Genomic DNA, 55,604 nt, shown 5'->3' with positions numbered 1-55,604 from the left:
CAGTCCAGCACCACCTGCCGCTCGCCCAGGGCCTTGAGGTCGACCACGGCGCGCAGGGAGCGGCCGATCAGGCGCTGGATTTCCTGGGTGCGGCCGCTTTGTTTGCCCGCCGCCGCCTCGCGCCGTCCCCGCGTGTGGGTCGCCCGGGGCAGCATGCCGTACTCCGCCGTGACCCAGCCCGCGCCCTTGCCGCGCATCCAGCCGGGGACGCTTTCCTCGACCGAGGCCGTCACCAGAACCCTGGTATGGCCGAAGGTCACAAGGCACGAGCCCTCCGCATACCGGTTCACTCCGGTCTCCAGGGTGACGGCGCGGAGCTGTTCGGGCGTGCGTTCGGACGGGCGCATGACGGTATTCCTTGGAAGCGGCAGCGGCGGTGCTTATCCTGAAACCGTGACCCTGTCCCCCGCATCTTCGGTAAGCCGCCATCACTCCGTGTCGGATCACGCGCCTGTGCCGGCCGCCCGGAAAGGCCGGTCGCGCGCATGAAGCCGACCCTGCTGACCCCGACATCGCTGGAGACCGGCAGTCTGATCGGGCTGGATCAGCGCGCGCGCGACATCTTCCGCCGCATTGTGGAATCCTATCTCGAGACGGGTGACCCCGTCGGCTCGCGCACCCTGTCGCAGACCGGCATCGCCCTGTCCCCCGCCTCCATCCGCAACACCATGCAGGATCTGACGCTGGCGGGCCTGCTGGGCGCGCCGCACACTTCCGCAGGCCGAATCCCGACCCATGCGGGCCTGCGCCTGTTCGTCGACGGCCTGCTCGAGATCGGCGACATCGGGGCTGAAGAGCGGCGCGAGATCGACGCGCGTCTGGCAGGACGCGGGCGCAGCTTCGAGGAGGCGCTGAACGAGGCCTCCAGCCTGCTGTCCGGCCTCGCCGGCGGGGCCAGCATCGTCGCCAGCCCGATCCGCGAGGCTGGGGTCAAACATGTGGAGTTCGTCGCCCTGGGCCACGATCAGGCGCTGGCGGTGCTGGTGGGCGACGACGGCTCTATCGAGAACCGGCTGATGCCGCTGAAGGCCGGCGTCACCCCCTCGACCCTGACCGAGGCGTCCAACTTCCTGAACGCCCGGCTCAAGGGTCGCCCCCTGAACGAGACTCGCAGCGAGATGAGGGTCGAGCTGGACGCCGCCCGGCGCGAACTGGACGCCGCAGCCGCCCGCCTGGTGGAGGATGGTCTGGCGGCCTGGTCGGGCGGGGCCGAGCGTGAGCGCTCCCTGATCGTGCGCGGCCGCGCCAATCTGCTGCACGACCGCGAGACGGCCGAGGATCTGGAGAAGGTCCGCGTCCTGTTTGACGATCTGGAGCAGAAGGAACAGCTGATCGGCCTGCTGGACGGGGTGTCCACGGCCCAGGGGGTCCGCATCTTCATCGGCGCGGAAACGCGACTGTTTTCGCTTTCGGGTTCCGCCGTGATCGCGGCACCCTATATGACGGGCCGACAAAGGGTCCTAGGCGCCATCGGCGTGATCGGCCCCGCGCGACTGAACTATGCCCGGATCATACCGTTGGTGGACTACACCGCCCGGGTGCTGGGCCGAATGCTGGACGGACAAGAAACGTGAACCATACCCCCGAGACCGATTTCGACCCTGAAACCGAGGCCAATGCGGAAGCGGGACTGGATTCCCATCCGACAGACCATGACGAGGACGATCTGGGGCCTATCGACGCCCTGATCGCCGAGCGCGACCAGTGGAAGGACCGCGCCCTGCGCGCCGTGGCCGAAGCCGAGAATACGAAGAAGCGGGCCGAGACCCAGTCCAACGACGCCCGCGCCTATGCCATCCAGCGCTTCGCCCGCGACCTGCTGGGCGTGGCCGACAATCTGGAGCGCGCGCTTCAGGCCGCGCCCCCGGTTCGTGAAGGGGGGGAAGTGGATGCGGGTGAGGCCGGGTTGGTCACGGGTCTGGAGCTGACCCAGAAGTCCCTGCTTCAGGCGTTCGAGACCAATAATCTGAAGCGTGTCGCGCCGGAACCCGGCGAGGCCTTCGATCCGCACCTTCATCAAGCCATGATGGAACAGCCGTCCGACAGCATTCAGGGCGGACAGGTGATCCAGACCTTGCAGCCCGGCTACGCCCTGTTTGGACGCACGATCCGACCGGCCATGGTGGTCGTCGCGGCCAGGGGTTCGGGCGCTGCGGCCGGCAATGCAGCCTATGTCGCCGCCGGCGCGACCGGCGGCAATTTCAACGGCAAGGCCTGATCCCTTAGGCTTTCAGCCGCCGTTCGAACAACGCCAGCAGCTTGGTCCAGCCGTCCGCGGCGTCAGCGGCGCGGTAGCCATCGCGATAGTCGGCGTGGAATCCGTGCGGCGCGGCGGGATAGACGTCGATGCCGCTGTCTGTGCGCCCGGCGCGTTGCAGAGCCGTGCGCATGGTCTCGACCGAGTCCAGCGGAATGCCCCGGTCGGCTTCGCCGTAGAGGCCCAGCACCGGCGCCTTGAGATCGGCGGCCAGATCGACCGGCCATGGCGCGCCGCCGGCCGCCTGTTCGGGCGTGGCGGTCGCCGCCGGGGCCAGGCGGCCATACCAGGCCACGCCCGCGTCGATGGCGGCGAATCGGGCGGCGGCCTGCCAGACGACCTTGCCGCCCCAGCAGAAGCCGGTGATCCCGACCTTGTCGGCGTTGGCCCATAGCTGCTGACTGGCCCAGTCCAGGGTCGCGGCGATGTCGCCCATGACCTGCTCATAGCCCGCGGCGGCCACGATCCGCTGGACCGCCTGCATGTCGGCCAGCGGTGCGGGATCGGCGACCCTCACGAAAAAGGCGGGGGCGACGGCGACATAGCCGGCCGTGGCCAGCCGTCGGCAGACGTCGCGGATGTATTCGTGCACGCCGAAGATCTCCGAGACCACGATCACCACCGGAAAGGAGCCGTCGCCCTTGGGGCGCGCCACATAGGCGGGCAGGGCGAAGCCGTCGGGGGCCGGATAGGTCACGTCTTCGGTCGTCAGTCCTGCGTCCGGCGTCGTCACCGGACTGGCCTGGGCGGCCAGGGCGGCGGGTGCGTAGCCGGCGAAGAACAGGCCACCCAGCCCACCCGTGGCCAGCGCCGTCCGACGGCTGAAGCGGAAGTCGTCGGCATCGGGGCCCTCGGGACGGATCAGGCTGGTCATTTGCGGCTCCGGAAACGGAGCGCCACAGTGTCCGCAGCCTTGCGTCAGGTCGAGTCACGTTTGCGACGGCGAGGACGCGGCCTTTCGTAGCGTCAGATTGATCCGTCCGCCGCCGGGGATGAGCGTGGACGACCCCGCGATGATCCGGTCGACGCCGTGTCGCGCCAGCCTGGCTGGTCCTGTCAGGGCGCAGACGTCTCCCGACGCCAGCCGGATCGATTGGGTCGGGCCGCCTTGCGCCGCGCCGATCCGGAACACCGCCGTGTCGCCCAGCGATATCGACAGCACGGGCGCAGCCAGGTCGCGCTCGTCCTTGTCCTGATGCAGGCCCATTTTCGCGCCCGACCTGTACAGATTGACCAGACAGGCGTCCGGCGGTTCTGGCCAGGCGGTCAGGGCGGTCCACAGGTCGGTCAGGATCGCGGGCATCACGGGCCATGGGACGCCGGTCCCGGGATGGGTCGGCTGATAGCGATACCCGGCCCGGTCCGAGACCCAGCCCAGATGGCCCATATTGCTCATCTCGACAGAAAACGGTCGTCCGGTCCGCGTCACGGGTCGATAGAAGGGCGCGGTTTCGACGGCCGTCAGGGCCGCGTCGCGCAGATCCGCCTGTTCCCGCGACGAAAGCACGCCCGGCCAGAAGCGGAAGCCCGGAAATCCCGTGTCGATCTCGCGCGGAGCCGCCGGAATCACCGGGTCAGATAGTAGTCGCCGATGCGACAGACGTTGACGTTCTCGCGCACCAGCGTCTGGCCGCCCGCGAGACCGACTTTCAGATCATAGAGGCAGCCGTTCGCGCCGTTGTCGATCAGCACGAGACGGCTTTCGCCCGTCGGGATCGGCGCGCCGCCCAGCAGGTCTGGCCTGAAGTCACCCGTCCTGACGTCGGCCGCCTGCAACGACTGAAGCACGAGGCCCGTCTGGTTGTGGATGCGAACACGACGATTCTGCTGGTCGCTCGACTGACTCGCCGCGTCGGCCACCCCGCCCACGGTGAGGAGGGCGGCGATCAGGGTCGTGGCGATCACTCTGACGGTCATGGCGGCCATTCTGTCCAACACGGTCCTCGGGTTGTATTTTGCGCCCGGTCGCGCCTCTTTTCCAGAGGTATCATGCCGTTGCGACGAGACTGCCGCCCCTGACGAAGACTGACGGCTAATCGCGCGCGGATCGTGATTGGGTCTTGCGGGCGGGGGGGCGTTTCCCATATCGGCGACAACCGCTGTAAAACCCCGTCGCTGATGGGGCTTTGTGGCCGGGACCGTACCAACAGACCAAGACCCTGATATCGGGGGCGGTCACGCGCGGCGCTTCGCTTGTAAAGGCCGCCGCATCGCCCTCTGAATGGAGTGAAAGACGACACATGGCCAAGATCATCGGCATCGACCTGGGCACCACCAACTCGTGCGTGGCCGTCATGGACGGCAAGAATCCCAAGGTCATCGAAAACGCCGAGGGCAACCGCACCACGCCCTCCGTCATCGCCATCCAGGACAGCGGCGAGACCCTGGTGGGTCAGCCGGCGCGTCGTCAGGCCGTGACCAATCCGACCAACACCCTTTTCGCCATCAAGCGCCTGATCGGCCGCTCGTTCGACGATCCCGTGGTCGCCAAGGACAAGAAGATGGTCCCCTATGAGATCGTCAAGGGTCCGACCGGCGACGCCTGGGTGCGCGCCAACGGCAAGGACTATTCGCCCCAGCAGATCTCGGCCTTCACCCTGGGCAAGATGAAGGAGGCCGCCGAGGCCTACCTCGGCGAGACCGTGACCCAGGCCGTGATCACCGTCCCGGCCTATTTCAACGACGCCCAGCGTCAGGCCACCAAGGACGCCGGCAAGATTGCCGGTCTGGAAGTCCTGCGCATCATCAACGAGCCGACCGCGGCGGCCCTGGCCTATGGGCTGGACAAGAACGAAGGCCAGAAGATCGCCGTCTATGACCTGGGCGGCGGCACTTTCGACGTCTCGATCCTCGAGATCGGCGACGGCGTCTTCGAGGTGAAGTCGACCAACGGCGACACCTTCCTGGGTGGCGAGGACTTCGACCTGCGTCTGGTCGACTATCTGGCCGACGAGTTCAAGAAGGAGCAGGGCGTCGACCTGCGCTCCGACAAACTGGCCCTGCAGCGCCTGAAGGAAGAAGCCGAAAAGGCCAAGAAGGAGCTCTCCTCGGTCACCCAGTACGAGGTCAATCTGCCGTTCATCACCATGAACGCCTCGGGCCCGCTGCACCTGAACATCAAGCTGTCGCGCGCCAAGCTGGAGGCTCTGGTCGAGGACCTGGTCCAGCGCACCATCGAGCCCTGCGCCAAGGCGCTCAAGGATGCCGGCCTCAAGGCCTCGGACATCGACGAAGTGGTGCTGGTCGGCGGTATGACCCGCATGCCGATGGTCCAGGAAGCGGTGAAGAAATTCTTCGGCAAGGAGCCGCACAAGGGTGTGAACCCCGATGAAGTCGTGGCTTTGGGCGCTGCCGTTCAGGCCGGCGTGCTGCAGGGCGACGTCAAGGACGTGCTGCTGCTCGACGTGACCCCGCTGACCCTGGGCATCGAGACCCTGGGTGGCGTGTTCACTCCGCTGATCGAACGCAACACCACCATCCCGACCAAGAAGAGCCAGGTGTTCTCGACCGCCGACGACAACCAGTCGGCCGTGACCATCCGGGTCTTCCAGGGCGAGCGGCCGATGGCGTCCGACAACAAGGTGTTGGGTCAGTTCGACCTGATGGGCATTCCGCCCTCGCCACGCGGCATGCCGCAGATCGAGGTCGCCTTCGATATCGACGCCAACGGCATCGTCCACGTTACCGCCAAGGACAAGGCGACCAACAAGGAACAGTCGATCCGCATCCAGGCCAATGGCGGCCTGTCGGACGCCGACATCGACAAGATGGTCAAGGAAGCCGAGGCCAACGCCGCCTCCGACAAGGCCAGGAAGGAGATGGTCGAGGCGGTCAACGCCGCTGAAAGCCTGATCCACTCGACCGAAAAGGCCATGGCCGAACACGGCGACAAGGTCGGGGCCGAAGAGAAGACCGCGATCGAAACCGCCATGGCCGAGCTGAAAACGGCCAAGGAGGGCACGGACCCCGAGGACATCCGGACCAGGACCAACACCCTGGTCCAGGCCTCGATGAAGCTGGGCGAGGCCATGTACGCCTCGCAACAGGGCGACGGCGCCTCGGATGAAGCCCCCGCCGACGACGGCGTGGTCGATGCCGAGTTCGAGGAAGTCTCGCCCGACGGCGACGACGACAAGAAGAGCGCTTAAGCGGACATAATCCTCTCCCCTTGGGGGAGGGGGACCGCGGAGCGGTGGAGGGGGCCCGCACCGGACACCGGCTCATGGGTCGGCCCTTCCACCATCCTCCGGTTGGTCCCCCTCCCCCGGCCGCTTCGCCGGGGGAGGAATGGACGGGCGGGGCCGTTTCGTGAAACTTGCATCATTTCGCCGGGTGCCCATGTCAGCCCGGTCAACCGTTGCGGTCACCCGCCCAAAGAGGCGCGAACCGTGCGGCAGAGTCAGAGGACGAACGCCTGATGGCGACGCGTGACTATTATGAGGTCCTCGGGGTCGAGCGGACATCCGACGCCGCTGGCCTGAAAGCCGCCTATCGCAAGCTGGCCATGCAGCACCACCCCGACCGCAACGGCGGGTGCGAAGACTCCATGGCGCGCTTCAAGGAGATTTCCGAAGCCTATTCCGTCCTGTCCGACGACCAGAAGCGGGCCGCCTATGACCGCTTCGGCCATGCCGGCGTCAACGGCGGTCAGGGCGGGTTCGGCGGTCAGGGCCAGGGCTTCACCGACGTCAACGACATCTTCTCCCAGGTCTTCGGCGACGCGTTCGGCGACGTCTTCGGTGGACGGCAGGGCGGCGGTGCCCGCCAGCACGGCCCGCGCCGCGGTTCGGACCTGCGCTACGATCTCGAAATCACCCTGGAGCAGGCCTACAAAGGCGCGGACGTCGACATAAGCATTCCGGCCACGGCCACCTGCGACGCCTGCGCGGGTTCGGGCGCCAAGCCCGGCACCAAGCCCACCAACTGCACCACCTGTCAGGGTGCGGGTCGCGTCCGCTCGGCCAACGGCTTCTTCCAGGTCGAGCGCACCTGCCCCCGCTGCGGCGGTCAGGGCCAGATGATCGCCGAGCCCTGCGGCACCTGCGCCGGTCACGGCCAAGTCCGCAAGAACCGCAAACTCCAGCTGAAGATTCCCGCCGGTGTCGACGACGGCTCGCGCATCCGCCTGTCGGGCGAAGGCGACGCGGGCCAGCGCGGTGGTCCGCGCGGCGATCTCTACGTCTTCATCTCGGTCACGCCGCATGAGCTGTTCGAGCGCGACAACCTCGACCTGCTGGTCACGGTCCCCGTGGCCATGACCACGGCGGCCTTGGGCGGCGAGATCGACGCCCCCTGCCTGACCTCCGAAGCCTGCGACGGCCGCTGCAAGGCGCCCGTCACCGTCCCCGCCGGGTCACAGACCGGCAAGACCGTCCGCATCAAGGGCAAGGGCATGCCGCATCTCAACGGCAAGCACCGGGGCGATCTGGTGGTCGAACTGTTCGTCGAGACCCCGACCGAGCTGACCGCCCGTCAGAAGGAACTGCTCGAAGAGCTGGCCGCCTCGCTGGGCGACGGACAGACACCGCGCAACTCGTCCTTCACCGGCAAGGCCAAGCGGTTCTGGGCAGACATTCTCGGCACCGAGCCCGGCTCGAAAGAAGCCGCGCAGTGACCGCCATCTTCCACGTCGGCATCTCCGGCGCCCGGGGCCGGATGGGGCGCGCCGTCTCGGCGGCGCTGGACGCTCGCGAGGACGTGGTGGTCGCGGCCCGTTTCGATCGGGGCGAGACGCCCGACCTGAGCCTGTGCGACGTGATCATCGACTTCTCGACCGCCGACGCCTCGGTGGACCTGGCCCAGGCCTGCGCGGAACGGGGGGGACCGGCGCTGGTGATCGGCTCGACCGGCCTGACGTCCGATCAGGACGCCGCCGTCCTCAGGGCCGCCGAGCGTGTCGCCATCGTCCGCAGCGGCAATTTCTCGCTGGGCGTCAACATCCTGATCGGCCTGGTCGAACACGCAGCCCAGCGGCTGGACGCGGCCGACTGGGACATCGAGGTGCTGGAAGCCCATCACCGCAAGAAGGTCGACGCCCCCTCCGGCACCGCCCTGATGCTGGGCGAGGCCGCCGCCAGCGGTCGTGGCGAGGATCTGGCCGACATCCGCCGCGCGCCATGGGACGGCATCACCGGCCCCCGCGAAACCGGCGGCATCGGCTTCGCCAGCCTTCGCGCCGGCGGTATCATCGGTGAACACACCGTGCTGTTCGCCTCGGAGGACGAGACCCTGACGCTGAGCCACTCGGCCATCGACCGCTCCCTGTTCGCCAAGGGCGCCGTCGCCGCCGCCGCCTGGGTCCGCAGCCGCAAGCCAGGCCTTTACGACATGCAGGACGTGCTCGGTTTTCGCCAGGCTTGATCCTGGGCAGGCTCACGCCTGCAGGGCGCTATCGCTCGCGACGCGATCGCTCACTGCTTGAGCGCCTGACTTCTCTTCGGTCTCCGGCAGGTCTGCGCGCAGCACCCGGGCCGCCCCGGATCCGACCTTCGGTCGGTCCGGGGACAGGCTCCGGGTCGGGAGGTCCCGGAGGGCCGACGACCGCGGCTCACCGGGGAACCTGAACCTCAAGGGCCTCAATGCGCGTGGCGGCGACGACCGTGGCCCCGGCCCGTGAACAGCGACTTGATCAGGAACAACACCGCGATCACCACGGCGAAGCCGAGGAACAGCGCCAGCACGGTCATCCAGAACGCCAGCGTCAGCAGCGGCGGCATCACGAAGGCACCGCCGTCCAGCATCGGACGCAACAAGCCCACCAGGATGAAGACTAAGGCCGCCCCCAGCGACGTGGACCACAGCCGGCTCCAGCCGGTCATCATCAAGGCCGCGATCACGGCGATGACCAGCCCGGTGATCTGGTTGACGGTATCGAAGCCGCCTTGCGCCAGGCCGAACAGGCCGGTCAGAAAAGCGCCGATCGAGTCGATGAGGGATTCCATGCGTCCAGCCTCCGTCCTGTGGCCCCGCTTGGCCGAGTGGCAGGGTTAACGCCGGTCGCGCCAGATGGCTCCGCTTATCGCCCCGTCGAGCCGAAACCGCCCGTGCCGCGCGCCGTGTCGTCCAGCGCCTCGACCACCGTCATCGCCGCCTGGTCGTGTCTTGCGATAACAAGCTGGGCGATGCGTTCGCCGCGCCGGATCACGAACGGCTCCTGCCCATGGTTGATCAGGATGACCCCGACCTCGCCGCGATAGTCGCTGTCGATGGTGCCGGGCGAGTTGAGGCAGGTGATGCCGTGCTTGAGCGCCAGCCCCGAGCGGGGCCGCACCTGAGCCTCATAGCCCTGCTGCAGTGCGATCTTCAGACCGGTCGGCACCAGCGCCCGCGCGCCTGTCGCCAGCGTCACGGGCGCATCCTCCGGCACGGCCGCGCGCAAATCCATGCCCGCCGATCCGGAGGTTTCATAGGCGGGCAGGGCCAAGCCCTCGGCATGCGGCAGGCGTTCGACGCGCAGGGTGGTCATGGGCGGGGTCTCTCAGGCCGTGAAGTGATCGGCGACGCGCAGGGCCAGCTTGCGCGCCACATCCGCTTTCGACTGACGCGGCCAGGTTTCGGCCGGGCCGTCGCGGGTGAACAGGGTCACCGCGTTGCCGTCGGCGCCGAAGACATCGTCCGAAACGTCGTTGCCGACGATCCAGTCGCAGCCCTTGCGCGACAGCTTTGCCTTGGCATTGGCCTTGAGGTCCGTCGTTTCGGCGGCGAAGCCGATCACCAGCCTGGGCCGCGTCTTTCCGGGCGCGGAGATGCCGGCGAGGATGTCCGGGTTCTCGATCAAGGCCAGCGACGGCGGCCCGCCCGGGGCCTTCTTGATCTTGCCCGAGGCGACGCCGTCCACCCGCCAGTCGGCCACGGCGGCGCTCATCACCGCGATGTCGGCGGGCAGCGCGGTCTGAACGGCCGCCTGCATGTCGCGCGCCGTCTCGACCCAGACCCGCTCGACGCCGACGGGTGCTGGCAGGGCCACCGGGCCGGACACGAGCGTCACCTCCGCGCCCAGCCGCGCGAGCGCTTCGGCGATGGCATAGCCCTGTTTGCCGCTGGAGCGGTTGGTCAGGCCGCGCACGGGGTCAATAGGCTCGAAGGTCGGACCGGCCGTGACGATGGCCTTCCGCCCCGCCAGCGGACGGCCGTCCGGTCCGGCCAGCAGGCCCTCGATCACCGACAGAATGGCCGCCGGTTCCGCCATCCGCCCCGGACCGAACTCGCCACAGGCCATCTCGCCCTCATCGGGTCCGACCACCGCCACGCCGTGAAAGCCGTCGAACCCTTTGAGCCGCTCCATACTGGCCTGCACCGCCGGATGCAGCCACATCCGCACGTTCATGGCCGGGGCCAGCAACACCCTCTTGTCGGTGGCCAGCAGGGTCGTGGAGGCCAGGTCGTCGGCCAGGCCATTGGCCGCCTTGGCGATCAGCCCCGCCGTCGCCGGGGCCACGACCACCAGATCGGCCCAGCGCGACAGCTCGATATGGCCCATGGCCGTTTCGTCCTCGGGCATGAACAGTTCCGACCGCACGGGGTGGCCGGTCAGGGCCGCCAGCGACAGGGGGGTGACGAAAGCGGCGCCCGCCGCCGTCAACACGCCCATGACCTCGGCGCCACCCTTCCTGAGCAGACGGGTCAGCTCCAGCGCCTTGTAGGCGGCGATACCGCCGCCGACGATCAGCAGGATCTTGCGTCCGGACAGGCTTGGCATAGTCATCGCCATGATCTAGCGACGCGACCGCGCGCCGTCGAGTGACGCCTCAAAAAATAGAACGTTGCATGAACAAGTGACCTGTGGTTATGTTTCCCTCGGCGGGTTTCAACCATGGGAGGGATAGATGATCGTCAGACTGTTCGCGGCCGCAGCCGTGGTGGGAGTGTTCGGACTGGCCGGATGCGGAGACGGCGGCTCCGCCGTCGAGACACGGGACCGGTCGGACGCGACGTCGGACACGGCCCTGACGGCGGCCGGCATCCCGGCGCAGGCGGGAACGACCTCGCCCGCCGCAGCACGGCCGGCGCTGACGCCCAATCGCAGCGAAACCGTAGACGCCAAGACCGCCCGGCTGTTCGCGCGCAACGGCGCGGCCTTCGGCGCGAAAACGGCACGCGACTACCTCGACAAGGTCGAGGCCTTCACGATCAACCCACCACGCGATGCGGACAGGATCGAACGCCCCAACGGCGACGTTCTGCTCTATCAGGCATCGACCAACACCTTCGCGGTCGTGTCGCGCGACGGCGTGCCCAAGACGATGTTCAAGCCGGACGACGGCGCGACCTACTGGGCCGAGCAGAAGGCCGCCGCGCCCACCTTCGGCCGGCGTCGGGACGCGTCGCGATCGGCGGAGTGACACGGTCGGACGGGGACTTCAGTCCTGGTCCGCCTCCTTGCGGTCGGCCATGTCGCGGATCAGGTCCAGCGCCAACTTCTGCTGCCGGGTCGACAACCGGGGCGCCAGACGGCTGATTTCGATGGTGTAGCGGGTCGCCGGAAAATCGTGCTCGAAGGCCGCGCCGCCCTCGGCCATGCCGGCGATCTGCGCACCGCTCAGGCCTTCGAAGAAATAGCCGATGTCGACCTTGAAGAAGCGCGCGATGTCCCAGAGTTTCGAGGCCGACACACGGTTGGCGCCCTTCTCGTACTTCTGGATCTGCTGGAAGGTCAGCCCCAGGGCTCGGCCGAGGTCGCTCTGGTTATAGCCGAGCGCCAATCTCTTCTCGCACACCCTGCGACCGACGTGTCGATCTACCGGATGGGGTCCATCTTCGCCCTTGCCTCTGGCCATTCGTCTCAACGCCCTCTGTGTTATCAGCACTCCCTGAATGCGCCTGCTTCGCCTTTCTGTCACGAAAAAACGCGCCGTTTTCCAGCAATTTACATCTTTGGGGTGCACCGCCGTTTCGACCTCTCACCGGGCGCGGGAAAACACGTCCTGTTTGGCGATTTCGGCCGTCAACGGACGACGATTTTCCGACGCGCCAGACCAGCTGCGAGCGCCAGAAGCACCGCGAGGCCGAACAGCAGGTCGCCCCATCGACTATAGAGGGTGGGCGCGGCGGCTCGGGGCAGTCGAGCGTCGATGACGCCGCTCTCGCCGGGCTCCAGCCTCTGATCGGCGACCACCCGCCCCCAGGGATCAATCATGGCCGACACGCCGGTCGGGGTGGACCGGACCAGCGGCAATCCGGTCTCGATCGCGCGATAGCTGGCCAAGTTCAGGTGTTGCAACGGCCCCGAGGTGCGCCCGAACCAGGCATCGTTGGAAATGTTGATGATCCATCCCGGCCGGGCCGCGCCGCCGGGCGTAAAGCCCGCGTACAGGCTCTCGTAGCAGATCAGCGGCTGGGCCCTCGGCGCGCCCGGAATGTCGATCGGCGCGGGGCGGGGTCCGGGGCTGAAGTCCAGCGGCATGTGCGTCAGGCTGCGCACACCCAGCGCGCCCAGCAATCCGCCGGCGGGCAGGAACTCCCCGAACGGCACCAGCCGGTATTTGTCATAGGTCGCCGAGACCCGCAGGCCGTCGCCGCCCTCGTCGGTCAGCACGAACAGGCTGTTGAAATACCGCTCGCCCTCGGGCGCGACGGGATCGGCCACGCCCCGGCTCAGGCCAATGATCAGGCTCTGCCCCGGCTGCACGGCGCGGGCGATGGCTGCCGCGTCCGGCGATCCGGGCGCGAACACCCGATTGGCCGAGGCCGGCAGCGCTCCCTCGGGCCAGATGATCAGGTCGGGGACCAAGGCGCCGGGCCGTGCCGTCAGGTTCACATAACGGTCGACGATCCCCTGATAGGCCTCGGGCGTCCATTTCGACTCCTGCGCCACGTCGGCCTGGACGATGCGGACGACCGTGTCGGTCAGTTCGAGGCGCGCCTGCGACAGCCGCGCCGCTCCGCCGACCACCAGGGCGGCGAGGGCGATCGCGCCCAATGCGGCCGAGCCGATCCGCGCCTTGCGGGACCCCTCCGACAGCAAGGGTGCGAAGGCGGCCGCCGCCGCCACCGTGACGAAGCTCAGGCCATAGATCCCGACCAAGGCGGCGAACTGCGACCCCGCCGACCCCGCCTTCCAGCTGGCCCCGGCCGGATTCCACGGGAACCCGGTGAGCACGTGTCCACGCAACCACTCCAGCAGGCAGAACAAGGCGGCGAAGACCAGCACGCGGAGGACGCCCCCTGGCATGAACCGCCGGTACAGCGCCGTCGCCGTGCCCCAGAACAGCCCTAGGCCGATGGGCAGGAGCGAGGCCGCGAAGGGTGCCATCCACGCCTGCGCCGGATTGACCAGGAACGCCTCGGCGACCCACCAGCAGCTGATGAAGAAATAGGCGAAACCGGCCAGCCAGCCCATCCAGAAAGCGCCGCGCGTCCCGCCCGAACGTTCGGCGAGGACCATCAGCAGGGCATAGCCCAGCAGACCGGGCAGGATGCCGAACGGCGGATGCGCCAGCGCCGTCGCGACGCCCGCCGCCAGCGCCAGGCCGATCCGGCCGAGGCGCAGGATCAACCGCGCGCGGCGGCCATCATCTCGGTCAGGCGTCGCCGTCAAGCTGGTCATCCGACGTGTATGGGTCCGCTACGCCCAGGCTGACAAGGAGGGATCGCTCCTCCGCTTCCATCGTCTCGGCCTCGATCTCGGCCTCGTGGTCACGCCCCAGAAGGTGCAGGACGCCGTGGACCGTCAGGTGCGTCAGGTGATCGGCCAGCGTCTTGCCCTGCGCCACCGCTTCGGCCGCGCACACGCCATGGGCCAGGACCAGGTCGCCCAGATGCGGCGCCTGCCCCGGAATCATCATGGCCGCCGCCGGAAACGACAGCACATTGGTCGGCCGGTCGCGCTGGCGGAAGCGGGCATTCAGGTCCCGGACCGCCGCGTCGTCGGTCAGCAGAACGACTACGTCGCCGACTACCGTCCCAAGCGCCGCCGTCGCAGCGCGATCGACCACCGCGACCACCTCCGGCAGGTCGCGTGTCCAGGCCTCGTCCTCGACCTCGACCTCGATCACGAGTCGGGGTCTTCGAGATCGGCGGCGGGGCGGCGGCTTGCGGAGTCAGCATCATAAGCGCGCACGATCCGTTCCACCATGGCGTGGCGCACCACGTCCTGGGCCTCGAAGCGCTGGACGCCCACGCCTTTCACGTCTTCCAGAATGCGCAGGGCGTGCTTCAGCCCGGAATCGCGCGGGTTCAGCAGATCGACCTGCGACGGATCGCCGGTCACCACCATGCGCGCGCCCTCGCCGAGCCGGGTCAGCACCATCTTCATCTGCAGGCGCGAGGTGTTCTGGGCCTCGTCGACGATAATGTAGGCGTGAGCCAGGGTCCGGCCGCGCATGAAGGCGATGGGAGCGGCCTCGATCTCGCCCTTGTCGCGCCGGCGGCGCACGTCGTCGGGGCCGAGGATGTCGTTCAGCGCCTCCCAGATCGGGGCCAGATAGGGATCGACCTTCTCGTTCAGGTCGCCGGGCAGGAAGCCCAGCTTCTCGCCCGCCTCGACCGCCGGGCGGGTGATGACCAGCCGGTCGACCTGTCCACGCCGCAGCAGGGAGGCGCCGTAGGCTGCGGCCAGGAAGGTCTTGCCCGTCCCCGCCGGGCCGACGCCGAAGGTCAGTTCGCAGCGCGACAGCAGGGCCAGATAATTGGCCTGCGCCGCCGTCTTGGGCGCGATGGCCCCGCGCCGCCCGACCGGCAGGGCGATGGTGTCCGGTGCGACACTCCCCTGCCCTGCCCGCGGCTGGGCCGTCGCCGCGCCCAGGGCGGTGCGCACATCGGCCTCGGTGATCTCGGCCCCGGTCTCGGCGCGGTTCGCCAGCGTCTCGATCACCCGCTTGGCCTGGGCCCGGTCGCGGGCCGAGCCGTTGATTGAAACCCCGCCGCCCGGCGTCTCGACCAGAACCTTGAAGCGGTCCTCGATCAGGGCCAGGTGCCGGCTGCCGGGGCCGATAATGGCGCGCAGGGCGTCGTCGCCCAGGGCCAGGAACTCACTCTCACGCGCCAATCAGTTGGTCCCGCTGTTTGAAGGGCGTAGCCCCGTCATGAAGAAGACGGCCCTTCAGAGAATTCTGCCGGCCGTGTTCGATCTCGACCGTAACGATCCGACCGATCAGATGATCCGCGTCCTCGACATGGACAGACTGTAGCCAGGGTGAGCGGCCGATGGCCTGGGCTCCGTTGCGGCCCGTCTTCTCGAACAGAACGTCCATCGTATGCCCGGCCATGGCGGCGTTGAAGGCCGTCTGCTGCGCCCAAAGCAGGGCCTGCAGCGCATGCAGCCGCTCGCGCGCCACCGCTGCCGGAACCTGCGACCCCAGGCTGGCCGCCGGCGTTCCGGGGCGCGGCGAATACATGAAGGAGAAGGCCGAGGCGTAACCGACCCGCCGCACCAGATCCATCGTCTGCTCGAAATCGGCGTCCGTTTCGCCCGGAAAGCCGACGATGAAATCCCCCGACAGGGCGATGTCCGGCCGCGCCGCGCGGACGCGGTCGATCAGGTCGAAATATTTCTGCCGCCCGTGCTTTCGGTTCATCGCCCGCAGAATCCGGTCCGAGCCTGACTGCACCGGCAGGTGCAGCCAGGGCATCAGGGCCTCCAGCTCGCCATGGGCGGCGATCAGGTCGTCGGACATGTCATTGGGATGGCTGGTCGTATAGCGGATCCGGCTCAGGCCGGGGATTTCGGCCAGGGCATGCGCCAACCGCGCCAGCGTCGAGGGTTTCCCGTCCGCTTCCTCGCCGTCGTAGGCGTTGACGTTCTGTCCCAGCAGCGTGATCTCGCGCACGCCCTTGTCGGCGAGTTGGCGCGCCTCGGCCAGGACGGCGGCGACCGGCCGCGACCATTCGGCCCCGCGCGTATACGGCACGACGCAGAAGCTGCAGAATTTGTCGCATCCCTCCTGCACCGTCAGGAAGGCCGTCGGCCCATTGACACTGCGGGCGCCGATCTTCTCGAACGTCAGGGCGTCGAACTTGTCGACCGGCGCGAAGTCGGCCCCGATCCGCTCGCCCCGCGCCCGCGCCATGCGGGTCAGCAGCTCGGGCAGCTGGTGATAGGCCTGCGGCCCGACCACGATGTCCACCGCTGGCTGACGGCGCATGATCTCCTCGCCCTCGGCCTGGGCGACGCAGCCGGCCACGGCGATGATCATCGATGTCCTCGATGTCCCTGTCGCAGTCGTCGAATTCCTCGCCCGGGCGTCCTTCAATTCTCTCAGCCTTCCGAGCTCGGAATAGACTTTCTCGGCCGCCTTCTCGCGGATATGGCAGGTGTTCAGGATGACGAAATCAGCGTCCTCGGCCGTGTCCGTCGTCGCATAGCCCAGCGGCCGCAGCACGTCGGCCATTCGCTCGGAGTCATAGACGTTCATCTGGCAGCCGTAGGTCTTGATGAACAGCCGCCGCGGTGGGGTCTGTTCGTCGGACGGCGTGAAGGGCGTTTCGGTCATGGGGCTGGCTAAATAGCGCGGCCACGCTCCGCGCGCCACAGCGGGCTGCGCGCGTCAGAGGTCCAGCTTGTCCGGATCGACGCGATGGGCATGGCGGGTGAAGATCAGACCTTCACGCTTGGACGGCTCGGCCCCCTCGATCGGCTTGCCGTACAGTTCCAGCTTGTGGCCGATCAGTTCAAAGCCAAGCCGCTCGGCGATCTCGGTCTTCAGCCGCTCGATCTCCGCGTCGAAGAATTCGATGACCTCGCCCGACCGGGTGTCGATCAGGTGATCATGATGGTCGTCGCCCGCCTCTTCATAGCGGCTGCGACCATCGCCGAAGTCGTGCTTCTCGACCACACCGGCTTCCTCGAACAGGCGCACGGTGCGGTAGACGGTGGCGATAGAGATGTGCGGATCGATGCTCGAGGCTCGACGGTACAGCTCCTCGACATCGGGATGGTCTTCGGCGCTCGACAGCACCCTCGCGATGACGCGGCGCTGTTCGGTCATCCGCATGCCGCGGTCGGCGCAGAGTTTTTCGATACTGTCCATGCGATCAGAATAGGCGGGCAGCACGCGCTAGGGAAGCGCATCAACCAAGTTGAGAACCAGTAGCAAAGCGTCATGGTGCGTTCCATCGACGCGGGCATAATATCGTAGTCGTCGTCCCGCCTCGATGAAGCCGGCCCGGGCATAAAGCGCGCGGGCTGCGGCGTTGTCGTCGGCCACCTCAAGCAAGACGCGGGTCGCGCCCCGCGCCGCAGCTCCGGCCACGCCCTCGCTGGTCAGGCGACCGCCCAGACTGTGTCGCCGCGCCTCCGGCCGGACCGCCAACGTCAGAATCTCGGCCTCGTCGGCGACGACCCGCATCAGGATGAAGCCATCCGGAGCCTCGACCGCGAAGACGCCCGGCTGCGACAGCAGGGCCGCGAACGCGGACCGGTCCCAAGCCGCGTCGAAGGACTGCGAGTGCAGTTCGGCGAGACGAGCCGACTGATCGACCGCGCCGGTCATTCCCGCGTCGGTCGGGGCTGCCCGGGTAGTCGGCTGGGCGGCGTCGCGTCGGGCGCGAGCAGATAGAGCGGCCTCGGCGGGCTTTCGATCGGATCCGCTGCGGCGGCGAGCCGGGCCACGGCGTCGGGCGTCGGTCCCGCGTGATCGTGGACAAGTGCGTCCGGCGCGGACCCGGCGATCAGGACCGCTCCGGACCCGATCAGTACCGCGCCCGCGCCGAGCTTCGCCACGCGCGCGCCCGCCGCCCCGAGCGACACGGCCTCGGCCGGGCCATCAGGGCGGCCGTCGATCCAGAACCGGGCGTAGACCTGGCCCCGACGCGCATCGATCAGTGCCGCTACGGCCCTGGCGTCTCCCGCCGAGGCCGCCAGAGCGTCCAGCGTCGAGACCCCCACCACCGGCCGGTCCAGCGCCGCCCCCAGCCCGTGGGCGAAGGCCAGTCCGATCCGCAGGCCGGTGAACGACCCCGGCCCGACCGTCACGCCGATGCGGCCGACGGCATCGAAGCCGCCCGCTTCCGCCACCGCCTCGCGCGCCAGCACGGCCAGCCGTTCCTGATGCCCCCTGATCATGGCCTCCGAACGGAGGCCCAGCGATCGCGCGACGCCGTCGGCCACCTCGAACACGCCGACGCTGCACAGGCCCAGCGCCGTATCGACGACCAGCACCCTCACGACGCAGCCCCGCCGGCCGTCAGTCGTCCCGCGCCAGCGCCCGCACGACGCGGGCTACGGCCCTGCGCACCTCGCGGTCCTCGATCAGGGGAAAGCCCGCCGCCACAGCGCGTCCGTCGACGCTGGCCGTGATCGCCCGAAGCCCGCTCCAACCGTCGTCTGATCGCCCAGCCGCCGTCTCCACCGGAGGAAAAAACGACTCGACCGAGGTGCCCAGCACGGTCGCCGCCCGATGCAGACGCGAGGCGGATATGCGGTTCTGGCCGGTCTCGTATTTCTGCACCTGCTGAAAGCTGATCCCCAACTGCTGCGCCAACGCCGTCTGCGACAGGCCCAGCGCCGAGCGCCGCAAACCGATGCGCGCGCCCACGAAGATGTCCACCCCGTCGCGATCGCCGATCCTCGCCATGACCCATACTCTCCTGTTCCCGACGGAACAGTTTCATTTCATCGCGCCAATTGCAACCCGATCGTTTCATTCAGCCTTCCAGTCGCGCTGTCACGGCGGACAGGGAGCGGATATCGGCGCGCGCCAGTCGCTCCTCGCGCTGGCCGGGTCCGTCGCGCACAATGACGACGTCAGCGTCCGCCTGTTCGTACAGCCGGACGTTCAAAGCCCCGTCACGCATCTCGATCACGCAGCCCTGCCCCCGACGGGGCCAGCGTCCCGGCTCATAGGCCAGCACCACGCCGGACGCGGCCCAGGGCGCGAGGTCGTCATTGGACAGTTGCAGATGCCGCGTCGCGCCGCCGGGCGATGCGGGTCCGGACAGGAAGGCGCGTCCACCGCTCTCAAAGCCCTGAGCGGCGGGCGCGGCGATGCCCTCGGCCGAATCCGGCGTCTGCAAGGCGAGGTCTTCAGGGGTGGCGTCCAGCGCCGTGGTCAGGCGACGTTGCACGTCCGGGCGGAACAGGCCGGGGCGTTTGCCGGACTCATACAGCCCCCAGCCCTGACTGGTCATGCCGACGCGCCGACCGGCCTCGCCTTGGCTCAGCCCCCGCTCGCGCCGCAGCCGGGCCAGGGCGTCGCCGAGACGCCGGGCGTCGCTGTCGCTTTCGAAACGGGGCATGGAGCGATGATGGCGCCGTCCGCGCCGCGTGGCGAGAACGAATTTGTTTCAGAGGACCTGTTCGACGCGGGTCACTTCGGGGACGTAGTGTTTCATCATCTGTTCGACCCCGGCCTTCAGCGTCATCGCCGAAGACGGGCAGCCGGCGCAGGCACCGCGCATCCGCAGGGTCAGGACACCGCTGTCCTCGTCGAAACTGTCGAACAGGATGTCGCCGCCGTCCTGGGCCACCGCAGGTCGGATGCGACTGTCGAGCAGCTGCTTGATCTCGGCCACGATCTCGCTGTCCTGGCTCGCGTCTCCAATCTCCTCAGCCTGACCGTCGCGGATCAGGGCGGTGCCGCTGACGAAATGGTCCATCACTGCCGCGAGGATGGGGGCCTTCATCTGGCTCCACTCCAGCCCCTGAGTGTCTCGTGTCACGGACACATAGTCCGCGCCGTAGAACACGCCCGTCACCCCCTCCAGCGCAAACAGCGCCTCGGCCAACGGCGAGGCGGTCGACTCGTCGATTGAGCGGAACTCGCGCGGCTGGGTCGGCGAAACCTCGCGGCCCGGCAGGAATTTCAGGACGTCCGGATTGGGCGTGGCTTCGGTCTGGATAAACATGGGACCCAGATGCGCCTGCGCCACGGCCGGTTCAAGAGCGACGCCACCATTCTCCCTCCCCCCGGCGGACCGAGAAGCAGGCGTGTTCACGCGAGATCCTCGATGTCCTTCTCGGTCAGTTCACCGGGGACGATGGTCACCGGCAGTTTGCGGCCGGTGAAGGCCGCGCCCTGTTTGGTCACGGCGGTCACCAGCGGTCCGGGCGCGCCGGTTCCCGCCGCCAGCACCAGGATCTTGATGTCCGGATCGTCGCCGACGACCTTGCGGATGCAGCCGGGGGCGTCGCCGCGCTCGATCACCAGTATGGGGGTCGAGCCAGAGCGTTCGGCGGCTTCGCCGGCCCAGCGGGTCAGCGACGCCTCGGCCTCGGCTCGCGTCTGCCGCTCGATCTCGTCGCGCGCGGCCGCCCAGTGGGCGTCGGATGCCGCGGGCGGAATGACGCGCAGCAGCACGACATGACCGCCGGTCGAGCGCGCCCGCCGCGCCGCATAGCGCAACGCCGTCTCGAATTCCGGACTGTCGTCCACGACCACCAGAAACTTTCGCGACATCGACCCGTCTCCCTCAGCCCCGCAAGCTAGCAGATCGAACCCCCGGCCGCGAAGAGCGAGGCCACCCTGCGGCCGGCCTTTGCCCGGCGCGAAACGGGCGGTCCGAAGTTCCGACGACTGCGGCCGGTTAGAATTGCTTGGTCAGCTCGCTGACGAAGCAATCTCCCGGATAACAGAATTGGCAATCGTCAGCTTGGCGAAGGTCCAGCCGGAGCCGGAGGCCTCGATCTCGTCGACCGAGGCGCGAACGCCCTCCACCATCTTCTGTCGCGGGCCGATCCAGGCGTCGACGACGGTCTCCGCCGCCTTCTCGCTGGCCCCGACCGAGACGGTAGACCCCTTTGCGACCGCGCGGGTCAGGGTCACCTGCTCGGCCATGAGGTCCTCGATCAGGCGGCGCACGGCCAGCCGATCGAAATGATCCGCAGACGGAACGTCGCTCGCCGCGGCGCGGAGACGGTCAAAGTCGAAGGCCGCGCCGACCTGATGATACAGCGTCGCCATGGCCGGCTCTGGCCAGCCGGTCTCGCGGGCCAGATCGCCGATGTCGGCCGTGGCCACCAGCGGTCGCAGCATGGCGAAATCGCGCGCCATGGCGTCGCTCGCTCCCATGTCGCTGAAAGCACGAATGCGATCCGCCAACTGGGCCCGTTCGAAACGGGACATGACCGCGCCGCCCGCGGCCCTTAGGGCATCCGCCGAAGCACGATAGGCGTCGATCAGCCCGTCGACTGTCGCACCCTCGCGCATTGCCCGGCGGGCCAGCCAGAAGGTCTGACGGCGCAGCACGGTGGAAATCTCCTGATACAGGGCGATCTGCGCCCCGGCAGAGATCCTGAGGTCCAACGCCGAAACCTTGTCCCACGCCTCGTCGAGGCGGAACACCTGTCGCGCCGCCTCAAAGGCGAGGACCAGGGCCCCGGTGTCGCACTGAGCCGACAGGCGCAGGCGCTCGGGGAAGGAGGGGCCGCACATGTTGACGATCTCGTTCGACAGGATGGTCGAGACGATTTCGCGCTTCAGGCGGTGGCGCTGCATATCGGCTTCGAACCTGGACAACGGACCGGGGAAATAGCGGACCAGCATCTGCTTGAAGAAGGCATCGTCGGGGGCGCGCGAGCCGACGATGTCGTCGAACAGCTCCCGCTTGGAATAGGCGGTCAGGACGGCCAGCTCCGGCCGGCTGAGCGCCTGTCCTGCCGCCTTCATCTCGGCCAGTTTGGCGTCGTCGGGCAGGCCCTCGACCTTGCGGTCAAGTCTGCCCCTGGCGCCGAGCCACTGCATGAACCGCTGCTGGGCGTCCAGCGCCTGCGCGCCCTCCGCCTCCTGCAAGGTCACCGCCAGCGTCTGGTCGTAGTTGTGGGCCAACACCTTCAGCCCGACCTCTTCGGTCATTGACGCCAGCAAGGCGTCGCGCTTGTCGGCCGTCAGCGCGCCCGAGGCTATGGCCGCCCCGGTCAAGATCTTGATGTTGACCTCGTGGTCCGAAGAATCGACACCCGCCGAATTGTCGATGGCGTCGGTGTTGATACGGCCGCCCGAGCGCGCGAAGGCGATCCGCCCGGCCTGTGTCAGGCCCAGATTGGCACCCTCGCCTACGACCTTGACCCGCAGTTCGCCGCCGTCGATCCGGATGGCGTCATTGGCCTTGTCGCCGACCTGTGCGTCAGTCTCATGCGGTGCCTTCACATAGGTGCCGATGCCGCCGAGGTAAAGCAGTTCGGCCGGGGCCTTGAGGATGGCCTTCATCAGCGCCGCCGGATCCAGCACATCCTCCTGAACGTCCAGCGCCGCCTTGATTTCGGGCGACAGCGCGATCGACTTGGCCGCGCGCGAAAACACTCCGCCGCCCTTCGAAATCTTCGAGACGTCATAATCGGCCCATGAAGAGCGCGGCAGCTTGAAAATGCGGTCGCGCTCCACCCAGCTCGCCGCCGGATCCGGGTTCGGATCAATAAAGATGTCGCGATGGTCGAAGGCGGCGACCAGTTGGATCGCCCTGGACAACAGCATGCCGTTTCCGAACACGTCACCGCTCATGTCGCCAACACCGACGACGGTGAAGGGCTCGGTCTGGATGTCCTTGCCCATCTCGCGGAAGTGGCGCTTGACCGCTTCCCAGGCCCCGCGGGCCGTGATGCCCATGACCTTGTGGTCATAGCCGACTGACCCGCCCGAGGCGAAGGCGTCGTCCAGCCAGAAGCCGTAATCGCGCGACACTCCGTTGGCGATGTCCGAGAAGGTCGCCGTGCCCTTGTCGGCGGCGACGACCAGATAGGGGTCGTCGCCTTCGAAGCGGATCACGCCCTGAGGCGGGACCACGGCCCCGTCCTTGTCGATGTTGTCGGTGATGTCCAACAGGCCGGACAGGAAGGTCTTGTAGGCGCGTATGGCCTCGGCCTGCTGGGCGTCGCGGTCGCCGCCGGCGCGCACGATGGCCGCCAGATGTTTCGGGAAAAAGCCGCCCTTGGAACCGACGGGCACGATGACCGCGTTCTTGACCTGTTGCGCCTTGACCAGGCCCAGCACCTCGGTGCGGTAGTCGTCGCGGCGATCGGACCAGCGCAGGCCGCCCCGCGCCACCGGGCCGAAGCGCAGGTGCACGCCCTCGATGTGCGGTGCCCAGACGAAGATCTCGCGGAACGGCTTGGGCAGGGGCACATCCACCAGTTCGCGCGAAGCGATCTTGATCGAGATGTAGGGCTTGGGTTCACCGTCGGCACCCACCTGATAGTAGTTGGTCCGCTTGATCGCCTGCACCAGAAGGGCCATCCGGCGCAGGGCGCGGTCGTGATCGAGGCTCTTGACGCCTTGCAACAGGCCGTTGATCTTTTCCTCCAGCTCGGCAGCGGCCTCGGATCTTGCTCTGGCTTCGCCGCCGTGGGCCGGATCGAACTTGCACTGGAACAGCGACAGGATCGCACGCGCCACGGCCGGATGGTCGCGCAGCGCCTCTTCCTGAACCGCCTGGCTGGGGTCCAGCCCGGTTTGCTGGCGATAGCGGGCGAGCGTGCGGATCAGGGCCGCCTCGCGCCAGTCGAGACCCAGCTCGAGGACCAGTCGGTTGAAGCCGTCACTTTCCGTCCGACCCGTCCAAACCGCCGAAAACGCCCGTTCGAATGGCCCCTGCACATCGTCGAAGTGTAGGTCGGCAGCCCGCGGGTCCTCCATCAGGAACTCATGCATGTGGATGTATTCGTCGCCGGACGGGCGCAGGGCATGGCCCCATTCCTCCAGCGTCTTCAATCCCATGTCGGCCAAGATCGGGAGGACGTCGGACAAGGGCACAGCCGCGCCGCGGCGGTACAATTTGAACCGGAAGTTCAGCGGCCCGTCGCGATCGCCACGGAACGCCCGGACGGCGACGGGGTCTCCGAGTCCGACGCCACCATAGATATTAAGGACGTCCACGGACTGAAGGTCGCGCACGGCCTCGTCGGCGTCGTAGCGGTCGCGATAGCCGGCGCCGAAGGCTTCGGCCCAGCGTGCGCTGAGGGGGCCCACCTGAACGTCATCCACGTCCGCGTTTCTCAGGGCGGTCTCGAACCGATCCACCCAGCTGCGTCCGGCCTCGGCGATCTCCGCATCCAGAGCGGCTTGATCCGGACACGGATGATTGCCTGGAATGACGCCGATGATGTAGTGGATGCGGACCAGGGGCTGGTCCGACAACTGTGGGTACCAGGCCGACAGTCGCCCACCCCAGGCGCGGGCCAGAATCTTGCCGATGCGCTCGCGCAGCGAGGCGTCGAACCGCTCGCGCGGGATGAAGGTCAGGACCGAGACGAAACGGTCAAACGGATCCTTTCGGGTGAAGCTCTTGATCCGCGGGCGGTCGTGCAGATGGAGGATCCCCAGCGCGATCTCCAGCAGTTCGTTTTCGCTGACCTGGAAGAGTTCGTCGCGGGGATAGTTCTCGAGGATATTCCTCAACCGCTTCTCGCTATGGCTGCCGGAGACCTTGCCCGCACGAGACTGAGCATTGGCCACCTTGCGCCGCACCAGCGGCACCTGCGACGCCGTCCGGTCATAGGCCTCGGCCGTGAAAAGGCCGACGAACCGGGTCTCACCCGAGGGGCGACCGTCCGCGCCGAACCGTTTGACGCCGATATAGTCCATGTAGGCCCGGCGATGGACGCGTGAGCGCAGATTGGCCTTGGCCACGGTGACGGGCTCGGACAGGTTCAGCTGGCGCTTCATCGACCGGGTCAGCACCGCCGGTTCGGACGCGCGACGCAGCACGGTCCGCTCCGGATCGACCAGAACGCCCAGACCGGCACCCGACTGCGACAGGGGCGCTTCCGCCTCATAGCCGCCGTCCTTCTCGCGCGGATAATCATAGTCGCGCGCGCCGAGGAAGACGAAGTGATCGGCCTCAAGCCAACGCAGGAAGGCCAGGTTCTCGGCCAGGACGTCCGCGTCGATCCCCGGCGGCGGCGTTTCCAGATGGGCGATGCAGCGCGCCATCAGGGCGTTCATCGCCGCATGGTCCGCCACCGCGCCGCGCACGTCGGCCAGCGTTTGGACCAGACCTTCGCCCAGGGCGTCGCGACGCTCCTGCGGCAGGGGGTCGATGACGACGACGATCAGAGAGGTCTTTCCACCGTCGCCCTCGATGATCGGGTGAAACATAGACCGTACGGTCACGCCCGCCTCGGCCAGTTCGCCCATCACGCTGTCGACCAGGAAGGGCCGGTCGTCCTGAACGATGGCCAGGCTGTCGTAGCCGGTCGGGTGGCCGTCCGCGCCGACGAGGGGACCGAGGGTGATCCGGGCCGGATCGCCGAACTGTCTGCCCACGGCCGCGCGCCAGGTCGTGGCCAGGAGATGCGCCAGGTCCGGCCCGCCGATCTCGGGAGTCTCGTCCTCGGCGTAGTCTTCCCAGACCTGGGCCAGATAGGCGCGGGCCCCGACGTCGGGCGCTTCACCAGTCGCGACCACGAAACTCGCCTCCAGAGCCTCCAGCGTGATCGCCTGAGGAACGGTGGGGGCGCTGGCGCCGGGCATGGGCAGTCTCTTTTCAGACGCGACCCTTCGCCGGGTCGCCGGAGGCATCGCCAGACTAGGCCGCTTCGTCGTTTCGGCAAGCGGCCTGTCCTGACGCCCGCTGATCAGATCGAAATCGGTCTTGATGGACGCAGTCCATCAAGGCTCAGACTTCGCTACAGCATGATTCTGGACCATTTTTTAGATTCAGGTCGATTTGACCCGAAGCAAAATGGTCGATGACGTCCGCCCCCGCTCGGAAACTCCCAAAACGATGAGCTCCTGCCCTGTTTCCGGGATCCGCTCCGTGCGTCGTCGAGCGGCGCTCGGGAGATCGAGCGTCGCACCGTCGTGTGGGGTTGTCTCGGAGGGCGCGCTCCGGAAACGACAAGGCCGCCGGACTTTCATCCGGCGGCCTGTTTGGACCGGTACCCAGGAGGGGAGGGTTGGCACCGGTCGCCTCGCCGCAGCTTCGGGGGGAGGGTGGGCTGCGACGACAGGATTGAGATAGGGGCCGGTTGTGACCAATCAAGGGCGCGAAAAAGGAGTCAATCGGGCTTGGGGCGCGGCGAGTTGACGCGGGTACCCTCTGGCTTTTCCGCGTCGGGAGGGCTGTCCTCATAGGGCTTGCCGTCGCCCGACAAAAGAATGGCCATCCAGCGCGAGCCCTTGAACTCGGCCAGAATCGCCATGGCCATGACGGCCAGCGGCGTCGACAGGAACATGCCGACCACGCCCCACAGTTTGCCCCAGAAGGCCAACGACAGAAGCACCACCACCGGATCGATGTTCTGGTTGTCGCCCTGCATTCGCGGCTGGATCATGTTTCCGCTGATGAACAATATGGTCTGCAGGCCGCCCAGCAGGAGCGCCGCCTGCCAATAGGTCTCGAACTGGACCAAGGCGAACAGCGGCGGCGCGAGGCCCGCGACCGCCCCGCCCAGCACCGGTATAAAACCGACGATGAAGATGACGAAGGTCCAGAACTCGGCGTTCTGCAGGCCCACCGCCCGCATCAGGATCCAGGCGGCGGCGCAGATCAGCGCCCCGGTCACCGTCTGCACCCAGAGATAGCCCTCGACCCCGCCGCGCACGCGTTGGAACACCTCCAGCGCCTCGCCGCGCGCCGTGCGGTCGGGGAACATGCCGACGATCTTGCGCCGGAAGCCGGACTGCGAGGCGATGAGGAAACCGAGATAGATCAGCACGAAGAAAGCGCCGGTCAGGGCACCTTGGGCCTGCATGGCCGCGCTGGCGAGATAGCTGCGCACGTCCAGCTGGGTCATCAGCTCCGCCGCCGTCGGCACGGTCTCGATGCCCAGCACTCGCCCGCCGTCGATCAGGATCTGGTCGATCCGTGGCCCGATGCGCGACGAAACGCCGGACGCCTCGCTGAAGAAGCCCGCCGCCCCGTTCACGATGATGGCGATGGAGGCGAAGAACAGCAGCACGATCACGATCAGCGCCGCCGCGCCGGCATAGCGGTCCGGAACGCGGGTGCGCTCTTCGATGAACCGCTTTACCCCATCGATCATGATCAGCAGGAAAATGGCCATGGCCAGCGGTGTCAGGATGTCGCGCAGCCAGTAGACCGCGGCACCGGTCGCGACGATGGCGATCGTCACCAGGGCGTTGCGGGCGACGGCCGAGGTCGGCAGGGCGATGAGCGCTTTCATCGGCGCATGGTCGGGCTCGCCGCCCCCGGCGTCAATCGTCATGGCGTGGTCTCCGGGGCCACCAGCACGGGCAAGACGGTCACGCCGCAGTCATAATCCCCAGGCTTTTCGGACGCGGGCGTGCCGGTCTTCGTCCCTCCGTCACGGCGCGTATTCGCGCCGTCTCCACCGTGGCTTCGCCGACAGGGAGGAGACAGGGAGGAGATGTCAGTCCCTCGGAACCAGCCGCCACATCCTGAGCGGATGCCGCACCGCTCCGGCTTCGGACCCCGCCGCTTCGCCGCGCCCCATATACAGATCGGCCCGGACAGGCCCGCGGATGGCCGAGCCGGTGTCCAGCGCCACCACCAAGCCCTGATAGCTGGCGCGCGCGCCGCGCAGATTGCCGCCGTCGGCGCTGATCCAGACCAGATCGCCATAGCGCCAGTGGGCCGGATCGACGGCGATGGCGCGACGGGCCGGCAGGGGGATGCCGGCGGCTCCGGCCGGGTCGCCGCCGTCGTCTTGATCGAGCTCGAAGAAGATGTAGCGGGGGTTCAGCGCCATCACGTCTCGCGCTTCTCGCCCCCGATGCGCCGCGAGCCAACCCCGGATCGCGTCGCCTGATGTGCCGTCCGCGGGCAGCAAGCCCCTTTCCGCCATCGGCCGGGCAATGCCGACGAAGGGCTGGCCGTTGTCGGCGGCATAGGCGGCACGCACCTGCGAACCGTCTTCCAGCGTCAGATAGCCCGAGCCCTGGATCTGCATAAAGAACAGGTCCTCCGCCCTCATCCACGCCAGCGGCGGCGTGCCCGACGCCGCCTCGGGCGCGGCCTCGATCTCGGTCCGCGACGGCAAGGTCCGGCCGCGCGTCCAGCCCTCCGGGCGGGCCAGTACCGGAGTATCGAACTCGGCGTCGACGGCGCGGCGCGCGGGATACTCCGGCGCGAAATATGAGGTCAACAGGCCAGGACGACCGTCGACGGTCTCGGCCGCGACCGCGGTGAAGCCGCTCTCGAAGAAGGCGCGCGCGGCCGAAGGGGTCACGGGCTTCGACGTGCGGCGAATCTGCAGGGCGCGGTCGCACTGGACCCGGGCTGCGGCGTCTCGCGCCACGCCGCAGCCGGTCAGCCAGGCGTCGAACCCCGCGAGATGGTCCTCGTCCGCCCAGCCGGGCAGGGACGCGAGGTCGAGGCCGGCAGGCGGCGCGGGGCGCGGTGGTGGTGAGGGCGAAGGCGCGGGTGCTGTTGCGCAGGCGGCCGATATGAACGTCAAGACGAGCGCGAAGGCGCTTGTCCCGCTCAGCCTCATGCGGCGGCGGCCTCCGTGCGGGCCAGCACCCAGTTGGGATCTGGCTCGCCCAGCGTCCGCTCGAAGGTCCACAGCTCGGCCACCCTGCGTTCCTCGATCTGTTCCGGCGCCGCCTCGTCGGCCGACGTCACCCGGTTGCGCAGTTCGGCCAGGAACCGGACCTTGGCAACGGCGCAGTTATCCTCGGCCGTGGCGGATTCCAGGTCGGCGCGGGCGGGATGGACGAATTCCGCCACCTCGGTCTCGCCCCGGGCTTCCCGCGCGGCAATGCCGTTCTCGAACGAGGCCATGACAGACGGCGTCAGAAGGGGCCTCAGCGTCTCTCGGTCTCCAGTGGCGTAGGCCCGCACAATGGTCTCGTGCGCCTGGCGCGCGCCCTCGAGGAAGCTGACAGCGTCGAAATTCGGATCGCGCGTCTTGAGCCCGGCAATAGAGGCTAGCGTCACGGCGTCCAGCACATTGGTCCGCGCGGCCGTCGCCTCGGCGGCGGTCGGCACCGCGGAGGGCTTGGCGCGGGCGTCTTCCTCGGGCTGGCGGCCCACCTTCTTGCCCAGCACATTATAGAGCTGAAACAGGACGAAGGCGGCGATCACGGCGAAGATGGCGATCTGGATTTCGGCCGGCACTGGCTATCCTTGACTGGCCCCGGCGAAACGCGCCGACGCGGTGGGAAAACGATTAGGGGCTCATATGGGTGCGCGCAAGCTGATGCGCAGCCCCACCCCGGCGTCGCAGGGGCATTTGGACCCTCTTCAACGCCGCCAGACGAGCGTCGTTGCCGCAATCGGCACCTTATGCTAGTCCGCGCGCCTTCCGGGTCACCGCCCCTAACGCCTTCCAGACAGACCGTTCCGACATGACCGACGCCGCTCCGCCCGCCGACGCCAACCCCGCCGCGCCCGCCGAGAATGGCGGCGGTGCCCCCGCCGGCCCGGGCTTCCGCATCCTTGCCCAGTTCGTCCGCGACCTGTCGTTCGAGAATCCCAAGGCGCCCGACAGCCTGCGCATCGACGGCAAGCCCGCCATCGACATGGGCGTCGAGATGAACGCCCAAGGACGCAATGACGGCCTGTTCGAGGTCGACCTGCGCCTAACGGTCCGGGCTACCACCGACAATATGACGGTCTTCAACATCGAACTGCTGTATGGCGGTCTGTTTGCCCTGTCCGGCGTGGCCGAGGCCGACGTCGAGCCCCTGCTGCTGGTCGAATGCCCGCGCTATCTGTTCCCGTTCGCCCGCGAGATTATCGCCCGCGCGACCTCGGACGGCGGCTTCTACCCGCCCTTCATGCTTGACCCCATCGACTTCGCCAGCATCTACGTCTCGCGCCAGGAGCAGATCGCCCGCGGCGGCGCGGAGATGGCCCGGGCCTGAGGACGTTAGAGCCTGATCGGTTGAGGCGGAATCGCTTCGCGCATCCGCCGAAGCCGTGAATCAGGCTCCGGCATGATCCTGGAGCCCGTAAGCGTCCCAGAGCGAGCGGTCCTTCAGGGTCGCCAGCAGGAAGGCCTCGTGCGTCTGACGCTCGGCCTCGGTGGATCGCGGCGCCAACGGCCGGGGACGGGGTCCGTAGCCCTGGGCGGCGATGGTGGCCGCCGCCGAGGCCACGCGCGACGAGGACAGGTCCAGACGCCGTTCCTTGCCGCCCTTGAGCTCCAGATAGACCTCGGCCAGTAGACGGGCGTCGATCAGCGCGCCGTGCAGGTTGCGCTCGACCAGCGAAATCTTGTAGCGCTTGCACAGGGCGTCCAGCGAATTGGCCATGCCCGGAAACCGCGTCTGGGCCAGCCTCAGCGTGTCGATCCAGCGCGTCTCTGCATAAAGGACCCGACCGCAGCCCTTGAATTCGTGGTCGATGAAATTGCGGTCGAACTGGGCATTGTGAGCGATCATCGGGGCGTCGCCGATGAATTCCATCAGGTCGTCGACCACCTCGGCGAATCTGGGCGCGTCGCGGACCTTGTCGTCGGTAATGCCGTGCACCCGGATCGCATCCGCCGGGATCAGCCGCTCGGGGTTGATCAGCCGGTGAAAAGTCCGCCCGGTCGGCAGCAGATCGTCGATCTCGATGCAGCCTACCTCGATCATCCGGTCGCCGGTCTTCGGATCGAAGCCGGTGGTCTCCGTGTCGAGGACGATTTCGCGAGCCATGCCCCTTAATGGGTCGCTTCGCCGGCTTCCGGAAGGCCCCGTCGGCGCGATGTCCAGCCCGGCGTCAGAACCATCCCCACGATTTCGCGCACCCGCGCCCGTGCTGCGTCCAGACCCCCGCCGGTGTCGACGACGAAATCCGCCCGGCGGCGCTTCTCGGCATCCGGCATCTGCCGCGCCAGGATGGCGTCGAACCGCTCCCGCGTCATGCCGGGGCGGACCATGACCCGCTGCTCCTGGGTGGCCGCATCGGCGGTGACGACCACCACCGCGTCCACGGCCGCGTCGCCGCCCGTCTCGAACAGCAAGGGAATGTCCAGCACGGCCAGCGCGACGCCGCGCCGTCCGGCCTGCGCCAGATCATCCAGCCGTCCAGCGAGCACCAGCGGATGGACGATGGCCTCCAGCCGTTGGAAGGCCCGGTCGTCCCGGCCAAGCGCCTCGGCCAGCCGGCCCCTGTCCACCGCCCCTTCCATGACCACGCCCGGGAAGGCGTCTCCCACGGGACCAACGGCCAGGCCGCCCGGTTCATACAACCCGTGCACGGCCTCGTCGGCGTTCCAGATCATCGCGCCCGCGTCGGCGAACATGGCTGTCGTGGTCGACTTGCCCATGCCGATCGATCCCGTCAGCCCCAGCAAGATCATCCCGTCTCTCCCATCGCGGTCAGCGCCAGCCGCCGGACGTCGATCGCCGGGGGCTCGACGCCGAACACGCCCGTGAATGATGGTCGCGCCTGCCCGATCAGCATGGCCAACCCATCCACCGTGGTCAGCCCCCGCGCCCGCCCCGCTGCGAGAAACGGCGTGATCAGCGGGCGGTAGGTCATGTCCATCAGCACGGCGTCCGGCCTCAAGGTAAAAATGTCCATGTCGGGCGCGACGCTCACGGCATTGATCACCAGAGCGGCCTCGCCCGCTGCCTCGGCCCCCGCGACGGTCAGGCCCAGATCATCTGCCAGCGCCTCGGCCCGCTCTCGTGTCCGGTTCATCACCGCCACCTCGGCCCCCGCCGCCTTCAGCGCTGCCGCCGCCGCCCGCGCCGCGCCGCCCGCGCCGAGCAGCAGCACCTTGGCGCCGTCCAGTCGCAACGCCGGCGCTTGTTCGGCCAGCGCGGCCAGCAGGCCCGTGCCGTCGGTGCTGTCGGCCCGAACCCTGCCGCCCTCGAACACCAGCAGGTTTGCCGACCCACAACGGCGCGCCGTCTCACTCACCTCGTCCGCCAGCGCCTGCGCCTGTTCCTTCCAGGGCGCCGTCACATTCAGCCCGCGAAGCCGCCCGGCTCGCCCCTCGCCGACAAGCGCCGCGAATGCCGCATCATCCGCCGGTTCGAACGCCCCGTAAGTCGCGTCCAGTCCCGCCCCGGCGATCCAGGCGCCGTGGATCAACGGACTCAGCGACTGCTGGATCGGCCGCCCCGCGACGCCCGCGACCAGTGTCATGTCAGGATCACCCCGGCCCGGCGAAGTTCGGCCAGAACAGGCCACAGCGGCATGCCTAGCACGGTGAAGAAGTCGCCCTCGACCGCGTCGAACAGCTGCGATCCCATCCCCTCCAGCCGGTAGGAGCCGACGCAGGCCAGCAGTCTCTCACCCTCGGCCGACAGATAGGCGTCGAGGAAGGCGTCGGAAACGTCCCTGACCCGCATGACGGCCGTGTCGACCCCCGACCAGACAACCTGGCCATTGCGCGCCAGCGCCGCGCCCGAGTGCAACCGGTGCTCCCGTCCGCGCATCGCTACCAGTCGCGCCCGCGCCGCGTCCAGCGTCGGGGCCTTGGAGACCAGACCGCCGTCGAAGGCCAGGGTCTGGTCGGCGCCCAGCACCCAGGCCTCGGCGTCATGGCGCGACACCGCCAGGGCTTTGGCCCGCGCCAGTTCAATCGCCAGCCCCGCAGCGTCCGTGGGGTCGTGCCGCGCCTTCACGGCGTCTTCGTCCACGTCTGCCACCTGAACCGTGAACGGCACGCCCGCATCGCGCAGCATCGCCTGCCGCGCGGTGCTGCGCGAGGCCAGGATCAGCCGTTCTCCGCGTTCAAGCCGCCCGAATGGCGATGGCGCACCGGAAGACCCGCTCACCAACTCGCTCCCACGCGATGGGTGCGGCGTTCGTTCAGGACGTTGATGATGGCCGCTGCCGTCTCCTCGACCGAGCGCCGGGTCACGTCGATGACCGGCCAGCCACGCCGCTCGAAGGCCCGGCGCGCTTTGACGGTCTCGTCGCGTACCGCGTCATGGTCCGTGTAGGTGGTGGCCCGCGCCGCGTTCAGCCCATCCAGACGGTTGCGGCGAATCTGCACCAAGCGGTCCGGCGATACCGTCAGGCCGACGACCAGTGGGTTCTTCAACCCGACCAACCGCTCTCCGTCCTCCTGTCCCGGCACCAGCGGTACGTTCGCCGCGCGAATGCCTCTGTGGGCCAGATAGATGCAGGTTGGCGTCTTCGAGGTCCGGCTGACCCCGCACAGCACAACATCGGCGCTCTCCAGTTGAGCCGTCGTGCCTTGGCCATCGTCGTGGGCCATGGCGAAGTCCAGTGCAGCGATCCGGTTGAAATAGTCGGTGTCGAGCGCGTGTTGCGCCCCCACCCGCGTCGATAGCGCCGCTCCGAGATAGCGGGCCAGGGCGCTGACCAGCGGGTCCAGCGCCGCGATCTGCGGCATGTCCAGCTTGCGGCAGCCCTCTTCCAGCTGTTCGCGCAGGTCCCGATCCACGAGGGTGTGCAGAACCACGCCCGGGGACGAGGCGATCTCGTCCAGCACCCGCTCCATCTGCTTTTCCGAACGCACCAGGGCGTAGATATGCTCGATCGGGATGACCCCGTCGAAACGCGCCACGACCGCCTTGGCCATGGCATTCAGGGTCTCGCCGGTGGAATCCGACACCAGATGGACGTGGAAATAGGTCGCCAGCCGCGTCGACCCCGCGCTTCGGCCCGGCGTCATGCGGGCGCGCTCATCGCAAAGCTGTCCATGACCGGGAGACTCCTGTGGACGGGCCGGGGCGCCGATAGCCCGGCGCAGTGTAGCGATCTCTATAGCCGCGCCGGTCGGGGGCGGCGAGCGGGGATAGCCCGGGACGACGCGCATCGATGATTGGCGATCCATCCCAAGGGCCGGAGACCGTCGCAAGAAGGATTGTGGACACCGTTAACAAAACCTTAACATTCCCCAGCCGCTCGAGGATGCGGTCGCCGCCAAACCCCGGCTGTTCAGGGCCTGGTTACGAACTGTCCCCGCTTTCCCCCATGCCGTGGACGGTGGTGGACCATCCCAGGACGGCCTGCGGAAAACCTGTCCGGAACGACCATCCAATCCTCTGTTATCCCCGCCGTCCCCGGCCCTACCTGCTTCTTCGAATCCTTTTCGATCTCTTATTGAGAAGGATTAGGGGGTGCGACACCGGCCCGGGCTTGAGCTGGACCGGGCCCCTCGATAAGCCAATCCGCGATGACCCTTCCCGCCCAGTCCCCGATGTTGCTCAAGGTTCTCGCCGGCGAGGCGACCACGCGTCCACCCGTCTGGTTCATGCGTCAGGCCGGGCGTTATTTACCGGAGTACCGGGCGCTGCGAGCGACGACGCCGGACTTCATCGCTTTCTGCCTGGACCCCGAAAAGGCCGCCGAGGCGACGCTGCAGCCCATGCGGCGCTATGGTTTCGACGCGGCCATCGTCTTCGCCGACATACTGTTGATCCCCGGTGCCCTCGGCCAGAAAGTCTGGTTCGAAGCGGGTGAAGGCCCCCGGCTGGGGGCCCTGCCTTCGATCGAATCGATGCGCGACCTGACGCAAGAGGCCGGCGAGGCGCTCAATGCCGTCGGTGAAACCCTGTCTCTGGTCCGGTCGCGACTGGAGCCCGAACGTGCCTTGATCGGCTTCGCGGGCGCGCCCTGGACCGTCGCCACCTATATGCTGGACGGCGAGGCGCGGACCATCGGCAAGGGCGAGCGCGCCCAGGCCCGGACCTATGCCTATGCCGAACCCGACAAGGTCGCGGCCCTGCTGGACGTGCTGGTCGAAGCCACCGCCCACTATCTGAAGATGCAGGCCGACTCTGGCGCGCAGGTGCTCAAGATCTTCGAGAGCTGGGCCGAGGGCCTGCCGGACGACCTGTTTGAAAGCCTGGTCTTGCGGCCGCACCAGAAACTGGTGCGACGCGTTCGTGAACTGGGCGTAACCGTCCCCCTGATCGGCTTCCCACGCGGCTCGGCGGCGCTGGCCGAGCGTTATGCCGCCGAATGCGGCGTTGAGGCCGTGGCGCTCGACACCGCTTGTCCGCTCGCGGTCGGCAAGCGGGTGCAGGCGATCAAACCCATCCAGGGCGCGCTGGATCCCCTGCTGCTCCGCGCCGGCGGCCCGATGCTGGACCGACGCGTGGACCAGCTGCTCGAAGCCTGGAGCGACGGGCCGTGGATCTTCAACCTGGGCCACGGCATCCTGCCAGACGTGCCTATGGACCGCGTAGACCAGGTTCTGAAACGGATCGGCGCTCAATGACCGGAAACCCCGTGACCCGAACACGCATCGCTGTCGTCCTGTTCAATCTCGGTGGGCCCGACGATCAGGCAACTGTCAGGCCCTTCTTGTTCAACCTGTTCAACGACCCGGCCATCATCGGCTTGCCCAACCCGTTCCGCACGCTTCTGGCTCGACTGATCTCCAGCCGTCGGGAGAAGAGCGCTCAGGCCAATTATGCCCTGATGGGTGGCGGCTCGCCCCTGCTGGCCGAGACCCGGAGACAGGCGGCCGCTTTGGAAGAGGCGCTGTCGGCCCGGCATCGTGGTGCCGAGGTCCGGGTCTTCGTCGCGATGCGTTATTGGCACCCGCTGGGTGAAGAGACGGCGCGAGACGTGGCCGCCTTCGGTCCCGACGAGATCGTTCTGTTGCCGCTCTATCCGCAGTTTTCGACCACCACGACCGAGTCCTCACTGAAGCATTGGAACGGCGTCTATCGTGGGCCGGGCCAAAGTCGGGCCGTCTGCTGCTATCCCCAGGCCCCGGGCTGGATCGAGGCCCAGTCCGCCGCAATCCGTGCCAAACTGGCCGAGGCCGGTGATCGGCCCGTCCGCGTCCTGTTTTCGGCCCACGGCATCCCAGAGAGCCTGGTCTCGAAGAAGGGTGATCCGTATCAGGAGCAAATCGAGGGCACCTGTGCCGCCGTCGCCGCCCATGCGGGCCTGACGGACTGGGCGATCTGCTACCAGAGCCGCGTCGGTCCGATGAAATGGCTCAGCCCGTCGACACCCGATGCCCTTAAACAGGCGGCCACGGACGGGGTCGGCGTCGTCGTCACGCCCACCGCCTTCGTCTCCGAGCACATCGAGACGCTGGTCGAGCTGGACATCGAATACGGTGAACTGGCCCACGAGCTGGGGGTTTCGCCGTATTTGCGGGCGCCCGCCGCTGGCGTGGCCGCGTCCTTTATCGGTGCCTTGGCCGACGCCGCGAGCGAGGCCTTGGGCCGGACCGGCGTCGCCCCCTTCGGCCCCGGGTGCGAGGGCAACTGGAAAGCCTGTCCCTGCCAGAAGCAAAAGCGCCTGGCATGAACGAGTATGATCTCGCCCGGGGCCTGCACATCCTTGCGGTCATCGCCTGGATGGCGGGCCTGCTGTTCCTGCCCCGCCTCTATGCCTATGACGCCGAACAGGCTGGCAAGGCCGAGCCGCTGCGAAGCGAGATGCGGGCCCTCCTGCGGACCTGGCAGACGCGCTTGATGCGGATCATCCTCAACCCGGCCATGATCCTGTCCTGGGTGTTCGGGGCTTGGCTGATCTGGCTCAACGTCCAGCAGCGCGGATGGGCACACCTCGCCGAGCCCTGGATGATCGCCAAACTGGCCGGAGTCGTCGGCCTGACGGCTTGGCATGGTTTCCTGTCGGCCGAGCTCCGTCGGGTCAAGGCAGGGACGTCGACGCGGACGAGCCGGTTCTGGCGCATGACCAATGAGGTCCCGTTCCTGATCGCCATCGTCATGGTCCTGTCCGTGACGACGGAGTGGCGGTTCGGTTGATTGTTTCCTCCCCGTAGGCGTGGCGAACGGGGACGACGCGCCCGCCCACGCTTGACCTGACCGCACCGGCGTGGTTTCGCTGACTGCGAACCGTCCTGAAGTGGTCTGGGCGGTCCCACTCTCCCGCGACGCCTGTGGCTCGGCCCCGGGTAGACCCGTCGCCTTCCCGACCGGCCTTTTGGCCGACATCGCCATTGTTTTCACGCCCGCGCGACGAGTTCGTCTCGCGGCGCTGCTTTTGATCGCACATCATGACCGACGCCACAGACATGCCAGAAACCGAAGCCACGGCGGAGACCGAGGCCCCGGATATGTCCAACGAAGTCGCGGCCGCCGACCTGCCCATGGTCGACCAGGAATCCGGCGATGACGAGGACGACGGCGAGCCGATCGTTCCCAACGGTCGCATCACGCTTCAGGAACTGAACGACAAGACACCCGAGGAACTGGTCGCCTTCGCCGAAAGCCTAGAGATCGAGAACGCCGGCAATCTGCGCAAACAGGACTTGCTGTTCGCCATCCTCAAGACCCTGGCCGACGAGGAGGTGGAAATCATCGCCGACGGCGTGCTGGAGATCCTGCCCGACGGCTTCGGCTTCCTGCGCAGTCCCGACGTCAATTATCTTCCGGGTCCTGACGATGTATATGTGTCGCCGTCGCAGATCCGCCGCTTCGGCCTGCGCTCGGGCGACACCATCCACGGCGCTGTGCGCGGACCACGCGAGGGCGAGCGCTATTTTGCCCTGCTCAAGGTCGATACAATCAATTTCGAGGACCCCGAGACGGTCAAGACCAAGGTCCTGTTCGACAACCTGACCCCGCTCTATCCCGAAGAGCGGCTGCACATGGAAATCCAGGACCCGACGCTGAAGGATCGGTCGGGCCGGGTCATCGACATCGTCGCCCCGCTCGGCAAAGGCCAGCGCTGCCTGATCGTCGCTCCGCCGCGCGTCGGCAAGACGGTGATGCTTCAGAACATCGCCAAGTCGATCGAGAAGAACCATCCCGAAGTCTTCCTGATCGTCCTGCTGATCGACGAACGCCCCGAAGAAGTCACCGACATGCAGCGCACGGTGAAAGGCGAGGTCATCGCCTCGACCTTTGACGAGCCCGCCACCCGTCACGTCGCCGTCGCCGAAATGGTCATCGAAAAGGCCAAGCGCCTGGTCGAGCACAAGCGCGACGTGGTCATCCTGCTGGATTCAATCACCCGCTTGGGAAGGGCCTACAACGCCACTGTGCCGTCGTCAGGCAAGGTCCTGACCGGCGGTGTCGACGCCAACGCCTTGCAACGTCCGAAACGCTTCTTCGGCGCCGCGCGGAATGTAGAGCAGGGCGGATCGCTGACTATCATCGCCACCGCCCTGATCGACACCGGCTCGCGGATGGACGAGGTCATCTTCGAAGAGTTCAAGGGCACCGGCAACTCCGAGATCGTGCTGGACCGAAAGGTCGCCGACAAGCGCATCTTCCCGGCCATCGACGTCCTCAAGTCCGGCACCCGCAAGGAAGAACTGACCACGCCGAAGGACCAGTTGGCCAAGACCTATGTCCTGCGCCGCATCCTCAATCCGATGGGACCGCAGGACGCGATCGAATTCCTGATCGACAAACTGCGCCAATCCAAGAACAATGCGGACTTCTTCCAGTCGATGAACACCTGATCGTCGGCGTCCCGCCTTCGCGGGAACGGCGATGTTTCACGTGAAACATGGAGCGACGGCATGAAGGTCAATATCGAGATCGAGTGCGAACCGGCAGAGGCTCGCGCCTTCCTCGGCCTGCCCAATGTCGAGCCGCTGAACGACCATCTGGTCACCGAGATGAAGCGCCGCATGGACGAGAACATCACGGCCATGCAGCCCGATGAGCTGATGAAATCCTGGACCAGCTTCGGCATGCAGGCCCAGGACCAGTTCCGCCGCCTGATGGAAACGGCCGTGAGCGGACCGACCAAGCCGTGACAATGTCTCCTCCCCCATCGGGGGAGGGGACGATGATGACTGACACCATCTTCGCCCTCGCCACCCCGCCGGGCCGAGGGGCCATCGCCATCCTCCGCCTCTCCGGCCCGGCGACAGATCAGGCCTTGGCTGCTCTCGGCAGCGGCGAGCTGAAGCCGCGGCTGGTCTCCCTGCGGCATCTGAGCCACGCCGGGCAAGCCATTGACCAGGCCTTGGTGATCCGTTTCCCTGCGCCCAACAGCTACACCGGCGAGGACTGTGCCGAGATCCACCTCCACGGCGGCCGCGCCGTGGTTGAGGCTGCCAGCCTGGCCTTGATCGCGCTAGGCCTGCGTCCCGCCGATGCCGGCGAGTTCACCCGCCGCGCCTTCGAGAACGGCCGCATGGATCTGGCCCAAGCCGAGGCCGTGGCGGACCTGATCGACGCCGAGACAACGGCCCAGGCCTCGCAGGCCCTGGGCCAGCTCGACGGCGCCCTGTCGCGGACCTATGACGGCTTCCGCCGCGATCTTCTGAAGGCTCTGGCCCTCGTCGAGGCCGAGATCGATTTCCCGGACGAGGACATCCCCGGCAATCTGGCGCGGACGGCGGGGTCTGTGCTCGATGGGCTGATCGCCGATCTGCGGGCCGCGCTCAAGGGCGGACGTCGCGGCGAGCGGGTGCGGGAAGGCTATCGCATCGTCCTGATCGGCGAGAGCAACGCCGGTAAGTCATCCCTGTTCAACGCCTTGGTCGCGCGTGAAGCGGCTATCGTCACGCCGATCGCGGGCACGACCCGCGATGTGCTCGACGGCGACCTGATCATCGGTGGCTATGCCGTCACCTTGTCGGACACCGCGGGGCTGAGGGATAGCGACGACCCCATCGAGATCGAGGGCGTGAGGCGGGCGCGGGCGCGGGCCGAAGCCGCCGAGCTGCGGATCTGGGTCCGCGCCCCGGGCGATCCTGAAGGCGTCGCGGCCGAATATGCCCGGCCTGGCGATCTGGTCGTGCGGACCAAGGCGGACGTCGAGACCGTCGCTGGCGACAGCGCGTTCGAGACGCTCTCCATTGGCGCCCCCACGGGCCAGGGGATGGCCGAACTGCACGGCTGGATCGAGGCGAGACTGGCGCGGGACCTCGCCGGCAGTGACTTTCCCGCTGTTACGCGAGAGAGACATCGACGGCGGCTTTCAGAGGCTCTGGAGTCTGTTGAGCGTGGGCGAACCGCCCTGGTGATCGCGCCGGAGATCGCGGGCGAAGACCTGCGACGGGCGGCCGAGTCCCTGTCTCGTGTCACGGGGGCAATCGGGGTCGAGGACATCCTCGGCGAAGTCTTCTCCACCTTCTGTATCGGCAAATGACCGTCTGCTCCCAACGTCAGAGGGGAGGAGGCCAATTAACCCAAGCAGGTGGCGGCGAATGGCGTTTTCCCCTATGTCCCCGCCCATGAAGGCTTTCGACGTCATCGTCATCGGCGGAGGACACGCGGGTTGCGAAGCCGCGGCCGCATCCGCGCGCGCCGGCGCGGCGACGGCTCTTCTGACCCAACGCCTCGACACCATTGGCGAGATGTCCTGCAACCCGGCCATCGGCGGGCTGGGCAAGGGCCATCTGGTGCGCGAGATCGACGCCATGGACGGCGTCATGGGGCGGCTCGGCGACCTCTCGGGTATCCAGTTCCGTCTGCTGAACCGCTCCAAGGGCGCGGCCGTTCAGGGTCCCCGCAGCCAGATCGACCGCCGCCTTTACCGCGAGGCCATGCAGGCCGAACTGGCCGCGACGCCGAACCTCACCCTCGTGGCGGGCACCGCCGGGCGGCTCGTCCTTAACGGCGACCGGGTGGTCGGGGTCGAGACCGGGGGGGGCGTGGTGCTTCGCGCCGCGGCCGTCGTCCTGACGACGGGTACTTTCCTCAATGGAGTCATTCACAAGGGGGCCCAGCGCATTCCCGCCGGCCGTCACGGCGAGGCGCCGTCGACAGGACTGGCGGCGGACCTCCACGGCGCGGGCCTGATGATGGGCCGGCTCAAGACCGGCACACCGGCGCGTCTGGACGGCCGGACCATCGCCTGGGACCAGCTGGAGATGCAGGCGGCCGACGCTGAGCCTGTGCCCTTCAGCTTCCTGACCGACCGGATCGAAGTCACCCAGATCGCCTGCGGCATCACCCATACCAATGCCGAGACGCACCGCATCATCGCCGACAATCTCGGCGACAGCGCCGTCTACGGCGGCCACCTGTCCGGCCGAGGCCCGCGCTACTGCCCCTCGATCGAGGACAAGGTGGTCCGTTTCGCCGACAAGACCTCACACCAGATATTCCTCGAACCCGAGGGCCTGGATGATCCCACCGTCTATCCCAACGGCATCTCGACCTCGGTCTCAGACGCCACCCAGTCGGCCTTCCTGCGCACCATCCCCGGTCTGGAATCGGTCGAGGTGTTCCGCTTCGGCTATGCCATCGAGTACGACTATGTCGATCCGCGTGAGCTGACCCATTCACTCGAAGTCAAGAAGCGTCCCGGTCTCTATCTCGCCGGCCAGATCAACGGCACGACGGGCTATGAGGAGGCGGCCGCTCAAGGGTTGATCGCCGGCTTGAATGCCGCCCGGGCCGCCGCGGGTTCGCACGCCGTCATCCTCGGGCGGGACCAGGCCTATATCGGCGTGATGATCGACGATCTGGTCACACGCGGCGTGACCGAGCCCTACCGGATGTTCACCAGCAGGGCCGAGTATCGCCTCACGCTGAGGGCGGACAACGCCGATCAACGGCTTACCCCCGTCGGCATCGCGGCCGGCATCGTCTCCACTCGGCGTCGCGCGGTGTTCGAAACCAAGGCCGCCCAGCTGGCCGAGGCCGCCGTTTTTTCACGTGAAACACTCTTCACGCCCGGCGAAGCCGCCGCGCTGGGCATTCAGGTCAACGCCGACGGCCGCCGCCGCTCCATGCGCGACCTGCTGGCCTTCCCCGATGTGACGCTGCGCACGTTCGAGACGACCAGCCCCCGGATTTCCGCATGGTCGCGTCAGGTTCGGGAACAGGTCGAGATCGACGCGGGCTATGCCGGCTATCTGGACCGCCAGGCTTCGGACGCCGAGGCCCTGCGTCGCGAAGAGGCGCTCGCCCTCCCGATCGACCTCGACTATGCCGTCATCGGCGGCCTGTCGAACGAGGCGCGCGAAAAGCTGTCCATGGTTCAGCCCCGCACCCTCGGCCAGGCCGGTCGCATCGAGGGCATGACGCCGGGCGCGCTGACGGCGCTGCTGTCCCATGTCAAACGGGCGAAGGTGGCCGCGTGAGTCGAGACGCCGTCCGTCTCCCTCCCATCTCATGGGGAGGGAGAGCGCCCCCGGGTCTCGTCTTCAACGAGCCCGAGGACAGGCTCCGCGGTGGAGGGGCACCGGCCGGCCGCGCCGGCTCCTCCGTCACGCCGCGTGCGCGGCGCGCCACCTCTCCATGGCAGGGGGAGGAGACGCCGAGGTGACCCCCGCTGAACTCCAGGCCCTGACCGGCGCTACACCCGCCCAGATGGCTGATCTCGACGCCTTCATCACACGCCTGACGGAGGCGAATGCGGTGATGAATCTCGTGGGACCCGATTCCCTTCCCGACGCCTGGAACCGGCACGTCTGGGACTCCGCCCAACTGCTGCAAGTCGCGCCGGAGGCGACGACCTGGGCCGATCTAGGGGCCGGAGCCGGATTCCCCGGCGTCGTGCTCGCCATCCTGTTGAAAGGCCGCGTCGCTGGCCGGGCCCAGCCCCACGTCTGGCTGATCGACAGTCTGGGCAAGCGCTGTCGTTTTCTCGAGTCCGTGGTCGAGGCCCTGTCGCTGCCCGCCACGGTGATCAATGGCCGGGCCGAGGACCATCCGGTCAGGGTCGACGTCGTCACAGCCCGGGCGCTCGCTCCGATGGAGAAGTTGCTGGGCTATGCACAGCCTTATCTGCAGCGCGGGGCACAGGGGCTGTTTCTCAAGGGGGAAAAGGCCGAGGCTGAACTGGTCGAAGCTCGCAAGGTCTGGCAGATCGACAGCACACTCTCGGTCTCGCGCAGCGATCCGAGCGGCCGCATTGTTTCAGTCCGGAGCGTTCGACGTATCCATGGCCGGTAAGCTCCAGACAGACGCCACCCGAGTGCTCGCCGTTTCCAACCAGAAGGGCGGGGTCGGCAAGACCACGACCGCGATCAATCTCGGCACCGCGCTGGCGGCGATCGGCCAGAAGGTGCTCATCGTTGACATGGACCCTCAGGGCAATGCCTCCACGGGACTGGGTGTTCCACGTGAAACACGCCGAATCACCATTTACGACGTGATCGTCGACGACCGTTCGGTGGACGATGCGGCGGTCCAGACCCTGGTTCCCGGTCTGAACATCGTTCCCGCCGACGCCGACATGTCGGGCGTCGAGATTGAGCTGAGCCAGGCGGATCGCCGCTCATTCCGGCTACGCGACGCCTTGGCGCGGCAAGGCGCGGACGGCCAGACCCGGTATGACTATGTGCTTATCGACTGCCCGCCGTCGCTGAACCTGCTGACATTGAACGCCATGGCGGCGGCCGATGCGGTGCTGGTGCCATTGCAGTGCGAGTTCTTCGCCCTCGAAGGCCTGACGCAGCTGATGAAAACTATCGAGATGGTCCGCCAGAGCCTGAATCCCACGCTGGAAATACAGGGCCTGGTTCTGACCATGTATGACCGCCGCAGCACCCTGTCGGGGCAGGTCGCGGCCGACGTGCGCGCGCACTTCGGCGACAAGGTTTATGACGCCGTCATTCCGCGAAACGTCCGCGTGGCCGAAGCCCCGTCGTTCGGCAAGCCAGCCTTGATCTATGACCTGAAATGCGCCGGCAGCCAGGCCTATCTCAGGCTCGCGCGAGAGGTCGTGGCGCGCGAACGCAATCGGCTGATGGCCGCCTGAAAAGCAATGGGAACAGACAGTTGAGCGAACGTCAGCGCGGCCTGGGACGGGGTCTTTCCGCCCTTTTGGGAGAACAGGTGGCCGAGAGCGCCCCGGTCGACGGCGCCCCCGCGCCCGCCGGCGTCCGCATGGCACCGATCGAGAGCCTGAAAGCCAATCCCGACCAGCCCCGCAAGATCTTCGAAAAGGACGATCTGGACGAACTCGCGTCATCGATCCGCGACAGGGGCGTGCTGCAACCCATCCTCGTCAGGTCGCAGCCCGGCGAGGACGGCGTCTGGCAGATCATCGCCGGCGAGCGACGCTGGCGCGCGGCGCAGCAGGCGCGGCTGACCATCGTGCCGGTCATCGTCAAGGAGATGGACGACGTCGCCGTCTTCGAGGTCGCCATCGTCGAAAACGTCCAGCGGACCGACCTCAACCCGCTGGAGGAGGCCGAGGCCTTCCGCGTGCTGATGGAGAAATTCGGCCGCACCCAGGACGCCGTGGCCGGCGTCGTCGGCAAGAGCCGAAGCCACGTGGCGAACACGCTGCGTCTGCTGCAACTGCCTGATCGGGTGCTGAACTATCTCCGCTATGGCAAGCTGTCGGCCGGCCACGCCCGGGCCCTGATCAATACGCCCGACCCCGGCGACCTTGCGGACATCGCGTATGCCGAGGGTCTGAATGTGCGCCAGACCGAGGCACTTGCTCGCCGCGCCATCGAGGGCCCGAAGGCGAAGAAGACGTCCTCGGCCTCGTCTGGCGCGGGCGAGGGGGCGGCCGACATCGCCGCCCTGGAGCAGGATCTGGGCGATGCGCTCGGCCTGAAGGTCCAGCTGGCCGACAAGGGCGGCAAGGGCGAGATCACCATCCGCTACGGCTCTCTTGAGCAACTCGACGACCTGTGTCGCAGACTGATGCGGGGATGAGCGCGGCGTATGCTAGGTTGCAGCCATGACTGACAAGCCGAGCAATCCAACCGCTGAAGCCATGAAGCGCGCCCTCGCTGCCAAGAAGGCCGGGTCCGCTTCCCACCACGGCCTGCAGGGCTCGGCGCGCGCCGAGGAGAAGGCCCAGCAGGCCCGCAGCGCGGCCCTGGCCAAGCCCGCCTTCCGCAAGGCGTCCAAGCGCGGCTGACGTCAGTCGTATCCTCCCCATTGGCATTGCGAACAGGGACGATCCCTACAGGCCCAGCCTTCGTGCCCGGGCTGAAATCTCCAGCAACAGCCGTTCCGCGATCAGCTGGTCGGGTGAGCCGGTCGTCTTGGTGGCGGCGTCGGCGAGGTTGACGCTGTCCAGAACCTTGTCGAGGTCCTCCAGCCGCCAGTTCCGGGCCTGGCGCAGCATCTCGGCCTCTTGTTTCCAGAAAACTCCAGCGGCCTTGGCTGCCTCCTTGGCCCCGGCGCCGTTGGACTGGAGCACATTGATGCGGCGCAGTTTGCCGAGGTGGATAGACGCCTGTCGCACCGCCATGACCGGGGATTCACCCTCGGCCAGCGCGCGCCTCAGGCCGGATTGGGCCGGGGCCGGGCGGCCGCCGAACGCTTGCAAGGCCGCGTCCTGGAGAGAGGCGTCCGGCTCCACGCCCAGATGCAGTTCCAGCTCGGCCACGTCGATCGTTCGCCCCGAGCCGGGGCCGATGTAGAGGGCCAGCCGCTCGATCTCCTGGCGCATCAGGCCGCGTTCGCGGGGCAGGCGGCCGACGAACCGGTCCAGTGCGTCCTGGGTGAGCCCAACCGTGTCGGCGGCAAGCGCCTCGCGGGTCATGCGCACGACGTCGCCGGTCTCATCCTCATAGACTGCGATGCCAACGGACGACTTGCCCGCTTCGGCCGCCTTGCGCAGCGCAGAGTCGCGGCCCAGCGCGCCCGCCTCGATGACCAGCATGGCATCGGGATTATAGCCGCCCTCGGCGTGGGTCTTCAGCGCCACCGCCAGCATCTTGTCGATAGAGGCCTTCTCGGAGCCCAGCCGAATCCGGACCAGACGGCGGCCACCGATCATCGACAGAGCGGTCAGCGCCTCTTCCAGCCGGGCCTCGTCGCCGTCGATGTCGCTGTCGGTCAGGACGGTGACGTTGAAGGGATCGTTCAGGTCTGGCGTGATCGACTTGCAAAGGATTCCGGCGCGCTCGCCGACGCCTGACCGGTCCTTGCCGTGGATGACGACGGCGCGGACATCGCGGTCCGGCGACTTGAGGAAGCGATCGACCTCGGGTCGCTTGGCGAGGATCATGCTTTACTCCGCCGAAAGGGGAGGAATGCCGGGAGCCATGGTCACTGCGCGGCCAGCGCCCGCATCAGGTCCAGCCGAATGAGGCGGGCCAGTTCGGCCGCGGCGCGGTCCTCGCCGTCCTGCTGGCCGGCGATGGCGGCATAGGGCTGGTCGGCGGCGGCATAGGTGGTGGTCACCGTCTCAACCCCGGAAAGGGGCGCGCCGCCGCTCGCCGGGGTCAGCGTCCAGCTGCCCTTGACCGTGAGCTCATAGCGGGTGGCGGTGTCGTCGATCCGGCGACCCAGAGGGCGGCGGGACTGGTCAATCGAGGTCTGAAGCCGCCACAGAGGGGCCTGGCGGGCGTCGCGACCGAGCGCGTCCTCGAGCTGCTCGCGCACCCGATAGCCGAGACGGTCGTCCTGGGTGGTCACGGCGATGCGCGACAGGGACGAGCCTACCTCTGCGTCGCCGTAAACCGGCGTAAAGCCGCAGGCGGTCAGGGCGAGCGAAAGTCCCGTTATTGAGACAACTGCGATCACGCGCGTGCGCATCACCCGACCACCAGATTGACGATGCGATCCTTGACCACCACGATCTTCCTCACGGTCTGACCCTCCAGTCGCGCCAGAACATCTGGATCGGCCATAACGATCGCTTCGACCTCGGCCGGTTCCAAGCCGCGCGCGACGTTGATTTCGCCGCGGCGCTTGCCGTTGACTTGGATGGGCAGTGTCACTTCGTCGTCGGCCGCCAGAGCCGGGTCATGGACCGGCCAGGGCGCGTCCAGCACCATCCCCTCTTCGCCCAGCCGCGTCCAGCACTCCTCGGCCAGATGGGGGGTGAAGGGGGCGATCAGTCGCGTCAGGGTCAACAAGGCCTCGCGGCGCGCCGCGCCGCCGGCCTTGCCGTGATCGCGTACCGTGGCCACGAAGGCATGGAGTTTGGCGATGGCCGAGTTGAAGCGGAAGCCGGTGACGCCTTCGGACACGGCCTTGATGGCCTTGTGCGTCTCGCGGATAAGGCTGGCTTCCTGATCGGCTTGGGCGGGTGCAGACAGGTCGAAGCTCTCGACTTCGGCCCAGACCCGCTGGACGAAGCGGCTGGCACCCTCGACGCCGCCGGCGGTCCACTGCACGTCGCGCTCGGGTGGGCTGTCGGACAGGACGAACAGGCGACCGGCGTCCACACCATAGGCCTCGACGATCTCCTGCGGAGCCACGACGTTCTTCCTGGACTTGGACATCTTCTCGATGCCCCCGACCTCAACCGGATGGCCCAGTTCGATATCGACCCAGACACCGTCGCGCTTCTCGACCTCTGACGGAAGCAGCCAGTTGCCGTTGCGCGACTTGTAGGTCTCGTGGACCACCATGCCTTGGGTGAAGAGGCCGGCGAACGGTTCCTTGACGTTCATCAGCCCTGCGTCGCTCAAGGCCCGGCTTATGAACCGGGCATAGAGCAGGTGAAGCACGGCGTGTTCGACGCCACCGATATACTGATCGACCGGCAGCCATTTGTCGGCGGCTACGCGGTTGATCGGCCCGGCCGCCGTCGGGTCGGTGAAACGGGCGAAATACCAGCTGGAATCGACGAAGGTATCGAGGGTGTCGGTCTCGCGCGTCGCCGCCGCGCCACACGACGGGCAGGCGACGTGCTTCCACGTCGGGTGGCGATCCAGCGGATTTCCGGGAGCGTCGAAAGTGACGTCCTTGGGCAGCTCGATCGGCAACTGGTCGGTTGGGACGGCGAGGGGGCCACAGGTGGGACAATGGATCACGGGGATCGGACACCCCCAGTAGCGCTGGCGGCTGACGCCCCAGTCGCGCAGGCGATAGATGGTCGCGCCTTGACCCTGGCCAGCCGCTTCGACGCGGGCGATGGCCGCGGCCTTGGCGGGCTCGATCTCCAGACCGTTCAGAAAGTCCGAAGCGAATATCTTGCCGGAACCCACGTAAGCCTCTGTTCCAACTTTGAAATCGTCACCCTGATCGTCAGGTCTCACGACAGGGACAACGGGCAGGCCGTATTTATGGGCGAAGTCGAGATCACGCTGGTCATGGGCGGGACATCCGAAAATGGCGCCCGTGCCGTACTCCGACAGGATAAAGTTGGCGATCCAGACCGGGAGCTGGCGCCCGTCGAACGGATGGAGGACCTTTATCCCGGTATCGAAACCGATCTTCTCGGCCTGTTCGATTTCAGCCTGGGTCGAACCGCCCTTGCGGCATTCGGCGATGAAGGCGGCCGCGGCCGGATCGGCCTCGGCGACGGCGCGGGCGATCGGATGGTCGGGCGCGATGCCCATGAAGGACGCCCCGAACAGGGTGTCGGGGCGGGTAGTGTAGATCTCCAGACCGTCCGGCGCGACAGCAGGCGGATCTCCCGCCCACTGCCACGTCATCTGCAGGCCCTTGGACCGGCCGATCCAGTTCTCCTGCATCAGCCGGACCTTGTCGGGCCAGCGGCCCTCCAGTGCCTTCAACCCCTCGATCAGGTCGTCGGCGTAGTCGGTGATGCGCAGGAACCACTGGTTCAGCTTGCGCTTCTCGACCACCGCGCCTGAACGCCAGCCACGTCCGTCGACGACCTGCTCATTGGCCAGGACGGTGTTGTCGACCGGATCCCAGTTGACCACCGAATCCTTGCGATAGACCAGGCCACGCTTGAACAGTTCGAGGAACCAGGCCTGCTGCTTGCCGTAGTAGGCGGGATCGCAGGTGGCGAACTCGCGGCTCCAGTCCAGCGACAGGCCGAGTAATTTCAGCTGCTCGCGCATCGCCGCGATGTTGGACCATGTCCAGTCGCCGGGATGGACGCCGCGCTCTATGGCGGCGTTCTCGGCCGGAAGCCCGAAGGCGTCCCAGCCCATCGGATGCAGGACGTCGAACCCTTGCGCCCGCTTTGACCGGGCCACCACGTCGCCCATGACATAGTTGCGGGCGTGACCCATGTGGATGTTGCCCGACGGGTAAGGGAACATCTCCAGCACATAGTATTTGGGCCTGCCGGTTCCTTCGGTAGGCATGCGAAAGGCGTCGGCGGCCGCCCAGCGCGCTTGCTGGCGAGGTTCGGCGGTCTTTGGCTCGTAGCGGGCCACGGGAATCCTTCAGGCGGCTCCTAAAGGGCGGGCCTGAAGGAGACTGTGGTCGGAGAGAGGCGATCAGCCCGCAGTGGACAGGTTGAGCTGGCGCGCCTTGGTCAGGATGGCGTTTTCCAGATCGGTCTCGGTCTGGGCGGCCACGGCGGTGGCGATCCAACCGCCGGTCGCGTCGCGGACTTCCTTGGTCACGGTGACGTTCAAGGCGTCGGCCCGCAGGCGGGTGTCGAGGATGAAGACGGTGGCCTTGAAGCGCTCGTTCGGCGCCTGGGGGTCACTGTACCAGTCGTAGTTGATCACCCCGCCCCACGGATCGGCGTTGGCCAGGGGCATGAAGCTGAAGGTATCCAGGGTGGCGCGCCACAGGAAGGCGTTGACGCCAATTCCGGCCTGGGTGCTCGCTGCCGATCTCGGGGCGCCGCCGCCGCCGAAGGCGTCGCCAACCGTCGGCCCGAAGGGGCGACCGGCGGAACATCCGACCAGCACCAGGCCCGAGGCGATCAGGGCGACAGTCGCGCCACGAACCAGCACCATCGAAACTCTCCATTCGATCATAACGCGGCGCGGACCCATCCACGCGCGCGCGACGACCGCCCATCAGGGTTTCGGCCGAAGCGACGCTCTATAACACGCTGAAAAGGGGCGATGACAAGGCGTAGTCGCGCGACTACGCGACGGCGTCCTGTCCCTGCGGGTCGGCGCGGGCGTCATAGCCGTGACGCTCGCGCCACAGGAGTCTTCCAGAGTCGCACGGAACCCCCGGTAGGCGACCACGTTCGATTGACCGGGCGGTGAAGCGATGTCTAATCGTTTCAGCGACCGTGGCGGGAAAATCCGCCGCGGCGTGAAGGGCAGGATATGCGCAAGAATGGCGCGTTCATAGTTGGACTGGTCTCGGGGCTTGCCCTGCTGACCCTTGCCGACGTCGCCTCGGCGCAGACGGCCGGCAGCCGCACGCCGGCAGTGTCCTTGTCCGAAGCCCAGGCCGCGCGCGCCGCCGCCGCGCCACCGACCGGCCCGTCGCGTCTTCGCTTCACCGAGCGTGGCCGGTGGGGCCTCGATCTGAACCTCAGCCAGCCCGTCGGCCGCGAACGAGACCTCGGCGACGTCGAGGCCGGGGCCTATTACCGCGTCAATCCGCGCCTGCGCGTCGGTGCCGCCGCCGGTCTGGCCGAGCCAGAGGCTGATCCGGCCCGCGCACCGCAGAGCAGCGACCGCCGCGCCGCGCCGCGCTTCCGTCTGGAATCGATCTTCCGCTTCTGACGCGTCTACGCTCGGAATGCGGACCTGATCGCCGATACGCACGCCAACCCGCACGCCCCGGTGCCGATGATTTCGCGCGCTGTGGAAGCGTCGATGCCGCCGAGCGCATAGACCGGACGGGGCGCGGCCTCGACCAGCGCCCTGAAGGCGACGACCCCCAGCGCGGGCCTTTCCGCCGAAGCGCCTGCCGCAGGAAAAACCGGGGAGACGACCACCGCATCAAGAGATCCGGATCGGGCCAGGGCTTCCGTGCCGTGCGCCGCGCCCGTCAGCAGCCAGTCCGGCCGGGCTTTCGCCAGACCGGCGGCCTGATCCAGCGCCCGTTCCGGCAGGTGCACGCCGTCCGCGCCGATGGTCTCGGCCAAGGCGGCGTCCAGGCCGATCAACAGCAGTAAATTTCGCCGCGACGCGACCTCGCGCAGCTTCAACGCCGTCTCGCGGGCGTCGGTCACGCCGAAATGACGAAAGACCACGCCCGCCCCGGCGGGCAGGCCTTCGGCGGTCTCCCACGGCCGGGGGGCCCGCGCGGGGTCGGTGAAGAACAGCAGCGGTGGCAGGGCGCGACGCGGCGACCCGCTGACTTCCGCGGCGTCGCGTGCGAGAACTCGGGCGACCTCCCAGAGAATTTCGGCGTCCGGCTCCATCATGTCCTCGTCATCCCCCGATCCCGACGATCCGTCCAGCGCCGTGGCCTGGCGCTTCGCCGAGGCGCGCGCGGCGATCAACCAGGCCTGCGCCGCCGCCGGGCGAGATCCGGCATCGGTGGTCCTGACCGCCGTGACCAAGACCCAGCCGCCCGAGGCGCTGGAGGCGGCGCTGTCGACCGGCCAGCGCGTTTTCGGCGAGAACCGGGTGCAGGAGGCGCAAGGCCATTGGTCTGCGCGGCGCGCGGAGGTGCCGGATCTCGAGCTGCGGTTGATCGGCCCGCTGCAGACCAACAAGGCGGCGGACGCCCTGGCGCTGTTCGACGTCATCGAGACGCTGGACCGGACGAAACTGGCCGAGGCTCTCGCTGGCGCTGGAGACAGGCTGGGCCTGACGCCGCGCGTTCTGGTCCAGGTCAATACAGGCGCAGAACCGCAGAAGGCCGGAGTCGAGCCGGACGGGGCCGATGCGCTTGTCGCGCGGGCGCGGTTGCTGGGCCTGACGGTCGAGGGGCTCATGTGTATTCCGCCGGTCGCTGATGAGGCGGGGCCGCATTTCGCGCGACTCCGCGACATGGCGCAACGCAACGGGCTGGAGGTCCTGTCCATGGGCATGAGTGGCGATTTCGAAACGGCCATCACCTTGGGCGCGACCCACGTGCGGCTCGGATCGGCCCTGTTCGGGGAACGAAACACCCTCCAGACGCCCTCTATGGACTGAAAACCGCTCCGCTTGCGGTCCAACCCTTGGCGGAACCGCCGACGCTCGCCATTCTGGTATCCATGCCCACACCCAAAACCATCCTCATCATCGACGACGACGACGACCTGCGCGAGGCGTTGGCAGAGCAATTGGCCCTGCACGAGGCGTTTCGGCCGGTACAGGCCGCGACCGCAACCGAGGGGGTCCGGCTGGGGTGCGAGACGCGCGCTGACCTGATCCTGCTGGATGTCGACCTGCCCGATATGGACGGTCGCGAAGCCTGTCGCCTGCTACGCAAGGACGGCGTCTCGACGCCGATCATCATGCTGACCGGCCAGTCGTCGGAATCCGACACCGTGCTGGGACTGGAGTCGGGGGCGAACGACTATGTCACCAAGCCCTTCCGCTTCGCCGTCCTGCTGGCCCGAATCCGCGCCCACCTGCGCAGCCATGAACAGTCCGAGGACGCCGTCTTCCGCGTCGGCCCTTATGAGTTCCGCCCCGCCGCCAAGATCCTGGTCGACGACATGGGTCGCAAGGTCCGGCTGACGGAGAAGGAAACCAACATCCTGAAATACCTCTATCGCGCCGGGGCCAAGGCCGTGTCGCGCGAGGAGCTGCTGACCGAGGTGTGGGGCTATAACGCCGGGGTAACAACCCACACGCTGGAAACGCACATCTACCGCTTGCGCCAGAAGATCGAATCCGAGCCCGGGCAGGCGCGGCTGCTGTTGACGGATGCGGGTGGATATCGGCTGCAGCCTTAGTCAGCCAGGCCGCCACTCGCTGAGCAGGACGCTGGAATCCGCGGTCGTGAAGGCGACCCGGTCCAACCGGATCGCGGCGATGCACACGGGGCGCTGGTCCGGGCTGGAGGCGCGGCAGCGGACCGCCTGTCCGTCCGGGAAGCCGGTCAACCGGCCTTCCAGTACGACGCGATAGCCGCCGACCGGCGCGACCAAAGGCGTGTCTCCGGTTGGCCGGCTGGTGAAGGCATAGGCCCGGCCGTTGCGGCGACCCACCCGGGAATCGTCCGACTTGAACACGGCGGCCAGACCCACGGTCTGGGGCGAGGGCGCGCCGCCTCCGCTCTGCAGCGGATCGGCCCGAACCGTCGAGCAGTCGCCGGCGGTCAGCCAAGGACGCGGAATCCAGAACCCTTCGACGGCTTCCCAGTCTGATCGGTCGGCCACCCCCGAGATGAGCGCGGTGTTCAACCAGTCCCCCGGGGTCAGGCTCAACTGGATGGTCTGGTTCTCGGGCCCCCACGACCAGCGGGCCAGGCCGTCGCCGGCGGCCTCCGTCCCCGTCGTTTGGGGCCCGTTACAGCCAAAGGGGATGCGGAGGGTGAAGGGGCGTCCGACCAGAGCCTCGGATCCCTCGGAGCGCTCTCCCGCTACATAGGCCGAGGCGGCCCGTGACGTGGCGGCGAGCAGTGCGGCTCGGGTCAGTGCGGTCGGCGCGGTGATGGCCGGGGCGGTCGCCGGGTCGGCGAGCACGGGCTCCGCATCCACCGGTTCGGGCTCTTCACGGGCGCACTGGGCGAGCAACAGGCTGGCGGCGAGGGTTGTCAGGACAGGGAAAAGGCGAGGGAATTTGGAGCGGGTTCCAAGCATGGCTTCACCTTAACATACTACCGTCGTCTGTCGCGTTAAGGCCAAAGACCATTGACGCGGCCTGCGTCGGCGGGTCTTCAGGCCCCTATGAGTTTCGATCAGATCGCCGCTCTGGCTGTCCTCGTCGCCATTGTCGTGACGTTGATCCACGGCAAGCTACGGTCGGATGTGGCGGCCCTGTCCGGCGCTGCGGCCCTGTTGCTACTGGGCGTGATCCGACCGGTTGAGGTTCAGGGCGCCTTCGCCAGCCCGGCCGTCATCGCCCTCGCCAGCCTGTTCGTGATTGCCTACGCCATCGAGCTTTCCGGCTTGCTGGGATTGCTTATCCGTCAGGCGAGCAAGCTGTGCGTCCGACTGGGGGCCCTGGGTCTCTGGGTGGTGATCGTCCTTTGCGGCGGCGCCTCGGCCTTCCTCAACAACACGCCGATCGTCGTGCTGGCGGCCCCGGTGGTGAAGGATGTGGCGCTGGGGATGAACCTGTCGCCGAAGCGGTTCCTGATCCCGCTGAGCTATGTGACCATCATGGGCGGCGCCTGCACCCTGATCGGAACCTCGACCAACCTGCTGGTCAACGACATGGCGCGAAATGCCGGCCAGCCGATTTTCACCCTGTTCGAGATCACGCCCGTGGCGCTGGTCATCGCCGTGTTCGGCGGGCTCTACCTCTATCTCTTGGGAGGGCGACTGCTGAGAAGCGACGATCCGGGTCCGGCGAGGGTCCAGGCGCATGGGCAGACCGGGGACGGCCTTCTGGGCGACGCCGCCCTGTTCGCCGCGGCCGACCGGCCGTTCGATCCCAAGCGGGCTTTCCTGGCACTGGGCGTCTTCGTGGCTGTGATCGTGGCTGCGGGCCTCGGCGTTGCGCCGATCGCCGCCTCAGCTTTTGCCGGCGCGGTGGTCCTTATTCTGCTCCGGGTGGTCAGCCCCGACGAAGCCTATGCGGGACTTCGGCCCGAGGTCCTGCTGCTGATCGCGGGGATGGTGGTGGTCGGTCTGGCGATCGAGGTGACCGGTCTGGCCAGTCAGGGTGCCGACCTCCTGATCGGTGCCATCCGCCCGCTGGGGCCGCTCGGGGCCCTGATCATCCTGTACGGCGTTACCCTGTTCGCGACCGAGCTACTGTCAAACGTGGCGGTCGCCGTGCTGATCACGCCGGTCGCCGTCGCCTTGGCCACCAGCTTGGGCGTGGATCCCCGGCCCTTCCTCGTCGGGGTGATGATGGCCGCCTCGGCCGCCTTCGCCACGCCGTTCGGCTATCAGACCAATGTGCTGGTGTTCCAGATCGGCGGATACAGCTACATGGATTTCGTCCGCGTCGGCGTGCCGCTGAACCTGATCACCTGGGTGGCGGCGATGATTGCCATCCCGGTCTTCTTCCCGTTCTGAGTCTCAGATCGCCAGGTCGACCGTCACCGGCGCGTGGTCGCTGGGCTGTGTCCATTCCCTCACGGTATCGTGGATACGGGCGCTGCCGGGTGCGACGGCGGGCGTCAGGCCGGGCGAGGTCCACAGATGGTCGAGCCGCAAGCCGCGGTTGGACTTGCGGAAGTCGGCGGCGCGATAGCTCCACCAGCTGGCCAGTTTCTGCGGCTCCGGAATCTGGTCGCGCACCACATCGGCGAAGCCGCCGGCGGCCTGAAGCCGGCGCAGGGTCTCGACCTCTAGAGGGGTGTGGCTGACGATCTTCGACATATAGCGGTGGTTCCAGACGTCGTTCTCGCCTGGGGCGATGTTGAAGTCCCCGGCCAGCACCAGCGGACGCTGCCTGTCGCGGCCGCCCATTTCGGCGGTGAGGCGCTCGTAGAAATCCATCTTGTGATCGAATTTCGGGTTCACATCCCGGTCGGCTACGTCGCCGCCGGCCGGGATGTAGAAATTCTGCACCTCGACCCCGTCCACCACCACGCCGACACAACGGGCGTGGCCTTCGCGGCAGACGTCTAGCGCCGGGGCCGCCGTGATCGGCCTGCGGCTGGCGATGGCGACGCCGTGCCAGCCCTTCTGGCCGCCGATCTTCAAATGCGGCATCCCCATCGCCTCGAAGGCGCCGCGAGGAAACTGGTCCTCAAGGCATTTGATCTCCTGCAGGCACAGGACGTCGGTTCCGCTCTCGGCGACGAAGCGGGCGACCTGGTCGATGCGCAGGCGGACGGAGTTGATGTTCCAGGTGGCGATACGAAGCATCGCCTGTCTTTAGGGAGACCGCCGCCAAAAGGCTGCACTTTTTGGGGCGTCATCGCTCGCCAAGCACCAGGCCGCCCGCGGGTCCGACCTTCGTTCGGCCCGAGGACACGCTACGGGTCGGGAGATCCCGGAGCGCCGACGACCGCGGCCCGACAAAGAGGCGCCCGGTGGGGGACCGGGCGCCGTCAGTTTCGTCTCTCTCGCCGCCGGAAAGGGGATGAAACCCGTAGCGGATTCGATCAGCTCCCGCCGATCTGTTGCGAAAGTGCCACGCTCGCCGAGAAAAGTCAATCCAGCCGCAGTGACGCTGCCGCCTGTCTGGTCGGGCTAG

57 protein-coding genes (1 of these 57 running past the window's edge) are annotated in these 55,604 nt (G+C 67.6%); 22 read left to right on the top strand and 35 right to left on the bottom strand.

What is annotated here, in order from left to right; genetic code table 11:
• Positions 1–347 carry the start of a ribonuclease PH gene (rph, locus tag ACESMO_RS12185; RefSeq protein ID WP_372708414.1) on the bottom strand. The gene continues 370 nt to the left of window position 1, outside the view, so the window shows 347 of its 717 coding nt (coding positions 1–347); its start codon is at positions 345–347; its stop codon lies beyond the left edge, outside the window.
• 138 nt (positions 348–485) lie between these two features.
• On the opposite strand from rph, the gene hrcA reads away from it, so the two are divergent.
• The gene (hrcA, locus tag ACESMO_RS12180) at positions 486–1,574 is read left to right on the top strand and encodes a heat-inducible transcriptional repressor HrcA (protein WP_372708413.1); all 1,089 of its coding nucleotides are present in this window, start codon (positions 486–488) and stop codon (positions 1,572–1,574) included.
• A 56-nt stretch (positions 1,575–1,630) separates the two neighbouring features.
• Positions 1,631–2,218 carry a nucleotide exchange factor GrpE gene (gene grpE / locus ACESMO_RS12175; RefSeq protein WP_372708460.1) on the top strand — a complete coding sequence of 196 codons (588 nt, stop codon included), beginning with the start codon at positions 1,631–1,633 and terminating at the stop codon, positions 2,216–2,218.
• A gap of 4 nt (positions 2,219–2,222) precedes the next feature.
• On the opposite strand, the gene ACESMO_RS12170 is transcribed toward grpE, so the two are convergent.
• Genes ACESMO_RS12170 through ACESMO_RS12160 form a run of 3 tightly spaced genes read right to left on the bottom strand, consistent with a single transcriptional unit; the run spans position 2,223 to position 4,174 of the window.
• A complete protein-coding gene (locus ACESMO_RS12170; RefSeq protein WP_372708412.1) occupies positions 2,223–3,131 on the bottom strand; it encodes a dienelactone hydrolase family protein in 909 nt (302 codons plus the stop codon).
• A gap of 54 nt (positions 3,132–3,185) precedes the next feature.
• A complete protein-coding gene (locus ACESMO_RS12165; protein WP_372708411.1) occupies positions 3,186–3,827 on the bottom strand; it encodes an alpha-ketoglutarate-dependent dioxygenase AlkB in 642 nt (213 codons plus the stop codon).
• Entirely contained in the window at positions 3,824–4,174 is a 351-nt protein-coding gene (locus ACESMO_RS12160; protein WP_372708410.1) for a hypothetical protein, read from the bottom strand. The genes ACESMO_RS12165 and ACESMO_RS12160 overlap by 4 nt, the downstream gene beginning before the upstream one ends.
• 209 nt (positions 4,175–4,383) lie before the next feature.
• Between ACESMO_RS12160 and dnaK the strand changes: the two genes are divergently transcribed.
• From dnaK to dapB, 3 genes are all read left to right on the top strand, one after another.
• Complete coding sequence (gene dnaK / locus ACESMO_RS12155; protein ID WP_372708409.1) at positions 4,384–6,405, top strand: molecular chaperone DnaK; 2,022 nt, start codon at positions 4,384–4,386, stop codon at positions 6,403–6,405.
• Between the two features lie 269 nt (positions 6,406–6,674).
• Positions 6,675–7,871, top strand: coding sequence for a molecular chaperone DnaJ (dnaJ, locus tag ACESMO_RS12150; protein ID WP_372708408.1), 1,197 nt, complete (start codon positions 6,675–6,677; stop codon positions 7,869–7,871).
• On the top strand, positions 7,868–8,617 hold the full coding sequence (dapB, locus tag ACESMO_RS12145) for a 4-hydroxy-tetrahydrodipicolinate reductase (protein ID WP_372708407.1): 750 nt from the start codon (positions 7,868–7,870) through the stop codon (positions 8,615–8,617). Before dnaJ ends, dapB begins: the two co-directional genes overlap by 4 nt.
• Positions 8,618–8,832: 215 nt before the next feature.
• Here dapB and ACESMO_RS12140 read toward each other — a convergent pair whose 3' ends face one another.
• The 3 genes from ACESMO_RS12140 to coaBC form a co-directional block, all read right to left on the bottom strand.
• The gene (locus tag ACESMO_RS12140; RefSeq protein ID WP_372708406.1) at positions 8,833–9,198 is read right to left on the bottom strand and encodes a hypothetical protein; all 366 of its coding nucleotides are present in this window, start codon (positions 9,196–9,198) and stop codon (positions 8,833–8,835) included.
• A gap of 74 nt (positions 9,199–9,272) precedes the next feature.
• Positions 9,273–9,722, bottom strand: a complete 450-nt coding sequence (gene dut / locus ACESMO_RS12135) for a dUTP diphosphatase (protein ID WP_372708405.1) — start codon at positions 9,720–9,722, stop codon at positions 9,273–9,275.
• Between the two features lie 12 nt (positions 9,723–9,734).
• Positions 9,735–10,961, bottom strand: a complete 1,227-nt coding sequence (gene coaBC, locus ACESMO_RS12130; protein WP_372708404.1) for a bifunctional phosphopantothenoylcysteine decarboxylase/phosphopantothenate--cysteine ligase CoaBC — start codon at positions 10,959–10,961, stop codon at positions 9,735–9,737.
• Between the two features lie 121 nt (positions 10,962–11,082).
• Here coaBC and ACESMO_RS12125 point away from each other — a divergent pair, with 121 nt between their 5' ends.
• Complete coding sequence (locus ACESMO_RS12125) at positions 11,083–11,598, top strand: S-type pyocin family protein (protein ID WP_372708403.1); 516 nt, start codon at positions 11,083–11,085, stop codon at positions 11,596–11,598.
• Between the two features lie 18 nt (positions 11,599–11,616).
• On the opposite strand, the gene ACESMO_RS12120 is transcribed toward ACESMO_RS12125, so the two are convergent.
• The 16 genes from ACESMO_RS12120 to timA all read right to left on the bottom strand — a co-directional run bounded on the left by ACESMO_RS12120 (position 11,617) and on the right by timA (position 29,167).
• Positions 11,617–12,033 (bottom strand): helix-turn-helix domain-containing protein, encoded by a 417-nt coding sequence (locus ACESMO_RS12120; protein WP_372708402.1) that lies wholly within the window; start codon positions 12,031–12,033, stop codon positions 11,617–11,619.
• Positions 12,034–12,200: 167 nt separating this feature from the next.
• Positions 12,201–13,802 carry an apolipoprotein N-acyltransferase gene (gene lnt / locus ACESMO_RS12115; protein ID WP_372708401.1) on the bottom strand — a complete coding sequence of 534 codons (1,602 nt, stop codon included), beginning with the start codon at positions 13,800–13,802 and terminating at the stop codon, positions 12,201–12,203.
• Entirely contained in the window at positions 13,777–14,250 is a 474-nt protein-coding gene (ybeY, locus tag ACESMO_RS12110) for an rRNA maturation RNase YbeY (RefSeq protein ID WP_372708400.1), read from the bottom strand. The genes lnt and ybeY overlap by 26 nt, the downstream gene beginning before the upstream one ends.
• Positions 14,247–15,242, bottom strand: a complete 996-nt coding sequence (locus ACESMO_RS12105; protein ID WP_372708399.1) for a PhoH family protein — start codon at positions 15,240–15,242, stop codon at positions 14,247–14,249. The genes ybeY and ACESMO_RS12105 overlap by 4 nt, the downstream gene beginning before the upstream one ends.
• Entirely contained in the window at positions 15,232–16,686 is a 1,455-nt protein-coding gene (gene miaB, locus ACESMO_RS12100; RefSeq protein ID WP_372708398.1) for a tRNA (N6-isopentenyl adenosine(37)-C2)-methylthiotransferase MiaB, read from the bottom strand. The genes ACESMO_RS12105 and miaB overlap by 11 nt, the downstream gene beginning before the upstream one ends.
• A 54-nt stretch (positions 16,687–16,740) precedes the next feature.
• Entirely contained in the window at positions 16,741–17,223 is a 483-nt protein-coding gene (locus tag ACESMO_RS12095) for a Fur family transcriptional regulator (RefSeq protein ID WP_372708397.1), read from the bottom strand.
• Positions 17,224–17,250: 27 nt separating this feature from the next.
• The gene (locus tag ACESMO_RS12090; RefSeq protein ID WP_372708396.1) at positions 17,251–17,685 is read right to left on the bottom strand and encodes a GNAT family N-acetyltransferase; all 435 of its coding nucleotides are present in this window, start codon (positions 17,683–17,685) and stop codon (positions 17,251–17,253) included.
• On the bottom strand, positions 17,682–18,359 hold the full coding sequence (gene tsaB, locus ACESMO_RS12085) for a tRNA (adenosine(37)-N6)-threonylcarbamoyltransferase complex dimerization subunit type 1 TsaB (RefSeq protein ID WP_372708395.1): 678 nt from the start codon (positions 18,357–18,359) through the stop codon (positions 17,682–17,684). Before tsaB ends, ACESMO_RS12090 begins: the two co-directional genes overlap by 4 nt.
• 19 nt (positions 18,360–18,378) lie before the next feature.
• Positions 18,379–18,768 carry a helix-turn-helix domain-containing protein gene (locus ACESMO_RS12080; protein WP_372708394.1) on the bottom strand — a complete coding sequence of 130 codons (390 nt, stop codon included), beginning with the start codon at positions 18,766–18,768 and terminating at the stop codon, positions 18,379–18,381.
• 70 nt (positions 18,769–18,838) lie between these two features.
• A complete protein-coding gene (locus tag ACESMO_RS12075) occupies positions 18,839–19,429 on the bottom strand; it encodes a helix-turn-helix domain-containing protein (protein ID WP_372708393.1) in 591 nt (196 codons plus the stop codon).
• 48 nt (positions 19,430–19,477) lie between these two features.
• Complete coding sequence (locus ACESMO_RS12070; protein ID WP_372708392.1) at positions 19,478–20,038, bottom strand: NifU family protein; 561 nt, start codon at positions 20,036–20,038, stop codon at positions 19,478–19,480.
• An 86-nt stretch (positions 20,039–20,124) separates the two neighbouring features.
• A complete protein-coding gene (locus tag ACESMO_RS12065) occupies positions 20,125–20,589 on the bottom strand; it encodes a universal stress protein (protein ID WP_372708391.1) in 465 nt (154 codons plus the stop codon).
• Between the two features lie 141 nt (positions 20,590–20,730).
• Positions 20,731–25,596 (bottom strand): NAD-glutamate dehydrogenase, encoded by a 4,866-nt coding sequence (locus tag ACESMO_RS12060; RefSeq protein WP_372708390.1) that lies wholly within the window; start codon positions 25,594–25,596, stop codon positions 20,731–20,733.
• Between the two features lie 527 nt (positions 25,597–26,123).
• Positions 26,124–27,293, bottom strand: coding sequence for an AI-2E family transporter (locus ACESMO_RS12055; protein ID WP_372708389.1), 1,170 nt, complete (start codon positions 27,291–27,293; stop codon positions 26,124–26,126).
• A gap of 165 nt (positions 27,294–27,458) precedes the next feature.
• Positions 27,459–28,541, bottom strand: coding sequence for an MltA domain-containing protein (locus ACESMO_RS12050; RefSeq protein WP_372708388.1), 1,083 nt, complete (start codon positions 28,539–28,541; stop codon positions 27,459–27,461).
• Positions 28,538–29,167, bottom strand: coding sequence for a TIM44-related membrane protein TimA (gene timA, locus ACESMO_RS12045; protein WP_372708387.1), 630 nt, complete (start codon positions 29,165–29,167; stop codon positions 28,538–28,540). Before timA ends, ACESMO_RS12050 begins: the two co-directional genes overlap by 4 nt.
• Before the next feature lie 230 nt (positions 29,168–29,397).
• Between timA and secB the strand changes: the two genes are divergently transcribed.
• Positions 29,398–29,916 (top strand): protein-export chaperone SecB, encoded by a 519-nt coding sequence (secB, locus tag ACESMO_RS12040; protein WP_372708386.1) that lies wholly within the window; start codon positions 29,398–29,400, stop codon positions 29,914–29,916.
• Between the two features lie 60 nt (positions 29,917–29,976).
• Here secB and dnaQ read toward each other — a convergent pair whose 3' ends face one another.
• From dnaQ to ACESMO_RS12015, 5 genes are read right to left on the bottom strand one after another with little or no spacing between them, the layout of a single operon-like run.
• Positions 29,977–30,693, bottom strand: a complete 717-nt coding sequence (gene dnaQ, locus ACESMO_RS12035; RefSeq protein WP_372708385.1) for a DNA polymerase III subunit epsilon — start codon at positions 30,691–30,693, stop codon at positions 29,977–29,979.
• Between the two features lie 5 nt (positions 30,694–30,698).
• Entirely contained in the window at positions 30,699–31,340 is a 642-nt protein-coding gene (gene coaE / locus ACESMO_RS12030; protein ID WP_372708384.1) for a dephospho-CoA kinase, read from the bottom strand.
• A complete protein-coding gene (locus tag ACESMO_RS12025; RefSeq protein WP_372708383.1) occupies positions 31,337–32,134 on the bottom strand; it encodes a shikimate dehydrogenase in 798 nt (265 codons plus the stop codon). The genes coaE and ACESMO_RS12025 overlap by 4 nt, the downstream gene beginning before the upstream one ends.
• Positions 32,131–32,769, bottom strand: coding sequence for a nucleoside triphosphate pyrophosphatase (locus ACESMO_RS12020; protein WP_372708382.1), 639 nt, complete (start codon positions 32,767–32,769; stop codon positions 32,131–32,133). The genes ACESMO_RS12025 and ACESMO_RS12020 overlap by 4 nt, the downstream gene beginning before the upstream one ends.
• Positions 32,766–33,635 carry a pyruvate, water dikinase regulatory protein gene (locus ACESMO_RS12015; RefSeq protein WP_372708381.1) on the bottom strand — a complete coding sequence of 290 codons (870 nt, stop codon included), beginning with the start codon at positions 33,633–33,635 and terminating at the stop codon, positions 32,766–32,768. The genes ACESMO_RS12020 and ACESMO_RS12015 overlap by 4 nt, the downstream gene beginning before the upstream one ends.
• Positions 33,636–34,139: 504 nt before the next feature.
• On the opposite strand from ACESMO_RS12015, the gene hemE reads away from it, so the two are divergent.
• From hemE to ACESMO_RS11960, 11 genes are all read left to right on the top strand, one after another.
• Positions 34,140–35,186, top strand: coding sequence for a uroporphyrinogen decarboxylase (gene hemE / locus ACESMO_RS12010; RefSeq protein WP_372708380.1), 1,047 nt, complete (start codon positions 34,140–34,142; stop codon positions 35,184–35,186).
• On the top strand, positions 35,183–36,235 hold the full coding sequence (gene hemH, locus ACESMO_RS12005; RefSeq protein WP_372708379.1) for a ferrochelatase: 1,053 nt from the start codon (positions 35,183–35,185) through the stop codon (positions 36,233–36,235). Before hemE ends, hemH begins: the two co-directional genes overlap by 4 nt.
• Positions 36,232–36,699 (top strand): CopD family protein, encoded by a 468-nt coding sequence (locus tag ACESMO_RS12000; protein ID WP_372708378.1) that lies wholly within the window; start codon positions 36,232–36,234, stop codon positions 36,697–36,699. The genes hemH and ACESMO_RS12000 overlap by 4 nt, the downstream gene beginning before the upstream one ends.
• 251 nt (positions 36,700–36,950) lie before the next feature.
• Positions 36,951–38,363: a transcription termination factor Rho gene (gene rho / locus ACESMO_RS11995; RefSeq protein WP_372708377.1), complete on the top strand. Its 1,413-nt coding sequence runs from the start codon at positions 36,951–36,953 to the stop codon at positions 38,361–38,363.
• Between the two features lie 60 nt (positions 38,364–38,423).
• Positions 38,424–38,663 (top strand): DUF6489 family protein, encoded by a 240-nt coding sequence (locus ACESMO_RS11990; RefSeq protein ID WP_372708376.1) that lies wholly within the window; start codon positions 38,424–38,426, stop codon positions 38,661–38,663.
• 35 nt (positions 38,664–38,698) lie between these two features.
• Positions 38,699–40,006 carry a tRNA uridine-5-carboxymethylaminomethyl(34) synthesis GTPase MnmE gene (gene mnmE / locus ACESMO_RS11985; protein WP_372708459.1) on the top strand — a complete coding sequence of 436 codons (1,308 nt, stop codon included), beginning with the start codon at positions 38,699–38,701 and terminating at the stop codon, positions 40,004–40,006.
• Positions 40,007–40,064: 58 nt separating this feature from the next.
• On the top strand, positions 40,065–41,948 hold the full coding sequence (mnmG, locus tag ACESMO_RS11980) for a tRNA uridine-5-carboxymethylaminomethyl(34) synthesis enzyme MnmG (RefSeq protein WP_372708375.1): 1,884 nt from the start codon (positions 40,065–40,067) through the stop codon (positions 41,946–41,948).
• 157 nt (positions 41,949–42,105) lie between these two features.
• Positions 42,106–42,762 (top strand): 16S rRNA (guanine(527)-N(7))-methyltransferase RsmG, encoded by a 657-nt coding sequence (rsmG, locus tag ACESMO_RS11975; protein WP_372708374.1) that lies wholly within the window; start codon positions 42,106–42,108, stop codon positions 42,760–42,762.
• Positions 42,752–43,570: a ParA family protein gene (locus tag ACESMO_RS11970; protein WP_372708373.1), complete on the top strand. Its 819-nt coding sequence runs from the start codon at positions 42,752–42,754 to the stop codon at positions 43,568–43,570. The genes rsmG and ACESMO_RS11970 overlap by 11 nt, the downstream gene beginning before the upstream one ends.
• Positions 43,571–43,590: 20 nt before the next feature.
• The gene (locus ACESMO_RS11965; RefSeq protein WP_372708372.1) at positions 43,591–44,481 is read left to right on the top strand and encodes a ParB/RepB/Spo0J family partition protein; all 891 of its coding nucleotides are present in this window, start codon (positions 43,591–43,593) and stop codon (positions 44,479–44,481) included.
• A 25-nt stretch (positions 44,482–44,506) separates the two neighbouring features.
• A complete protein-coding gene (locus ACESMO_RS11960; protein ID WP_372708371.1) occupies positions 44,507–44,689 on the top strand; it encodes a hypothetical protein in 183 nt (60 codons plus the stop codon).
• 45 nt (positions 44,690–44,734) lie between these two features.
• On the opposite strand, the gene holA is transcribed toward ACESMO_RS11960, so the two are convergent.
• The 4 genes from holA to ACESMO_RS11940 form a co-directional block, all read right to left on the bottom strand.
• Positions 44,735–45,787, bottom strand: coding sequence for a DNA polymerase III subunit delta (holA, locus tag ACESMO_RS11955; RefSeq protein ID WP_372708370.1), 1,053 nt, complete (start codon positions 45,785–45,787; stop codon positions 44,735–44,737).
• 41 nt (positions 45,788–45,828) lie between these two features.
• Positions 45,829–46,305 (bottom strand): LPS assembly lipoprotein LptE, encoded by a 477-nt coding sequence (gene lptE / locus ACESMO_RS11950; protein ID WP_372708369.1) that lies wholly within the window; start codon positions 46,303–46,305, stop codon positions 45,829–45,831.
• Between the two features lie 11 nt (positions 46,306–46,316).
• Positions 46,317–48,863 (bottom strand): leucine--tRNA ligase, encoded by a 2,547-nt coding sequence (leuS, locus tag ACESMO_RS11945; protein WP_372708368.1) that lies wholly within the window; start codon positions 48,861–48,863, stop codon positions 46,317–46,319.
• Between the two features lie 63 nt (positions 48,864–48,926).
• A complete protein-coding gene (locus ACESMO_RS11940; RefSeq protein WP_372708367.1) occupies positions 48,927–49,397 on the bottom strand; it encodes a DUF3576 domain-containing protein in 471 nt (156 codons plus the stop codon).
• 324 nt (positions 49,398–49,721) lie between these two features.
• Between ACESMO_RS11940 and ACESMO_RS11935 the strand changes: the two genes are divergently transcribed.
• A complete protein-coding gene (locus ACESMO_RS11935; protein WP_372708366.1) occupies positions 49,722–50,126 on the top strand; it encodes an NtrZ family periplasmic regulatory protein in 405 nt (134 codons plus the stop codon).
• 5 nt (positions 50,127–50,131) lie between these two features.
• On the opposite strand, the gene ACESMO_RS11930 is transcribed toward ACESMO_RS11935, so the two are convergent.
• The gene (locus ACESMO_RS11930) at positions 50,132–50,773 is read right to left on the bottom strand and encodes a thiamine phosphate synthase (RefSeq protein ID WP_372708365.1); all 642 of its coding nucleotides are present in this window, start codon (positions 50,771–50,773) and stop codon (positions 50,132–50,134) included.
• Between ACESMO_RS11930 and ACESMO_RS11925 the strand changes: the two genes are divergently transcribed.
• Together ACESMO_RS11925 and ACESMO_RS11920 are read left to right on the top strand one after the other, a co-directional pair.
• Positions 50,772–51,491, top strand: a complete 720-nt coding sequence (locus ACESMO_RS11925; protein WP_372708364.1) for a YggS family pyridoxal phosphate-dependent enzyme — start codon at positions 50,772–50,774, stop codon at positions 51,489–51,491. The two genes, ACESMO_RS11930 and ACESMO_RS11925, sit on opposite strands and share 2 nt — an antisense overlap.
• Before the next feature lie 62 nt (positions 51,492–51,553).
• Positions 51,554–52,240: a response regulator transcription factor gene (locus tag ACESMO_RS11920; RefSeq protein ID WP_372708363.1), complete on the top strand. Its 687-nt coding sequence runs from the start codon at positions 51,554–51,556 to the stop codon at positions 52,238–52,240.
• Here ACESMO_RS11920 and ACESMO_RS11915 read toward each other — a convergent pair whose 3' ends face one another.
• Positions 52,241–53,089, bottom strand: coding sequence for a hypothetical protein (locus ACESMO_RS11915; RefSeq protein WP_372708362.1), 849 nt, complete (start codon positions 53,087–53,089; stop codon positions 52,241–52,243). It lies immediately after the preceding gene.
• Positions 53,090–53,176: 87 nt separating this feature from the next.
• Here ACESMO_RS11915 and ACESMO_RS11910 point away from each other — a divergent pair, with 87 nt between their 5' ends.
• Positions 53,177–54,475, top strand: coding sequence for an SLC13 family permease (locus tag ACESMO_RS11910; protein ID WP_372708361.1), 1,299 nt, complete (start codon positions 53,177–53,179; stop codon positions 54,473–54,475).
• A 3-nt stretch (positions 54,476–54,478) separates the two neighbouring features.
• On the opposite strand, the gene ACESMO_RS11905 is transcribed toward ACESMO_RS11910, so the two are convergent.
• Entirely contained in the window at positions 54,479–55,273 is a 795-nt protein-coding gene (locus tag ACESMO_RS11905) for an exodeoxyribonuclease III (protein ID WP_372708360.1), read from the bottom strand.
• Between the last annotated feature and the right edge of the window lie 331 nt (positions 55,274–55,604).

Origin of the sequence: Brevundimonas sp. (assembly GCF_041688735.1) — a bacterium.
GTDB lineage: Bacteria > Pseudomonadota > Alphaproteobacteria > Caulobacterales > Caulobacteraceae > Brevundimonas.
The sequence above is the reverse complement of the archived record's forward strand: the minus strand, read 5'-3'. Positions and strand labels throughout refer to the sequence as shown.

Bases quoted from the DNA above. Each gene is read 5' to 3' on its own strand.
- hrcA (WP_372708413.1), top strand. From the start codon at position 486: ATGAAGCCGACCCTGCTGACCCCGACATCGCTGGAGACCGGCAGTCTG.
- ACESMO_RS12170 (WP_372708412.1), bottom strand. From the start codon at position 3,131: ATGACCAGCCTGATCCGTCCCGAGGGCCCCGATGCCGACGACTTCCGC.
- ACESMO_RS12160 (WP_372708410.1), bottom strand. From the start codon at position 4,174: ATGACCGTCAGAGTGATCGCCACGACCCTGATCGCCGCCCTCCTCACC.
- dnaJ (WP_372708408.1), top strand. From the start codon at position 6,675: ATGGCGACGCGTGACTATTATGAGGTCCTCGGGGTCGAGCGGACATCC.
- ACESMO_RS12140 (WP_372708406.1), bottom strand. From the start codon at position 9,198: ATGGAATCCCTCATCGACTCGATCGGCGCTTTTCTGACCGGCCTGTTC.
- dut (WP_372708405.1), bottom strand. From the start codon at position 9,722: ATGACCACCCTGCGCGTCGAACGCCTGCCGCATGCCGAGGGCTTGGCC.
- coaBC (WP_372708404.1), bottom strand. From the start codon at position 10,961: ATGACTATGCCAAGCCTGTCCGGACGCAAGATCCTGCTGATCGTCGGC.
- ACESMO_RS12125 (WP_372708403.1), top strand. From the start codon at position 11,083: ATGATCGTCAGACTGTTCGCGGCCGCAGCCGTGGTGGGAGTGTTCGGA.
- ACESMO_RS12120 (WP_372708402.1), bottom strand. From the start codon at position 12,033: ATGGCCAGAGGCAAGGGCGAAGATGGACCCCATCCGGTAGATCGACAC.
- lnt (WP_372708401.1), bottom strand. From the start codon at position 13,802: ATGACCAGCTTGACGGCGACGCCTGACCGAGATGATGGCCGCCGCGCG.
- miaB (WP_372708398.1), bottom strand. From the start codon at position 16,686: ATGACCGAAACGCCCTTCACGCCGTCCGACGAACAGACCCCACCGCGG.
- ACESMO_RS12095 (WP_372708397.1), bottom strand. From the start codon at position 17,223: ATGGACAGTATCGAAAAACTCTGCGCCGACCGCGGCATGCGGATGACC.
- ACESMO_RS12090 (WP_372708396.1), bottom strand. From the start codon at position 17,685: ATGACCGGCGCGGTCGATCAGTCGGCTCGTCTCGCCGAACTGCACTCG.
- ACESMO_RS12080 (WP_372708394.1), bottom strand. From the start codon at position 18,768: ATGGCGAGGATCGGCGATCGCGACGGGGTGGACATCTTCGTGGGCGCG.
- ACESMO_RS12075 (WP_372708393.1), bottom strand. From the start codon at position 19,429: ATGCCCCGTTTCGAAAGCGACAGCGACGCCCGGCGTCTCGGCGACGCC.
- ACESMO_RS12070 (WP_372708392.1), bottom strand. From the start codon at position 20,038: ATGTTTATCCAGACCGAAGCCACGCCCAATCCGGACGTCCTGAAATTC.
- ACESMO_RS12065 (WP_372708391.1), bottom strand. From the start codon at position 20,589: ATGTCGCGAAAGTTTCTGGTGGTCGTGGACGACAGTCCGGAATTCGAG.
- ACESMO_RS12060 (WP_372708390.1), bottom strand. From the start codon at position 25,596: ATGCCCGGCGCCAGCGCCCCCACCGTTCCTCAGGCGATCACGCTGGAG.
- ACESMO_RS12055 (WP_372708389.1), bottom strand. From the start codon at position 27,293: ATGACGATTGACGCCGGGGGCGGCGAGCCCGACCATGCGCCGATGAAA.
- ACESMO_RS12050 (WP_372708388.1), bottom strand. From the start codon at position 28,541: ATGAGGCTGAGCGGGACAAGCGCCTTCGCGCTCGTCTTGACGTTCATA.
- secB (WP_372708386.1), top strand. From the start codon at position 29,398: ATGACCGACGCCGCTCCGCCCGCCGACGCCAACCCCGCCGCGCCCGCC.
- dnaQ (WP_372708385.1), bottom strand. From the start codon at position 30,693: ATGGCTCGCGAAATCGTCCTCGACACGGAGACCACCGGCTTCGATCCG.
- coaE (WP_372708384.1), bottom strand. From the start codon at position 31,340: ATGATCTTGCTGGGGCTGACGGGATCGATCGGCATGGGCAAGTCGACC.
- ACESMO_RS12025 (WP_372708383.1), bottom strand. From the start codon at position 32,134: ATGACACTGGTCGCGGGCGTCGCGGGGCGGCCGATCCAGCAGTCGCTG.
- ACESMO_RS12015 (WP_372708381.1), bottom strand. From the start codon at position 33,635: ATGACGCCGGGCCGAAGCGCGGGGTCGACGCGGCTGGCGACCTATTTC.
- hemE (WP_372708380.1), top strand. From the start codon at position 34,140: ATGACCCTTCCCGCCCAGTCCCCGATGTTGCTCAAGGTTCTCGCCGGC.
- hemH (WP_372708379.1), top strand. From the start codon at position 35,183: ATGACCGGAAACCCCGTGACCCGAACACGCATCGCTGTCGTCCTGTTC.
- ACESMO_RS12000 (WP_372708378.1), top strand. From the start codon at position 36,232: ATGAACGAGTATGATCTCGCCCGGGGCCTGCACATCCTTGCGGTCATC.
- rho (WP_372708377.1), top strand. From the start codon at position 36,951: ATGACCGACGCCACAGACATGCCAGAAACCGAAGCCACGGCGGAGACC.
- ACESMO_RS11990 (WP_372708376.1), top strand. From the start codon at position 38,424: ATGAAGGTCAATATCGAGATCGAGTGCGAACCGGCAGAGGCTCGCGCC.
- mnmE (WP_372708459.1), top strand. From the start codon at position 38,699: ATGACTGACACCATCTTCGCCCTCGCCACCCCGCCGGGCCGAGGGGCC.
- mnmG (WP_372708375.1), top strand. From the start codon at position 40,065: ATGGCGTTTTCCCCTATGTCCCCGCCCATGAAGGCTTTCGACGTCATC.
- rsmG (WP_372708374.1), top strand. From the start codon at position 42,106: ATGGCAGGGGGAGGAGACGCCGAGGTGACCCCCGCTGAACTCCAGGCC.
- ACESMO_RS11970 (WP_372708373.1), top strand. From the start codon at position 42,752: ATGGCCGGTAAGCTCCAGACAGACGCCACCCGAGTGCTCGCCGTTTCC.
- ACESMO_RS11960 (WP_372708371.1), top strand. From the start codon at position 44,507: ATGACTGACAAGCCGAGCAATCCAACCGCTGAAGCCATGAAGCGCGCC.
- holA (WP_372708370.1), bottom strand. From the start codon at position 45,787: ATGATCCTCGCCAAGCGACCCGAGGTCGATCGCTTCCTCAAGTCGCCG.
- ACESMO_RS11940 (WP_372708367.1), bottom strand. From the start codon at position 49,397: ATGGTGCTGGTTCGTGGCGCGACTGTCGCCCTGATCGCCTCGGGCCTG.
- ACESMO_RS11935 (WP_372708366.1), top strand. From the start codon at position 49,722: ATGCGCAAGAATGGCGCGTTCATAGTTGGACTGGTCTCGGGGCTTGCC.
- ACESMO_RS11925 (WP_372708364.1), top strand. From the start codon at position 50,772: ATGTCCTCGTCATCCCCCGATCCCGACGATCCGTCCAGCGCCGTGGCC.
- ACESMO_RS11930 (WP_372708365.1), bottom strand. From the start codon at position 50,773: ATGATGGAGCCGGACGCCGAAATTCTCTGGGAGGTCGCCCGAGTTCTC.
- ACESMO_RS11920 (WP_372708363.1), top strand. From the start codon at position 51,554: ATGCCCACACCCAAAACCATCCTCATCATCGACGACGACGACGACCTG.
- ACESMO_RS11915 (WP_372708362.1), bottom strand. From the start codon at position 53,089: ATGCTTGGAACCCGCTCCAAATTCCCTCGCCTTTTCCCTGTCCTGACA.
- ACESMO_RS11910 (WP_372708361.1), top strand. From the start codon at position 53,177: ATGAGTTTCGATCAGATCGCCGCTCTGGCTGTCCTCGTCGCCATTGTC.
- ACESMO_RS11905 (WP_372708360.1), bottom strand. From the start codon at position 55,273: ATGCTTCGTATCGCCACCTGGAACATCAACTCCGTCCGCCTGCGCATC.